43 protein-coding genes (1 of these 43 only partly in view) are annotated in these 44,839 nt (G+C 59.1%); 14 read left to right on the forward strand and 29 right to left on the reverse strand.

What is annotated here, in order from left to right:
• Together J5M66_RS17925 and J5M66_RS17930 are read right to left on the reverse strand one after the other, a co-directional pair.
• A protein-coding gene (locus J5M66_RS17925; protein ID WP_207807749.1) for a putative 2-dehydropantoate 2-reductase crosses the window boundary here: on the reverse strand, window positions 1–801 show its 5' portion. Its footprint begins 156 nt before the window's first position; 801 of the gene's 957 nt are visible here — the first part of the coding sequence; the start codon lies at window positions 799–801; its stop codon lies beyond the left edge, outside the window.
• On the reverse strand, window positions 798–1,184 hold the full coding sequence (locus J5M66_RS17930; RefSeq protein WP_130900497.1) for a thioredoxin family protein: 387 nt from the start codon (window positions 1,182–1,184) through the stop codon (window positions 798–800). The genes J5M66_RS17925 and J5M66_RS17930 overlap by 4 nt, the downstream gene beginning before the upstream one ends.
• Here J5M66_RS17930 and J5M66_RS17935 point away from each other — a divergent pair.
• Together J5M66_RS17935 and J5M66_RS17940 are read left to right on the forward strand one after the other, a co-directional pair.
• Entirely contained in the window at window positions 1,183–1,626 is a 444-nt protein-coding gene (locus J5M66_RS17935) for a PilZ domain-containing protein (protein ID WP_056788469.1), read from the forward strand. The two genes, J5M66_RS17930 and J5M66_RS17935, sit on opposite strands and share 2 nt — an antisense overlap.
• 129 nt (window positions 1,627–1,755) lie before the next feature.
• The gene (locus tag J5M66_RS17940; RefSeq protein WP_016770878.1) at window positions 1,756–2,832 is read left to right on the forward strand and encodes a 3-deoxy-7-phosphoheptulonate synthase; all 1,077 of its coding nucleotides are present in this window, start codon (window positions 1,756–1,758) and stop codon (window positions 2,830–2,832) included.
• Window positions 2,833–2,892: 60 nt separating this feature from the next.
• Here J5M66_RS17940 and J5M66_RS17945 read toward each other — a convergent pair whose 3' ends face one another.
• Window positions 2,893–3,174: a GNAT family N-acetyltransferase gene (locus J5M66_RS17945; RefSeq protein ID WP_016770879.1), complete on the reverse strand. Its 282-nt coding sequence runs from the start codon at window positions 3,172–3,174 to the stop codon at window positions 2,893–2,895.
• Between the two features lie 639 nt (window positions 3,175–3,813).
• Between J5M66_RS17945 and oprI the strand changes: the two genes are divergently transcribed.
• Window positions 3,814–4,065 carry an outer membrane lipoprotei OprI gene (gene oprI, locus J5M66_RS17950; RefSeq protein WP_003183784.1) on the forward strand — a complete coding sequence of 84 codons (252 nt, stop codon included), beginning with the start codon at window positions 3,814–3,816 and terminating at the stop codon, window positions 4,063–4,065.
• Window positions 4,066–4,191: 126 nt separating this feature from the next.
• Here the strand turns inward: oprI and J5M66_RS17955 are convergent, their stop codons facing one another.
• From J5M66_RS17955 to J5M66_RS17965, 3 genes are all read right to left on the reverse strand, one after another.
• A complete protein-coding gene (locus tag J5M66_RS17955; protein ID WP_024013783.1) occupies window positions 4,192–5,163 on the reverse strand; it encodes a L,D-transpeptidase family protein in 972 nt (323 codons plus the stop codon).
• Between the two features lie 195 nt (window positions 5,164–5,358).
• Complete coding sequence (locus J5M66_RS17960) at window positions 5,359–5,652, reverse strand: hypothetical protein (protein ID WP_207807750.1); 294 nt, start codon at window positions 5,650–5,652, stop codon at window positions 5,359–5,361.
• 57 nt (window positions 5,653–5,709) lie between these two features.
• On the reverse strand, window positions 5,710–6,315 hold the full coding sequence (locus tag J5M66_RS17965) for an arylesterase (RefSeq protein ID WP_076563729.1): 606 nt from the start codon (window positions 6,313–6,315) through the stop codon (window positions 5,710–5,712).
• Between the two features lie 10 nt (window positions 6,316–6,325).
• On the opposite strand from J5M66_RS17965, the gene J5M66_RS17970 reads away from it, so the two are divergent.
• From J5M66_RS17970 to greB, 3 genes are read left to right on the forward strand one after another with little or no spacing between them, the layout of a single operon-like run.
• Complete coding sequence (locus J5M66_RS17970) at window positions 6,326–7,009, forward strand: ABC transporter ATP-binding protein (RefSeq protein WP_016770883.1); 684 nt, start codon at window positions 6,326–6,328, stop codon at window positions 7,007–7,009.
• Window positions 7,009–9,513, forward strand: coding sequence for an ABC transporter permease (locus J5M66_RS17975; RefSeq protein WP_207807751.1), 2,505 nt, complete (start codon window positions 7,009–7,011; stop codon window positions 9,511–9,513). The genes J5M66_RS17970 and J5M66_RS17975 overlap by 1 nt, the downstream gene beginning before the upstream one ends.
• Before the next feature lie 34 nt (window positions 9,514–9,547).
• Window positions 9,548–10,045, forward strand: a complete 498-nt coding sequence (gene greB / locus J5M66_RS17980; protein ID WP_207807752.1) for a transcription elongation factor GreB — start codon at window positions 9,548–9,550, stop codon at window positions 10,043–10,045.
• A gap of 6 nt (window positions 10,046–10,051) precedes the next feature.
• Here the strand turns inward: greB and J5M66_RS17985 are convergent, their stop codons facing one another.
• The 3 genes from J5M66_RS17985 to J5M66_RS17995 form a co-directional block, all read right to left on the reverse strand.
• Window positions 10,052–10,360 (reverse strand): hypothetical protein, encoded by a 309-nt coding sequence (locus J5M66_RS17985; RefSeq protein WP_041478394.1) that lies wholly within the window; start codon window positions 10,358–10,360, stop codon window positions 10,052–10,054.
• 249 nt (window positions 10,361–10,609) lie between these two features.
• Complete coding sequence (locus tag J5M66_RS17990) at window positions 10,610–11,044, reverse strand: DoxX family protein (protein WP_016770887.1); 435 nt, start codon at window positions 11,042–11,044, stop codon at window positions 10,610–10,612.
• A 113-nt stretch (window positions 11,045–11,157) separates the two neighbouring features.
• A complete protein-coding gene (locus J5M66_RS17995) occupies window positions 11,158–12,579 on the reverse strand; it encodes a transglycosylase SLT domain-containing protein (RefSeq protein ID WP_122507529.1) in 1,422 nt (473 codons plus the stop codon).
• Between the two features lie 234 nt (window positions 12,580–12,813).
• On the opposite strand from J5M66_RS17995, the gene J5M66_RS18000 reads away from it, so the two are divergent.
• From J5M66_RS18000 to J5M66_RS18010, 3 genes are all read left to right on the forward strand, one after another.
• The gene (locus J5M66_RS18000) at window positions 12,814–13,620 is read left to right on the forward strand and encodes a TatD family hydrolase (RefSeq protein ID WP_122611502.1); all 807 of its coding nucleotides are present in this window, start codon (window positions 12,814–12,816) and stop codon (window positions 13,618–13,620) included.
• Between the two features lie 176 nt (window positions 13,621–13,796).
• A complete protein-coding gene (locus tag J5M66_RS18005) occupies window positions 13,797–15,278 on the forward strand; it encodes a methyl-accepting chemotaxis protein (protein ID WP_207807753.1) in 1,482 nt (493 codons plus the stop codon).
• 202 nt (window positions 15,279–15,480) lie between these two features.
• Window positions 15,481–15,846: an Mpo1-like protein gene (locus J5M66_RS18010; protein WP_041478386.1), complete on the forward strand. Its 366-nt coding sequence runs from the start codon at window positions 15,481–15,483 to the stop codon at window positions 15,844–15,846.
• 1 nt (window position 15,847) lies between these two features.
• Here the strand turns inward: J5M66_RS18010 and J5M66_RS18015 are convergent, their stop codons facing one another.
• The 3 genes from J5M66_RS18015 to J5M66_RS18025 form a co-directional block, all read right to left on the reverse strand.
• A complete protein-coding gene (locus tag J5M66_RS18015) occupies window positions 15,848–16,642 on the reverse strand; it encodes an acyl-CoA thioesterase domain-containing protein (protein WP_207807754.1) in 795 nt (264 codons plus the stop codon).
• A 236-nt stretch (window positions 16,643–16,878) separates the two neighbouring features.
• The gene (locus tag J5M66_RS18020; protein WP_130888503.1) at window positions 16,879–17,640 is read right to left on the reverse strand and encodes a CHAD domain-containing protein; all 762 of its coding nucleotides are present in this window, start codon (window positions 17,638–17,640) and stop codon (window positions 16,879–16,881) included.
• 105 nt (window positions 17,641–17,745) lie between these two features.
• Window positions 17,746–18,024 carry a hypothetical protein gene (locus tag J5M66_RS18025; protein WP_016770894.1) on the reverse strand — a complete coding sequence of 93 codons (279 nt, stop codon included), beginning with the start codon at window positions 18,022–18,024 and terminating at the stop codon, window positions 17,746–17,748.
• A 214-nt stretch (window positions 18,025–18,238) separates the two neighbouring features.
• Here J5M66_RS18025 and J5M66_RS18030 point away from each other — a divergent pair, with 214 nt between their 5' ends.
• Window positions 18,239–19,276 (forward strand): patatin-like phospholipase family protein, encoded by a 1,038-nt coding sequence (locus J5M66_RS18030; protein WP_207807755.1) that lies wholly within the window; start codon window positions 18,239–18,241, stop codon window positions 19,274–19,276.
• A 124-nt stretch (window positions 19,277–19,400) separates the two neighbouring features.
• Here the strand turns inward: J5M66_RS18030 and J5M66_RS18035 are convergent, their stop codons facing one another.
• The 6 genes from J5M66_RS18035 to kdpF all read right to left on the reverse strand — a co-directional run bounded on the left by J5M66_RS18035 (window position 19,401) and on the right by kdpF (window position 27,575).
• Window positions 19,401–20,099 (reverse strand): response regulator, encoded by a 699-nt coding sequence (locus J5M66_RS18035; RefSeq protein WP_071173139.1) that lies wholly within the window; start codon window positions 20,097–20,099, stop codon window positions 19,401–19,403.
• A gap of 48 nt (window positions 20,100–20,147) precedes the next feature.
• Window positions 20,148–22,799 carry a sensor histidine kinase KdpD gene (locus J5M66_RS18040; protein WP_207807756.1) on the reverse strand — a complete coding sequence of 884 codons (2,652 nt, stop codon included), beginning with the start codon at window positions 22,797–22,799 and terminating at the stop codon, window positions 20,148–20,150.
• A gap of 145 nt (window positions 22,800–22,944) precedes the next feature.
• Window positions 22,945–23,484 (reverse strand): potassium-transporting ATPase subunit KdpC, encoded by a 540-nt coding sequence (kdpC, locus tag J5M66_RS18045; RefSeq protein ID WP_207807757.1) that lies wholly within the window; start codon window positions 23,482–23,484, stop codon window positions 22,945–22,947.
• Between the two features lie 230 nt (window positions 23,485–23,714).
• On the reverse strand, window positions 23,715–25,772 hold the full coding sequence (gene kdpB, locus J5M66_RS18050) for a potassium-transporting ATPase subunit KdpB (RefSeq protein WP_130927652.1): 2,058 nt from the start codon (window positions 25,770–25,772) through the stop codon (window positions 23,715–23,717).
• A 10-nt stretch (window positions 25,773–25,782) separates the two neighbouring features.
• The gene (kdpA, locus tag J5M66_RS18055) at window positions 25,783–27,477 is read right to left on the reverse strand and encodes a potassium-transporting ATPase subunit KdpA (RefSeq protein WP_207807758.1); all 1,695 of its coding nucleotides are present in this window, start codon (window positions 27,475–27,477) and stop codon (window positions 25,783–25,785) included.
• 8 nt (window positions 27,478–27,485) lie between these two features.
• A complete protein-coding gene (kdpF, locus tag J5M66_RS18060; protein WP_007899818.1) occupies window positions 27,486–27,575 on the reverse strand; it encodes a K(+)-transporting ATPase subunit F in 90 nt (29 codons plus the stop codon).
• Between the two features lie 399 nt (window positions 27,576–27,974).
• On the opposite strand from kdpF, the gene eat reads away from it, so the two are divergent.
• The 3 genes from eat to J5M66_RS18075 all read left to right on the forward strand — a co-directional run bounded on the left by eat (window position 27,975) and on the right by J5M66_RS18075 (window position 30,331).
• Window positions 27,975–29,339, forward strand: a complete 1,365-nt coding sequence (gene eat, locus J5M66_RS18065; RefSeq protein WP_206421769.1) for an ethanolamine permease — start codon at window positions 27,975–27,977, stop codon at window positions 29,337–29,339.
• Between the two features lie 129 nt (window positions 29,340–29,468).
• Complete coding sequence (locus J5M66_RS18070; protein ID WP_016770901.1) at window positions 29,469–29,636, forward strand: DUF2897 family protein; 168 nt, start codon at window positions 29,469–29,471, stop codon at window positions 29,634–29,636.
• Window positions 29,637–29,773: 137 nt separating this feature from the next.
• On the forward strand, window positions 29,774–30,331 hold the full coding sequence (locus tag J5M66_RS18075) for a TetR/AcrR family transcriptional regulator (RefSeq protein WP_122507535.1): 558 nt from the start codon (window positions 29,774–29,776) through the stop codon (window positions 30,329–30,331).
• Between the two features lie 2 nt (window positions 30,332–30,333).
• Here the strand turns inward: J5M66_RS18075 and fabF are convergent, their stop codons facing one another.
• From fabF to J5M66_RS18090, 3 genes are all read right to left on the reverse strand, one after another.
• Window positions 30,334–31,602 carry a beta-ketoacyl-ACP synthase II gene (gene fabF / locus J5M66_RS18080; RefSeq protein ID WP_207807759.1) on the reverse strand — a complete coding sequence of 423 codons (1,269 nt, stop codon included), beginning with the start codon at window positions 31,600–31,602 and terminating at the stop codon, window positions 30,334–30,336.
• A 205-nt stretch (window positions 31,603–31,807) separates the two neighbouring features.
• Window positions 31,808–32,143 (reverse strand): helix-hairpin-helix domain-containing protein, encoded by a 336-nt coding sequence (locus tag J5M66_RS18085; protein WP_207807760.1) that lies wholly within the window; start codon window positions 32,141–32,143, stop codon window positions 31,808–31,810.
• A 110-nt stretch (window positions 32,144–32,253) separates the two neighbouring features.
• Window positions 32,254–34,248, reverse strand: coding sequence for a nucleoside-diphosphate sugar epimerase/dehydratase (locus J5M66_RS18090; RefSeq protein ID WP_207807761.1), 1,995 nt, complete (start codon window positions 34,246–34,248; stop codon window positions 32,254–32,256).
• Between the two features lie 186 nt (window positions 34,249–34,434).
• On the opposite strand from J5M66_RS18090, the gene J5M66_RS18095 reads away from it, so the two are divergent.
• Window positions 34,435–35,199, forward strand: a complete 765-nt coding sequence (locus J5M66_RS18095; RefSeq protein ID WP_207807762.1) for an SGNH/GDSL hydrolase family protein — start codon at window positions 34,435–34,437, stop codon at window positions 35,197–35,199.
• A 10-nt stretch (window positions 35,200–35,209) separates the two neighbouring features.
• On the opposite strand, the gene J5M66_RS18100 is transcribed toward J5M66_RS18095, so the two are convergent.
• The 8 genes from J5M66_RS18100 to J5M66_RS18135 form a co-directional block, all read right to left on the reverse strand.
• Window positions 35,210–36,994, reverse strand: coding sequence for a glycosyltransferase (locus tag J5M66_RS18100; protein WP_243432943.1), 1,785 nt, complete (start codon window positions 36,992–36,994; stop codon window positions 35,210–35,212).
• Between the two features lie 283 nt (window positions 36,995–37,277).
• Window positions 37,278–38,288, reverse strand: a complete 1,011-nt coding sequence (locus tag J5M66_RS18105; RefSeq protein ID WP_207807763.1) for a glycosyltransferase family 4 protein — start codon at window positions 38,286–38,288, stop codon at window positions 37,278–37,280.
• Window positions 38,285–39,256, reverse strand: a complete 972-nt coding sequence (locus J5M66_RS18110; RefSeq protein ID WP_207807764.1) for an SDR family oxidoreductase — start codon at window positions 39,254–39,256, stop codon at window positions 38,285–38,287. Before J5M66_RS18110 ends, J5M66_RS18105 begins: the two co-directional genes overlap by 4 nt.
• A gap of 169 nt (window positions 39,257–39,425) precedes the next feature.
• Window positions 39,426–40,802 carry an FAD/NAD(P)-binding protein gene (locus J5M66_RS18115; protein ID WP_207807765.1) on the reverse strand — a complete coding sequence of 459 codons (1,377 nt, stop codon included), beginning with the start codon at window positions 40,800–40,802 and terminating at the stop codon, window positions 39,426–39,428.
• Window positions 40,799–41,392 carry an adenylyl-sulfate kinase gene (gene cysC / locus J5M66_RS18120; RefSeq protein ID WP_207807766.1) on the reverse strand — a complete coding sequence of 198 codons (594 nt, stop codon included), beginning with the start codon at window positions 41,390–41,392 and terminating at the stop codon, window positions 40,799–40,801. Before cysC ends, J5M66_RS18115 begins: the two co-directional genes overlap by 4 nt.
• 169 nt (window positions 41,393–41,561) lie before the next feature.
• The gene (locus tag J5M66_RS18125) at window positions 41,562–42,908 is read right to left on the reverse strand and encodes a glycosyltransferase (RefSeq protein ID WP_207807767.1); all 1,347 of its coding nucleotides are present in this window, start codon (window positions 42,906–42,908) and stop codon (window positions 41,562–41,564) included.
• 48 nt (window positions 42,909–42,956) lie between these two features.
• A complete protein-coding gene (locus J5M66_RS18130; protein ID WP_207807768.1) occupies window positions 42,957–43,889 on the reverse strand; it encodes an NAD-dependent epimerase/dehydratase family protein in 933 nt (310 codons plus the stop codon).
• A 97-nt stretch (window positions 43,890–43,986) separates the two neighbouring features.
• The coding region (locus J5M66_RS18135; RefSeq protein WP_207817494.1) for a glycosyltransferase family 4 protein at window positions 43,987–44,839 on the reverse strand (853 nt) is incomplete at its 5' end.

Genomic DNA, 44,839 nt, shown 5'->3' on the forward strand with positions numbered 1-44,839 from the left:
CCAGTAATCGGGCATTTTTTCCGTCATGGTGAACAGGTACTCGGCATAGCCGGGCGGAATCTCGTATCCACAGGCCCGGGCGCCCTGTACCACTTCCGCCATCAACGCCTGAATCGACAGGCGGCTGTCGGCATCGGCCATCAGCGCTTGCGTGCCCGCGCCGAGCAACACCGAAAGGCCGTTGTAGGGGATATTCCACACCAGCTTCTGCCAGCGCGCCTGATGCAGGTTGGCCATCGCTTGAGAGTCGATGCCGGCGGCCCGGAATAGCCCGGCGCCCTCCTCGACGATCGCCATACGCGCTACTTCATCAATGGCCGAGCCGCTTTGATAACCGACATTCACCGCGCCAAGGGCCTGATGGGTAATCTGCCCCGGCCCTTCGCGGTGCACGCAGATCAGGCACAGACCACCGAGCAGATGCAGCGAATCCGGCAACAGTGGCCGCAGGCTGTCTTCGACATCCAGACCGTTCTGCAGCAACAGCACTTTTGCGCCAGGCTTGGCGGCTTGAATGATCGCCGGCGCCAGACCGGCATTACTGGTGGTCTTGGTGCCGACCAGCAGCCAGTCACAGGGCGGCATGTCTTCGGCAGCGGAATAGGCATTGGCCGGATGCAGCGTCAACGGCCCATGCACCGCACTGTTGATCTGCAAACCGCGCTCAGCCACTGCGGAAAATTCGCTGCGCAACAAGAAATGCACATCGAAACCGGCACGCGCCAGCATCACCCCGTAAAACCCGCCGATCGCACCGGTGCCAATAATTCCCACCACCGGTTTGCTGACTGTCTCGCTCATGGCAACTCCTCTGCAATTCGACCCAGCGCCTGTGCCACTGCCTGGTTGAGTTGGTCAACCGTCAGACGAGTGTGCACTGCGCCAAAGAACTCGCCGTCGCGCACCACAAACAGCGCCGGCAAATGAAACACCTGATAACGCTCGACCAGGCCGCCATTGTTGCCGGCGTCGATCCAGCACAGCCGATCGATCGCCAGCGGCAATCCCGGCAACACCTCGCGGGCATAACGACAACTGGCACAGCCGACGCTGGTGAAGATCACCAGGGAAACCCCTTTCATCGCCAGCAGCCGCTGGTCGGCGTCGAAGTCGGTCAGCTCGGATTCGACCACTATACTGGGGGAAACAATGTCAGATGGCCGACACAGGGAGTCTGTGCTCATGGGACGTTTCATTCCTCATCCGGACGAAGTGCCGGTCGAATTGACGTTACTCAAGCCTGAATGCATTTCCAGACAACAGCTGCACACTATCAGCCTCGGCGGCATCGCTTGCAATTACCACCGCGCTTGGCGCCATGGCACTGCGCTGCAAGTACGCATGCCGACGCTGAATGCCGACTTCTGTTGCCCGGGCTATGTGGCCTGGTGTCTACGGCGTAAAAAAGGCTATCTGGTGGGCATCGCCTTCACTGACGAACAGACCCTGTTCAGCGCGCGAATGGGTGAGCAGGTGTGTCAGATCGAACGCTATTCGCGCATGCAGGACAGCCACGACGATCTGCAGGATAGTCAGGCGCTGGCCCTGCAATGGGTCGAGGAGCACGCCGAAGAGTTCTCCCACGACAACCTGCGCAAGGCTTTTGCGCAGCCAGCGCTGGACTAAAGCACGGTTTGCCCATTGTCGAGCCGCCTCTGACGCGCTAAGGTTCGGCTCCCCCGACGCGCTAAATCTGCTGTGCTCCGCCGCGCGGGGATCGCTGGCGGCCGGCACCCGTGACCTGACGAGTAAACGATGGCTGATTTACCGATCAACGACCTAAACGTCGCCTCTAACGAGACCCTGATCACTCCCGATCAGCTCAAGCGTGATATCCCCCTGAGCGACGCCGCCCTGCGCACCGTCACCAAGGGCCGCGAAGTCATTCGCAACATTCTCGATGGCACCGACCACCGTCTGTTCGTCGTGATCGGCCCGTGCTCGATTCATGACATAAAGGCTGCCCACGAATACGCCGATCGCCTCAAGGTGCTCGCCGAGGAAGTCTCCGACACCCTGTATCTGGTCATGCGTGTGTATTTCGAGAAGCCGCGTACCACCGTCGGCTGGAAAGGTCTGATCAACGATCCGTATCTGGACGACTCGTTCAAGATCCAGGACGGTCTGCACATCGGTCGTCAGTTGCTGCTCGACCTGGCCGAGAAAGGCCTGCCGACCGCGACCGAAGCCCTCGACCCGATCTCCCCGCAGTATCTGCAGGATCTGATCAGCTGGTCGGCCATCGGCGCGCGTACCACCGAATCGCAGACTCACCGCGAAATGGCTTCCGGCCTGTCCTCGGCGGTCGGCTTCAAGAACGGCACCGATGGCGGCCTGACCGTGGCGATCAACGCCTTGCAGTCGGTGTCCAGCCCGCACCGTTTCCTCGGCATCAACCAGGAAGGTGGCGTGTCGATCGTCACCACCAAAGGCAACGCCTACGGTCACGTGGTGCTGCGCGGCGGTAATGGCAAGCCGAACTATGATTCGGTCAGCGTGGCGCTGTGCGAGCAGGCGCTGAACAAGGCGAAGATCAAGCCGAACATCATGGTCGATTGCAGCCACGCCAACTCCAACAAGGACCCGGCCCTGCAACCGCTGGTGATGGAAAACGTCGCCAACCAGATCCTCGAGGGTAACCAGTCGATCATCGGCCTGATGGTTGAGAGCCACCTGAATTGGGGCTGCCAGGCGATTCCGAAAGACCTCGCCGACCTGCAATACGGCGTGTCGATCACCGATGCCTGCATCGATTGGTCCGCCACCGAAAACACCTTGCGCAGCATGCACGCCAAGCTCAAGGACGTATTGCCGAAGCGCCAGCGCACGTAAGCTGCGTTTTACGGGCATAAAAAAACGCCGGACATTGTCCGGCGTTTCTGTGTGTGCGATTCAGATCTTCGCGGCGCGACGCTGATGGCGTTCCATATATCGCTCGACGTAGGAGCAAGACGGGATCACCGTGTAGCCCATTTCTTCGGCGTATTGCAGCGCGCGTTCAGTCAGCGCTGCGGCAATGCCACGGCCGCGCAGGGCATTGGGCACGAAGGTGCGGTAGATATCCAGGGTCTGCTTGCCCAGATCCATGTAGGTCAGGTAAGCACGATGACCGTCCACAGTGGTCTCGAATTGATGACCAGCCTGGTCATGGTGGATGGACAACGCCTCGCTCATCACTACTCCTCGCGGGTCTTGAATTGTGACCCCTACCTTACCGATGTTTTTCCGGCGAAGGAACATCTACGCCACCCCGTGCCTGATGGACACTGAGAAGAGCCACACCGATCTCGCGCAATCTGACACCTGCTGAATAGTAGGCACCATTGGCGAAAATGCTCAAGGTACGCTCGTCATCGGATGGTTTGCGTGCATTGGCATCGATGGTCGCAGGTTCGGCCGCAAGACAATCTTTGCGTGCCGTTTGCCTGAACATTGCCGGAATGTTGAGATTTAAGACGTGCGACCTTTTTTAAAGTCACCTGTACATCAACAAAGATACGCGAAGCGCTTCGCAGAACCTGAACAAAAGTGTGGACGAATTCATTTAGAAAGACTTTAGCCGAAGTCGCAAAAACAGCGCACGAGGGCGGGAACTTTTTCCGTTTGAGTCGCTCACGCCGGGGCTTGCAGCTGGATATTTTTTATACAGCGCAGTTAAAAGTTGCTCGAAAAAGAATCAACGCCTACAATTTTTTTTGCTTCTTGCGCTACGTCAGTTTACTTACTACAAGTAATGGGTAGTATGTACGCCGGCTATTTCCTCAATCGTGAGGAGACAGCCACTTAATTTGAAAGTCCTTGAAGGGGAACACGATGAACAACGTTCTGAAATTCTCTGCTCTGGCTCTGGCCGCAGTTCTGGCTACCGGTTGCAGCAGCGCATCGAAAGAAACCGAAGCACGTCTGACCGCTACTGAAGACGCAGCTGCTCGCTCCCAGGCTCGTGCAGACGAAGCTTACCGTAAAGCTGATGAAGCTCTGGCTGCTGCTCAAAAAGCACAACAGACTGCTGACGAAGCTAACGAGCGTGCTCTGCGCATGCTGGAAAAAGCTAGCCGCAAGTAATAATCCCTCGGGATTGTTATCGAGCCGATCCGGTTTTCCGGGTCGGCTTTTTTGTGCCCGGTGCTTTTCCCCGGGCAATAAAAAACCCGCCGACGCTGCACGCATCGGCGGGTTCTCAATCAGCGCTTACTGCTGCAGATCGATCGGTGCACTGCTCACCATCGGCGCCGAGGTATTCGGCACGGCGATCTCTACCGGCAGGCCGTCTTCGGCGGCGACCACATCACGCACCACATCCCAGTTCATGCGCAAATTGCTGGTGATGTCTTCACGCTTGAGCATCGCGTTGATTACCGCGGTGTGCTTGTCGACTACCGACGGGTTGCCCTTGTCGTCGAGCGGCGTGTGCGCTTCCAGATAGACCTTGCCGCCACTGCGACCGAACTTGTACGGGTCGTTGATGATGCGCACCGAGGTGCCGACCGGGACCATGCCGGCCATTTCCAGCACGTTGTTGTTGAACATGCGGAAGCAGCCGTGGCTGGTGCGCATGCCGATGCCGAACTTCTTGTTCGAACCGTGGATCAGGTAGCCCGGCGTGCCGAGGGTGAACTTGAACGGCCCCAGCGGGTTATCAGGACCGGCCGGCACCACATTCGGCAGCGGATCACCGTCAGCAGCGTGTTCGGCCTTGATCGAGGCCGGAGGCGTCCACGTCGGGTTCGGTGTCTTGGCGATGATCGAGGTGTGCGCGATCGGCGAGCCCCAGCCTTCACGGCCGATACCCAGCGGGAAGGTGTACACCACGTCACGGCCTTTCGGGTAGTAATAGAGACGGTATTCGGCGAGGTTGATGACGATGCCTTCACGCGGGCCAGGCGGCAGGATGAAGCGCGTCGGCAGGACGATCTCGGTACCGGCGCCCGGCAGCCAGGCATCGATGCCCGGGTTGGCCGCAACCATTTCCGAATAGCCCAGATCGTAGGTGGTGCCCAGGTCGGCGAAGGTGTCTTCGTACTTGGCTTTGATCACCTGCACCTGGCCGACGATGTCCTCGCCGGGTGGTGGCAGGGGAAGCTCCAATGCAGCAACGGGACCGGCCACACACAGGGCGGCAAGTGACAGGCAGCGGGTGACGGCAGGAAAGCGCGGCAACATCCGGAAAATCCTTCGCATGATCATCAAGGGTATAAGGGCGCGATTGTACACCGCGCCTTGGGGATTCGGGAGACACGCCGATAGACCGTGTCGCGCCCTGAAAGATCGCAGCCTCGTTGCACTCGTCAGCTCCTACATTTGCAACGCATTCCCTATAGGAGCTGACGAGTGCAACGAGGCTGCGATCTTTTGATCTTAAAGTTCGAATCGAAGCTCAGGCCAGATCGGCGACGTACCGCGCTTCTGCGATTCGAGAATCGCCCGGCACAGCGAGCACAGACGCTGATCCTGGAACACCCGGCGATCAACATTCGACCAGCGCGGTTGCGCCGGCAGCAGCGTGCCGCACAGCGTGCGATCGGCCGAGCCACCGAGTTCCAGCTGCCGCGTCACCAGATGCACCCGCACTTCCTGGCAGGCGAACAGATCCAGCTGCTCGTCAGGCTCGATCAGTTGGTAGGCAAACAGGGACCAGGCAGAACGCGGCATCGGGGGCTCCAAATTAGGGGGCGCCACATTAGCCGAAAGCCTGCCACTAGAAAAGCCTCATAACAGCGGTTTTAGCGTCGGCCAGACATTTTCCAGCAACTTGCTCTGAGCCCCGGCCGCCGGGTGCAGACCGTCGGCCTGCATCAGCTCCGGATGACCACCGACACCTTCGAGAAAAAACGGCACCAACGGGATGTTTTTCTCTTCGGCGAGCTTGCCGTAAACCTCGGCGAACGAATCGGTGTAGCGCTTGCCATAATTGGGTGGCAACTGCATGCCGAGCAGCAGCACTTTCGCGCCGCTCTGCCGCGAGCTGTCGATCATCGAGGCAAGATTTTGTTGCAATTGCGTTGGCGGCATCCCGCGCAGGCCGTCATTGCCACCCAGCTCGAGGATTACCAACTCCGGCTTATGCTCTGCAAGCAGCGCCGGCAGCCGCGCCTGGCCTCCGGCACTGGTGTCGCCACTGATCGAGGCGTTGACCACTTTATCGTCGAAACCCTCCTGTTTGAGCCGCTGCTCGAGCAGCGACACCCACCCCAGACGGGTATCCAGGCCGAAACCGGCGCTGATACTATCGCCAACGATCAGGACAGTACCCGCCGCTGCGTTCTGGGCCATGCACATCAAGGCCAGGCCAGCACTCAAAAACCATACACGCATCGGATTCTCCATGGGCGCAAGCATTCTCACCGCGAAGAACCTCAGCAAAGTGGTCCCTAGCGCGGAAGGTGAACTGACTATCCTGCACGAACTCAGCCTGGAACTGAACAAGGGCGACAGCCTGGCCATCGTCGGCGCGTCCGGTTCCGGCAAATCCACCCTCCTCGGCCTGCTCGCCGGCCTCGACCTGCCGAGCAGCGGCGAAGTCACCCTCGCCGGCCAGGGCCTGAGCAATCTCGACGAAGACCAGCGCGCACGAATCCGTGCCGAGCACGTCGGGTTTGTCTTCCAGTCATTTCAGTTGCTCGACAGCCTGAATGCGCTGGAGAACGTCATGCTGCCGCTTGAGCTCGACGGCCGCAAAGATGCCCGCGAGCGCGCCACGCAATTGCTTCAGCGCGTCGGCCTCGGGCAGCGCCTGACCCACTCGCCGCGCCAGCTCTCCGGTGGTGAACAGCAGCGCGTGGCCATCGCCCGCGCCTTCGCGGCCGAACCGGACGTGCTGTTCGCCGACGAGCCGACCGGCAACCTCGACAGCCACACCGGCGAGCGCATCAGCGACTTGCTGTTCGAATTGAACAAGGAACGCGGCACCACCCTGGTGCTGGTGACCCACGACGAACGCCTGGCCCATCGTTGCCGGCGCCTGATCCGTCTTGAAGCCGGGCTGCTGGTCGCCCCTCTGGAGCCTTGATGGCACGTCTGCCGCTGTTGCGTCTGTTCAGTCTTGCCCTGCGCCAGCTCATGCGCGATGCCCGCGCCGGAGAGTTGCGCGTGTTGTTCTTTGCGCTGGTGGTGGCCGTCGCGGCAAGCACCGCGATCGGCTACTTCGGCGCCCGCCTCAACGGCGCGATGATGCTGCGCGCTACCGAGTTTCTAGGTGCCGATCTGGTGCTGGAAGGCAGCTCGCCGGCCCGCGAGGAGCAAATCCGCAGCGGCACCGAACTGCGCCTGAATCATGCGCAAGTGGTGGAGTTTTCCAGCGTCATTGCCACCGACAACGGCATTCAGTTATCCAGCATCAAAGCCGTCGACCGCGCCTATCCACTGCGTGGCGAGCTGAAGAGCGCGCCCGCACCCTTTGCCCAGGAAGAAGTCGGCGGCGAACCGCAACCCGGTGAAGCCTGGGTCGAGGCGCGTCTGCTGACCGCGCTGGATCTGAAGATCGGCGACAGCATCGACGTCGGCATGAAGACCTTGAAGCTGACCCGCGTGCTGACCTACGAGCCGGATCGCGCTGGCAACTTTTACAGCCTGACGCCACGGGTACTGATCAATCTTGACGACCTCACCGCCACCGGCGTGGTGCAACCGGGCAGCCGGGTAAGCTATCGAGAACTGTGGCGCGGTGAACCGCAGACGCTGGAAACCTATCGTGAATTGATCAAACCGGGCCTCGCTGCAAACCAGCGAATCCAGGATGCCCGCGACGGCAACCGACAGATTGGCGGCGCGCTGGGCAAGGCCGAGCGCTACCTGAACATGGCCAGTCTGGTTGCGGTATTGCTGGCTGGCGTAGCCGTGGCGTTGTCGGCGAACCGTTTCGCCAGCCGGCGTTTCGACGCCAGTGCCTTGCTGCGCTGCCTCGGCTTGTCGCGCCGGGAAACCATGGTGCTGTTCAGTCTGCAACTGACTGTGCTCGGCCTGATTGCCGCCATCAGTGGCGCCCTGCTCGGCTGGCTGGCGCAACTGGGGCTGTTCGCGTTGCTGCATGATTTGCTGCCAAGTGACGTGCCACCGGGTGGGCTGTTTCCGGCGATGGCCGGGATTGGCACCGGGCTGGTGGCGCTGGCCGGTTTTGCCTTGCCGCCATTGGCTGCACTGGGTCGCGTGCCACCGTTGCGGGTGTTGCGCCGCGACATGCTCCCGATCCCCTCGAGCACATGGATGGTGTACGGCGCGGCGTTGGGTGCGCTGGGCCTGATCATGTGGCGTCTGAGTCTGGATCTGCTGCTGACCTTCGCCCTGCTTGGCGGTGGCGTAGTCGCCGCGCTGGTGCTTGGTGGCCTGCTGTTGTTGCTGCTGCAAAGCCTGCGCCGCCTGCTCGCCCGCGCCTCGTTGCCATGGCGTCTGGGCCTTGGCCAGTTGTTGCGGCATCCATTGGCGGCGGCCGGGCAGTCGCTGGCGTTCGGTCTGATCCTGTTGTCGATGGCGCTGATCGCACTGCTGCGCGGCGAACTGCTCGACACCTGGCAAAACCAGCTACCGAAAAACGCGCCGAACTATTTCGCGCTGAATATCCTCCCGGCTGACAAGCAGGCCTTCGCCGATCACCTGATCAAGGTGTCGGCGCAAGCGGCGCCGTTGTATCCGGTGGTGCCAGGACGACTGATCAGCATCAATGGCGAAGCGGTGCAGCAAATCGTCAGCAAGGACTCCGCCGGTGACCGCGCCATTCAGCGTGACCTGAGCCTGACCTGGGCGGCGGATCTGCCGGCGGGCAACAAGCTCACCGCCGGCTCGTGGTGGAGCGGCCAGCCGTCCGACGACGTGCCGGGGGTTTCGGTGGAAGGCAAGGTGGCCGAAAGCCTGAAACTCAAACTCGGCGATCACATGGTGTTCAGCGTTGGCGGGGTCAATCGCGAAGCAAAGGTCACCAGCCTGCGCGAGATCAACTGGGACAACTTCCAGCCGAACTTCTTCATGATCTTCCAGCCTGGTACCCTGAAGGATCTGCCGGCGACCTACCTGACCAGTTTCTATCTGGCTCCGGGGCATGATCAGCAGATCGTCGAGCTGTCGCGGACCTTCCCGGCGGTGACCATCCTGCAGGTCGAAGCGTTGCTCGAACAGCTGCGCAGCATCCTCGCTCAGGTCACCCTGGCGGTGGAATATGTGTTGTTGTTTGTTCTGGCTGCGGGGATGGCCGTGCTGTTCTCCGGTCTGCAAGCGACGCTGGATGAACGAATCCGCCAGGGTGCGCTATTACGCGCGCTGGGCGCCGAGCGGCAGTTGCTGATCAAGGCGCGGCGTATCGAATTCGGTTTGTTGGGTGCGGTCAGCGGTCTGCTCGCGGCGATCGGTTCGGAGGTGGTCAGTCTGGTGCTGTACCGCTTCGCCTTCGATTTGCCGTGGCATCCGCATCCATGGCTGCTGGTGCTGCCGCTGATTGGCGCCGCGCTGATTGGTGGCGCCGGTGTGTTCGGCACGCGTCGCGCTCTGAATGCCAGCCCGCTGACAGTGTTGCGCGAGGGTTGATAGACTCAAGCGGTCTTAATCACAAGAAGTCGCCATGAGCCGTTATCGCCCTCCCCGCACCGCTGGCACCGCGCTGATCACCCCCGAGGGTGAAGCGCGGATGCGCGCCGAATTCCACGAGTTGTGGCATGTGCGTCGCCCGCAGGTCACCCAGGCGGTGAGTGAAGCGGCGGCGCAGGGCGATCGTTCGGAAAACGCCGAGTACACCTACGGCAAGAAGATGCTGCGGGAAATCGACAGCCGCGTGCGTTTTCTCACCAAACGCCTGGAAGCGCTCAAAGTGGTCAGCGAAAAACCCAGCGACCCGAACAAGGCCTACTTCGGCGCCTGGGTAACCATCGAAGACGAGGACGGCAAGCAGTCGCGCTACCGCATCGTCGGCCCCGATGAACTGGACCTCAAACAGGGTTTGATCAGCATCGACTCGCCGCTCGCCCGCGCGCTGATCGGCAAGGCACTCGACGCGGAAGTGCGGGTGCAGACGCCGACCGGCGAGCAGTTCGTTTACATCGTTGCGATTGAATACCCGTAAGACTGATCAGCGCCGAGTGATCAGGCCCTGCCGTGCAACGCGGGTGAGTTGCTTGATCATCTCCGGCGCATCTTCTGCGCTCGGCGCCTGAATCACCGCCAGATCGAAGCTGTCCGTAGCGAAACGCGCCAGCGACTCGCCGTCATCGACAAACTGGATCAGGAACGCGGCAGGACCGCCGCTGCGACGTGGCCAGCCATCGAGATAACGCAACAGCGTCGGCTGGTGTTTGCCGCCAAGAAGGATTTTCGGGTTGCGTTGGGTGACATGTGCCGTGATCGGCGCGGGACGTGCTGGAGGGCGTAGTGCGTTCATCGTGTCGTGTCTCTGCCTCAAAAGTCTGCATGGCAGGTGAGAGGCAACACCGAACCAGCGCTTTAGCGGTATTTCGAAGCCCTGTTCCGGCTTCTGACGGTAACTGTAGAAGTCACCTGGCGCCCCGCAAGTAGCTGTTTAAATCGGCGCATGGGCAACATCCTAGAGAACGTGACCGACCAGTGTCAAGAATCCCCCGCAACAAAAAAAGGCCCGCACAATGCGGGCCTTTGCCTTGAGCCAGAGCCTTCAACCGGCGATGGCGCGATCCGCCGAGAGCTTGCCGGCACCTTCGATCAGTACCGCGATGCTGCCGGCCAGCAGAGCCAGAGCAAACTCATAACCGTTGTTGGCCATGAACAAACCGTTACCGATGTGCACCGAGAAGATCGCCACCAGCGAGAGGAACGCCAGACCGAGTGCCGCCGGGCGTGCCAGCAGGCCGATGATCAGCGCCAGACCGGCGAAGAACTCGGTACCGCCGGCCAGCGAGGCCATCAGATAGCCCGGGGTCAGGCCGATGCTTTCCATCCATTGCGCGGTGCCGGCCAAGCCGTAACCACCGAACAGACCAAAGAGTTTCTGCGAACCGTGGGCGGCGAAGATCACGCCGACAGCAATGCGCAGGACAGTCAGGCCGTAACCGGCGCGGGTGAACAGAACCTTGTTGATCAGAGAGCTCATGGTGCATTCCTTGTTGTGCAGAAGTGTTTGTGTGTTTGGGTTGGTCGCTATATTAATCAGTTTATTTCATGTTTAAAGCGCAAAAATTTCGCCATAACAATCGAATTGTTAGATTATTTCCGTGTGACCACTTTCTGCTGCCGGGGCTCGAGCGACTCACGCTCCCGGTCGAATGCCAGGTAATACTTGTTCACGCTATTAACATAGCTGACGGCGCCCATCCCCACCTGCTCCATGGCGATGCGCTCGACCTGGAAGAACCACTGGTTGGGATTGAGGCCGCGGCGGCGGGCTTCCGCGCGCATGCCCTGCACGCGCTCGGGGCCGATGTTGTACGCGGCGAGGGTGAAAGCCATGCGCTCACGCTCGTTGAGTTTCGGGCTGCTGAAGAACTTGCGGCGGATCATCGCCAGGTACTTGGCGCCGGCCTGCACATTCGCATCGAGATTCTGGATATTGCTCACGCCGACCCGTTGCGCGGCGGACGGGGTGATCTGCATCAGCCCGGTCGGACCGCTGCCGCTGCGAGCGTTGGGCTGCAGACGCGACTCCTTGAACGCAAGCGCCGCCAGGTTAAGCCAGTCCATGTTCTGCGCATCGGCGTGCTTCTGCAGGGTCGGACGGAGTTTTTCCAGACGCTGGCGATCGGCCTTGGCCAGCGGATTGTGCACCTGATACAGGCGTCGATAGATGCGCAGAAAAGCGGCGTCTTCGTCCGACGGTCTCTTGTAACCGGTGAGGAAGCGATCAATGCTCGCGCGCAACATCGACGCATCGCGACGCACGAACCAATGTTCTTCGCCCGGCTCGCCGAGGCTCAGTTGCCGATCAAGTCGCAGCTTCGGCAGTATCTTGCCCCAGCGTTCGGCAATCGGTTGCTCGACGATGGTCAGGTGGAAAATCCCGCCCTGAACCATCTCCAGCACATCCTCCACCGCCAGCGTTGGATCGACCCATTCGATGTTGATCGGCGCAAGTTTGTGCAGCGCCAGTTTCTGGTTGAGCTGACTGACCACCTCCCCCGCCGCACTACCGGTGGGCAGCGCCAGGGTTTTGCCGGACAGTTGCTCGACCTTGGTGTAACGGCGCTGGCCCTTGATGCCGACCAGCACCAGCGGCACGTTGCTGGCAATCGGCTCACTGCTGGCCACTGCATAGCCCGATGGCAGATCGAGCAGTTCACCGGGAGCGACCATGTCGCCTTCGCCGCGCTGCAAAGCGCCGAGCAATTGATCCTTGGCTTTGGGAATGATCTTGAGGGTGACTTCCTGGCCGTCGCGAGCATGGCCATTGAGGTATTGCTCGAACGCGCGCAGTCGGTGGTACTCGACACCGATGGCCTGGCCCTGGACCTCGCCGGAGCTGTTGCGGCTCTGATTGACCAAAACCCGCAACACGCGGCTGCTGCGGATTTCCGAGAGGTCGCGAACCTTGCTCGCCGGCACTGCTTGCAGCGGCCCGGGCAGGCGCGCGACCGCCGTCATCGGCAGCAGCAACGCAGCACACAACAGCAGCAGAACCGAGGGACGATGCATCCACTCTCCGAAAAGAATACGGGGCGACTCGTCGCAAAAAAGACGACATCACCGACGAAAACAGAGCGCTTTGAGCGCTGGTAAAGTGCGAGAGACTGGCACAGTGATGGCATCGTCGCCACCCCGGAGTTCTTCGCGGCCTCAACAGACAGCCATAAGTCATTGTAGTTCTTGGCTTTTCTTATAAATCTACAGCTCTGATATGCTTTCCGGCCTTCGGCCCGAGGTAGCACCATGCAACTCATCGATATCGGCGTCAACCTGACCAACCCCAGTTTCGCCGACAAACACCAGGCCGTGCTCGACCGCGCCTACGCCGCCGGCGTCTGCCAACTGGTGCTGACAGGCACCAGCGTCGAGGGTAGCGAACAGGCGCTGGAACTGTGCCAACAACTGGATGAAAGCGGCCAACGGCTGTTCGCCACCGCCGGCATTCACCCCCATTCGGCCAGCGACTGGAACGCTGACAGCGCCCGTCGTCTGCGCAGTCTGTTGAACGAATCCAGCGTCGTCGCGGTGGGCGAATGCGGGCTGGATTTCAACCGCGATTTCTCCCCGCGCGCGCAACAGGAAAAGGTCCTGGAAGAACATCTGGCGCTGGCCGTGGAGCTGCAATTGCCGGTGTTCCTGCACGAGCGCGATGCCAGCCAGCGCCTGCTGGAGATCCTCAAGGACTTCCGCGATCAACTGCCGGCGGCGGTGGTGCACTGCTTCACTGGCGAGCAAAAGGCCTTGTTCAGCTACCTCGATCTGGATCTGCACATCGGCATCACCGGCTGGATCTGCGACGAACGCCGGGGCACGCATCTGCATCCACTGGTCAAAGAGATCAAAGCGGGACGGCTGATGCTGGAAAGCGACGCGCCATATCTGCTGCCGCGCACGTTGCGGCCGAAGCCGAAAAACGGCCGCAATGAGCCGGCGTATCTGAGCGAAGTGCTGCGCGAAGTGGCGTTGCATCGCGGCGAGACCGAGGAAGCGCTGGCCGCACATACCACCGCGTGTGCCCGGGCGTTTTTTAATCTTCCGATGTTGGTGTAAAACGCAAAAGATCGCAGCCTTCGGCAGCTCCTACATTGGCACGGCGTACATTCTGTAGCAGCTGCCGAAGGCTGCGATCTTTTGATCTGTTGATCCGCATCAAAAAATGGTTTTCTGCATAGCGGCACAATAATGGCACCTTGCCAAAACTGTTTCCGCTATCAGAGAAGACCTCCATGGGTGCCTGGCTTAGCAACATCTCGCTGAAATATAAATTCTGGGCGGTCAACGCGGTCGCCTTTGTCACCACCCTGCTGTTGGTTTTGTACGCCGTGCATCTCGAACAACAGGCCCGTAGCCGCGCCGCGCAGGTGTCCGCGCAGGCGCAGGCGCAGTTGCTCAAGGCCTGGCCGACCGGGCAACCGTTGCCCAAGTCCGCTCAGGTGCTGAGCTTCAAGCGCGGTGAAGCGCCGCGTCTCAATGATCAACCGCTGCTGGAAATCAGCGGCAGCAACGGCTGGAACGCCATCAATGAAATGCCACTGTTCGGCGACAACCCATTGATGGGCGCCGAAGTGTTCAGCCGTGCCGACGGTGAGCAAGTGGCCGTCATCGCCTATACCCCGAGCCTGAGCCAGGTGTTTAGCGAGCGTTTCGCCAACTATGCATTGGCGGTCTTCGTCCTGATGCTGGCGATGCTCGGCGCCTCGCAACTGTTGATCCGCTTTCTGCTCAGCCAGCTCAACACGTTGAAAGACGTGATGCTGCACGTTGAAAAAACCGGCGATCTTTCTGCTCGTGTGCCGCTGGTGGGCAAGGACGAAGTCGGGCAGATGGCCAATGCCTTCAACGCCATGCAGGCCGGTTATCAACGCGTCGTGAGCACCGTTGCCAGCACCGCGCGACAATTGGACGACGGTGCAGCGCGGCTGGCATCGAGCATGAATGATGTGCGCCACGGCATGCTCGGCCAGCAAAGCGAAACCGACCAGGCTGCCACCGCGATCAACGAAATGACCGCCACCGTTTATCACATCGCGCAACACGCCGGTGCCACCCGCGATCTGTCGAAAACCGCCGATGGTCTCGCTGGAAGCGGTCAGCAGGTGGTGGCGCGGGTGCAGCAATCGATTGCCGGGTTGTCCAGCGGCGTGCAGCAGACGGCAGACATGATTCAACGCCTGGCCGAGGACAGCCAGAAGATCAACGGCGTGGTCAGCGTGATTCACAGCATTGCCGAACAGACCAATCTGCTCGCGCTGAATGCGGCGATCGAAGCGGCCCGCGCCGGGGAGATGGGGCGCGGCTTTGCCGTGGTCGCCGATGAAGTGCGCAACCTCGCCAAGCGCGTGCAGGCGTCCACCGACGAGATCACCAGCATGATCGCCGCGTTGCAGGCCGGCACCCGCGATGCGGTGGATTTCATGCAGGAGAGTTCGTACAAGGCCGACGACTGCGTGCAGCAGGCGCAGGAGGCTGGCGCGGCGCTGGCGGAAATCACCGGGGCGGTGGCGCAGATGCGTGAAAGCAACACGCAGATTGCCGTGGCGGCGGAACAGCAGAGTCAGGTCGCCGAGGAGATGAACCGGGCGGTGGTGAGTATTCGTGACGTGACTGAAAATACCGTGCAGCAGACGGTGGATTCGGCGACGACCAGTAATGAGCTGGCTACATTGGCCGGGGAGTTGAACAAGGCGATAGGTCAGTTGAAATTGTGAGTCCGCTTTCGCGAGCAGGCTCGCTCCCACATGCACCATTGAATCAATGTGGGAGCGAGCCTGCTCGCGAAGGCGTCAGAGGCATCTACATCGAATCCTGCGATGACGGCTATCACTTCAATAGCCAACCTTGATTCGCCGCCCTCCGCACCCGGGCCTATTCTTCAAGCATGTGTTCAACATGGATCGAGGAGTAGCAAACATGGGCAAACGTCACCCCAACCTTCCCGCGTGGCAATGGCGCGCTTACCCGGGCAATCATCAGCATCCGACCAATCTGGTCCTGCACTTGATTGCCGTGCCGTTGTTCATCGTGGCGTTTCTGTTGATCGTGTCGGGAGTGTTCAGTCTGAGCCTGGCCAGCGTCGCCATCGGCGTGATCGGTATCGTCGCGGCGCTGGGTCTGCAGCGCCACGGCCACGGCCTGGAGGCGCAAGCCTCCGAGCCGTTCAGTGATCGCAAAGATGCCGTGTCACGTTTGCTGGTCGAGCAGTTTCTGACCTTTCCGCGGTTCTTTCTCAGCGGTGGCTGGTGGCGCGCCTGGCGTGAGCGCCACCGTCGGCATTGAGTCAGGCGAAGATCGTCACGGTCTGCCGACTCATGGCAATCAACTCCCCTTTCGCACTCCACAACTTCGCGGCGACATGGCCGTAGCCGTCGGCTGCGTACTCGATGTCGGCGAGGTATTGGCACCAGTCCAGCGTGCTCAAATCGTGTAACGGTTGCACGAATTCGATGGTCCAGGTCAGCGTGCTACCCGGTGCCGGTTTCTTCAGATACGGCAAAAGCGCCGGCGGCCAGGCATCCACCAGCGCCAGCAGATGCGCCTCGTTGACCGGCTCCTCTTTGACATCCCCACGCAACCGCACCCAGCCGCCCATCAAGCGCGATGGCGTGTTGGAGAACGGAATACCGCCGACGCTCCAGCGCATCGCCAGATGGCGCATGAATTCCGGGGTCACGCCTTTGATGTAGGGCAGCTCCTGGCATTCGTCCCAGTGTTTCATGGTTGGCGCCGGGTAGGCTTCGACGGCGACTTCCGAAGGCCGCGAGGCACCGAAGCTGCCCTGAATGATCGTCACCACTTGGCCATTTTGCATGGCGCGACCCAACACCTGACTGACCGCTTTGCCTTCACGCAGCACATCGACTTCGAAACTCACCGGCACCTCCGGCTCGACCGGGCCGACAAAGGTAATCGCCAGCGAACGCACCGGGCGCTCCGTCGGCACCCTGGCGCGCATGGCTTCAAATTGCAGCGCAGCCACCAGCCCGCCAAAACTGGCGCGGCCCTGCCCCCATTCGGCGGGGATGGTTACGTCAGGTTGTTGGCGGACAGCATCGAGCAGATCGCAAAAGCGCATGGCAACCTCGGAAAAAGAGAAAGGAATGCGCGGATCTTACCCAGCCCCGGGCGGCGGCGCAGCGTCTATTCCGGTCAAATGGGCTGACAGATAGGCCTTGGCCCGATTCCTTCAAGCGACAAATCACCTTGTGGGAGCGAGCCTGCTCGCGAAAGCGGTCGATCAGTCGACAACGATTGCGACTGACACGGCCCCTTCGCGAGCAGGCTCGCTCCCACAGGGGAACAGAGCCATCTTCAGGAGTGTTTGAAACACGTCGCGCTGAGCTTCTCCAGCACTTGATCGGCCTTCAGCTCTGCCTTGATCAACCCGGCCTGCCAGGTGGCCACGCACGGTTGCAGATCGGCTTCCTGCTCGGCGCGGGCCAGCCATTGCCAGCAATCGTGCCAATCGCCCAGTGCGCCTTGCGCCGATTTCAGGCGTTTGTAAGCCGGTTTCGGCAAGCGATCCAGCTCGGGATAGGCTTCGATGCCATAGCGTACGCGCTTGATCAGCAGGCGCAGACGATGGCGGTCATGGGCGGGATCGTGCAGCGCCGCATCGAGCTTCTGCCATTGTTTGCCCAAGCGTTTTTCAATGCGTTTATCCAGATCCTTGAGCAGACCCTGACGCTGCGACGCGCGCAAGAATCGTGGAAAGGCGTCGAGAATCATCAGCAGCGAAGCCAGTTCCGCACTCGCCGCCAGCGCCGGATACGCCTCGGCCATTTGCGCCAGACGCCGCTGCGCAGCCTCGGGTTGTTCATGCTCGAGCAGATACGCCGCCAACACTTCGCGATCACGCCACGGCGTGGTCAGATCACCCACTGCCGAAGCCGCCGCCTCCAGTTGCTCGACTCCCGGCAAGCCGCGCAACGGCCGCAACAGACTGCGCAAGCGCCGCACCGTAGTGCGCAAATCATGCAGCGCCTCGGGATCAGTGCGCGCAGTCAAGCGCGCCTGACATGCCAGCAGCCGCACATCCAGGCTCAAAACATGAGCCACCAAGCGATCGATCATGGGGGTCTACTCCGTAGACAGCTGCAAGCTTCTAGCTACAAGCTTCAAGCTGAATGGGGTCGCTTTGAGCTTGCCGCTTGCAGCTTGAAACTTGCAGCTGCTTTTTTAACGTCCTGCGCGGGATTCGCGAATGTAGAAGCGGGCTTTCTCGGCTTTTTTGCTGCAGCCTTCGAAGCCTTCGAATTGTTGCTGGGTCTTGGCGGCGGTCAGCAGCGACAGCGCTTTGGAATAGCTGACGGTGCCGGCGAAGCCTTCAGCCTTGGCCAGGTCCAGTTCGTGCCAGGCCGCGTCGAGTTGGCTGCCGCAGCTGTCGCGGTACGCGGTTTTGCCGGCGCAACCGGCCAGAACCAGAGCCATCAACGGTACACAGATCCAGGCTTTCATCACTCACACCTCAAGGTAGGTCAACAGTCGTGCAGGTAAGACGGTCAAGCGGCGAAAAAGTGCCTCGCTGAGCGGTCAAACCACGTGGCGCAGAGCATAGCGCGCAAGCGTGCGCCGCGAACGAAAAACGACGTCACCGCTTCGCGCAACGACCTTGGCGATTGAGCCGCTTGGCCGATGCGTGCATTGTGCAGGCTTGTCGGGAGGAAGTTTGATGAAAAAGCGTGTCGCACTGGTGCTGGGCTCAGGTGGCGCCCGGGGCTATGCCCATATCGGCGTTATCGAAGAAATTGAAAGACGCGGCTACGACATCGCCTGCATTGCCGGTTGTTCGATGGGAGCGGTGGTCGGCGGGATCTATGCCGCCGGCAAACTGGATGAGTACCGGCGCTGGATCGAAAGCCTTGATTACCTCGACGTGCTGCGTCTGGTCGATGTGAGTTTCCGTCTCGGCGCGATTCGCGGCGAAAAGGTCTTCGGGCAGATTCGCAAGATCGTCGGCGAGATCAACATCGAAGACCTGCGCATCCCCTACACCGCCGTCGCCGCCGACCTGACCAATCAGCAGGAAATCTGGTTTCAGGAAGGCTGCCTGCATCAGGCCATGCGCGCCTCGGCGGCGATTCCCAGTCTGTTCACCCCGGTGATGCAGGGCAACCGCATGCTGGTCGACGGCGGCATTCTCAATCCGTTGCCGATCGTTCCGGTGGTGTCGAGCCATTGCGACCTGATCATCGCGGTCAACCTCAACGCCACCAATCAGCGGCAGTACAAGTTGCCGGTGATCGAGCGGCCAGCGGCGTTCCGTTCGCGCTTCGACAGCCTGATCAAATCCATGGGTTCGAAGTTGCCATTCCGGCGTAAACAGGCCGAGCAATTGTTGAAGCTGGAACAGGAAGCCCTGCGCGCCGAGGCGGCGGAGATCAATCCGTGGCTCGAGGGCGTCGAACCGGAAAGCCAGCAACCGGCCTCCGCCCCGGAACGCGAAGGCGCGCCGAAATCCGCTACCGGCTCGTTCATCATCGATAACGTCGGGCCGGCGTCGTTGCTGGATCTGATCAACCAGAGTTTCGAGGTGATGCAGACCTCACTGGCGCAGTACAAGATTGCCGGGTATCCGCCGGATATCCTGATCAACGTGCCGAAGCGGGTGTGCCGGTTTTTCGAGTTCTACAAGGCGCCGGAGTTGATCGCGCTGGGCAGACAGATTGCCAGTGATACGCTGGATCGGTATGAGCAGGAGCAGGGTTGAAATCCTGAAAGTCCTTCAGTGTTTATTCTTGCCTCTTCGCGAGCAAGCTCGCTCCCACAGAGGAATGCATTCCAAATGTGGGAGCGAGCTTGCTCGCGAAAGCGCCGGATCGGCCACTACAAAGCTACAGGCCGTTCTCACTCAACAACCGATACCCCACCCCCGCCTCAGTCACGATAAACCGCGGCCGGGTCGGGTCATCCGCCAGTTTCTGCCGCAGATGCCCGACCACGATGCGCAGGTAATGACTGTCCTCGGTGTGCGTCGGCCCCCAGATATCCTTGAGCAATTGCTGCTGGGTGATCACCCGCCCCGGATGCCGCGCCAGTTGCGCGAGCACGGCGTATTCCTTGCGGGTCAGGGCGACTTCGGCGCCATCGAGCAGCACGCGCCGATAGGCCAGATCCACGGTCAGAGGGCCGAAACTCAGCGCCGCCGGCTGCGCCTCCCCCGCCGGGGCCTGACGCAACAACGCGCGGACTCGGGCGAGAAATTCCTGAATGCCGAACGGCTTGGTCACGTAGTCATTGGCGCCGCCATCCAGCGCTTCGACCTTCTGCCCTTCACTGGCACGCACCGACAGCACCAGCACCGGCGTGGTCGCCCACTCGCGCAGTTCGCGCAGGACCTGCTGACCGTCCATGTCCGGCAGGCCGAGATCAAGCACCACCAGGTCCGGTTTGCTCAGCGCGGCTTGTGCCAGGCCTTCAGCGCCGGTGCCGGCTTCGAGCACTTTGTAGCCTTGTGAAGCGAGGCTGATGCGCAGGAATTTGCGAATCTGCGGTTCGTCGTCGATGACCAAAATGGTCGCGGTCTGGCTCATGAATTCACATCAACACAATAGATTGGCAAGAGAGTAGCGCAGTCGACTTCAAGCTTCACCGTCCATCCCCGGCTGCGCCTGCAACGGCAGGTGCAAGGTGATGCAGGTGCCGCGCCCGTCGATGCCGTCAGCCACGGAAATACGCCCGCCGTGCGCGCCGACCATGCCTTGACAGATCGCCAGCCCCAACCCCGTGCCCTGCCCGCCGCGATCACCGCGCGCGGCGGTGTAGAACATGTCGAAAATCTTCGCTCGGTCCTCTTCAGGGATCCCCGGGCCTTCATCGCTGACCGAAAAGAAAATCTCCTGCTCATCGGCACCGGCGCGCAGTTGCAGGCGACCATGGCTGGGCGAAAATCGCGCGGCGTTCTCCAGCACGTTAACCAGCGCCTGCTCGATCAGCGCCGCGTGCACATAGAGCAACGGCAACTCGGCCGGCACTTCGGTGCTGACCTGCAGCGGCGCCAGCACGGCGCGCAGGCGATTGAGCGAACTGCCGACGATATCGGCTGGCGATACCCAGTCGCGCGCCAGCTTCAAGGCGCCGTGGCCGAGGCGGGTCATGTCGAGCAGGTTCTGAATGTAGCGGTCGAGGCGTTCGGCCTCATCGCGGGTGCCTTCAAGAAGCTCGCGGCGATCCTCCAGCGGGATCGCTTCGCCGAGGGCCAACAGGCTGTCGATGCTGCCGCGCATGGCCGTCAGCGGCGTGCGCAAATCGTGGGACACCGAGGCCAGCAAAGCGCTGCGCAACTGTTCGGTTTCGCCGTGCAGACGCGCCGCTTCGAGGTCATCGGCCAATTGCGCGCGGGCCAGGGCTTGCGCCAGCGGCTGGCTCAGCGCAGTGAGCAAGCGCCGGCGCTGACCGCTCAAGCTCTGGCCTTCCTTGGCGCAAACGCCGAGCAACGCCAGCGGCCCGTCCTCGACCGACAACGGCCACCACCACCAACGGCCCAGCGGCAAGGTGCCGGTGCCCTTGCCCGCCGGTTGATCGTGTTGCCAGGCCCAATCGGCGGCGGCGCGTTCGGCCTCGGTAAATTGCTGCGGCCCGCCGGTTTCGACTTTCCAGCCGCCCTGGCCGTCGCGGTTGAGCAAGCACAATTGCACATCGCTCCAGCCTTCGAGGTGCTGCGCGGCGGCGCTGATCACGGCCTGGCGGTCGGTCGCGGCGGTGAGTTTGCGCGACAGGTCGAGCAGTTCGCTGGTTTCTTCCTGGGTATCGCGCAAAGCCTGCAACTGCCGCCGCTGACGCGCCGCAAGGTTGCCGGTGAGCGCCGCCATCAACAGGAAGAACAGCAGCGTCAGCACGTCTTCTTCGCGCTGAATGCTGAACGAGAAATTCGGCGGGATGAATAGAAAATCGTAGGTGAGAAACGACAACGCCGCACAGGCCAGCGCCGGGCCGAGGCTACTGCGCACCGCCACCAGCAACACCGCCGCGAGAAACACCAGCGAGATGTTCGGCAGCGGCAACACACTCGACACCGCCCAGGCCAGGGCCGTGGCCAACAACGTCGCGACCAGCGCCAGCGCATAGTCGAACCACACCAGCGTGACTGAATTACGCGGGCGCGGTTGGTGCTGCTCGTGGTCACTGTCGAGCACGTTGATTTCCAGACCGTGCGCCTGACGCAGCAGGCGCGCCGCCAGGCCACCGCCGAACAGTCTACGGCGCAAGCGCGGCCGCGACTGGCCGACCAGCAACAGACTGGCGCGGCGCTCGGCGGCGTGTTGAATCAGGGTTTTCGCCACTTCGCCGGCCCGCAACAGCACCACTTCGCCACCAAGGCGTTCGGCCAGTTGCTGGGCGCTTTGCAGGCGCAACCGCGATTGCTCGTCACGGGCACTGCCGTTGTCGACATGCACCAGACTCCACGGCAGATGCCGGCGCTGGGCGACGCGGCTGGCGTGACGCACCAGCCGTTCGGCCTGCGCATCGCCATCAATACCGACCAGCAAACGCCCGCGCACCGCCGGCGCGGCCTGACCGAGTTGGCGATAGCCTTGGGCGAGATCGTTGTCGACCTGCGCGGCAGCGGTCTGCATCGCCAGTTCACGCAGGGCGGTGAGATTGGTCTGGGTGAAAAAAGCGTCGATCGCAGCGCGGGCCTGTTCCGGCACGTAGACCTTGCCTTCGCGCAGACGCTCGAGCAATTCACGCGGCGGCAAGTCGATCAGCAGCAGTTCGAACGCCTCCTGCAAGACCCAGTCCGGCAGGGTTTCGCGCACCTGCACGCCAGTGATGCCGCGCACCTGATCATTGAGGCTTTCCAGGTGCTGGACGTTGACCGTGGTGAATACGTCGATGCCGGCGGCGAGCAGTTCCTGAATGTCTTGCCAGCGCTTGGCGTGACGGCTGCCGGGGGCGTTGCTGTGGGCCAGTTCATCCACCAGCACAAGCTTCGGCTTGGCCGCGAGAATGCCGTCGAGGTCCATTTCCTCAAGCAGCACGCCACGGTATTCGCTGCGCACCAACGGCTGCTGCGGCAGGCCGCCGAGCAAGGCTTCGGTTTCGGCGCGGCCATGGGTTTCGACCACGCCGGCGATGACCTTCACGCCTTGGCGCAGTTGCGTGTGCGCCGCCTGGAGCATGGCGTAGGTCTTGCCGACCCCGGGGGCTGCGCCGAGGAAAACCTTGAGCCGGCCACGGCCATCGCGGGGCAGGTCTGCTAACAATGCGTCGGCGCGGCCGGAGTCGCTCATGCTTGATGTTCTCTCTTACGAATGATCGTTCCGACGCTCTGCGTGGGAATGCAGTCCGGGACGCTCTGCGTCCCATAAAAGCAGACGCAGAGCGTCTATTGATGCATTCCCACGCAGAGCGTGGGAACGATCGGTATCAACTGAATTACAGGTTTTGCAGTGCCAGGTTCAGCTCCAGCACATTCACCACCGGCGGACCCACCAGCGGCTGTTCGATGTGCTTATCGAGCAATTGCTGCAAGGTCGACACCGGCAGGTTGCGCGCCGCCGCGACACGCGCCAGTTGATAGGCAATTGCCGCCGGTGGCAAGTGCGGATCGAGGCCGCTTGCGGAGGTGGTCAGCAAAGCCAATGGCACCGGCCCAGCGACTTGTTGTTTTTGCGCGTCTTCGATTACGCGGGTCGCGAGGGCCGGATTGCTCGGTGCAAGGTTACTCGCGCCACTGGCGACCGTGGCATAAGCCCCGGCGGACGGGCGTGGGTGGAACCAGTTGTCGCCGCTGAAATCCTGAGCAATCAGCGCCGAGCCTCGGACTTTGCCGTCAGCGTCGTGGATCAGGCTGCCATTGGCCTGAGCCGGGAAAGCGACTTGGGCGATGCCGGTAACCGCGAGTGGATAGGCGACGCCGGTGATCAGGGTCATCAGCGCCAACAGGGTCAGGGCCGGGCGTATCATTGTGGACATTTCAAGATCCTCGAATTCGTTGGACAAACTTTTGCCGGGTGTCAGGGAGATCTTTTCCCCCTCACCCCAGCCCTCTCCCCCAAGGGGGCGAGGGAGAAAGGGAGCCGATCTTCATGCTGTTCAAGACCTGAGTTCGGCTCGGAATTTCAGGTCGGCGAACCTCGCACAAACACCTCGGTCAGTCCCCTCTCCCCCCGGGAGAGGGCTAGGGTGAGGGGCTCTTTTCAGCCTCACACCAGATGCAACGCCGTAAGCAGCATGTCGATCACCTTGATCCCCACGAACGGCACGACAATCCCGCCGACGCCATAGATCAGTAGATTGCGCCGCAGCAACGCCGCCGCACTCGCCGCCTGCACCCGCACGCCGCGCAATGCCAGTGGAATCAGCACAACAATGATCAGCGCGTTGAACACAATGGCCGAGAGAATCGCGCTCTGCGGACTGCTCAGATGCATGATGTTCAGCACGCCCAGCTGCGGGTAAATCGAGGCGAACAGCGCCGGCAGAATCGCGAAGTATTTGGCGATGTCGTTGGCGATGGAAAAGGTCGTCAGCGCGCCACGGGTCACCAGCAATTCCTTGCCGATCTGCACCACGTCGAGCAGCTTGGTCGGGTCGCTGTCGAGGTCGACCATGTTCGCCGCTTCACGTGCCGCTTGCGTGCCATCGTTCATCGCCATGCCGACGTCGGCCTGGGCCAGCGCCGGGGCGTCGTTGGCACCGTCGCCGCACATGGCGACCAGGCGACCGTCGTTCTGCTCGTGACGGATCCGCGCGAGTTTTTTCTCCGGCGTGGCTTCGGCGAGCACATCATCGACGCCTGCTTCAGCGGCGATCGCAGCAGCGGTCAGCGGGTTGTCGCCGGTGACCATCACCGTGCGAATCCCCAGTTTGCGCAACTCGGCAAAACGCTCGCGGATGCCTGGTTTGACCACGTCCTTGAGATGGATCGCACCAAGCAATTTGCCGTCAGCGCAGACCAGCAACGGCGTGCCGCCACTTTGGGCAATCTTGTCGATCTCGCGCGCCAGCGCCGGGGCCAGATCGGTGCGCTGCTGACCGAGAAACGCCAGCAGCGAATCCACCGCACCTTTGCGATACACGCGGCCCTGATAATCGACGCCGGACAAGCGGGTTTCCGCGCTGAACGGCACGGCGGTCAGGGTTTCCGGGGCCGGCTCCGGTTGTGGATGCAGGCCACGGAGGAACTCGACGATCGACTTGCCTTCAGCGGTTTCGTCGGCCAGCGAGGCGAACAACGCGCCTTCGGCCAGCTCACGGCCGGTCACTCCCGGCGCGGCATACACCGCGCTGCAACGACGGTTGCCGAAGGTGATGGTGCCGGTCTTGTCGAGCAACAGCACGTGCACGTCGCCCGCCGCCTCCACCGCGCGACCGGACTTGGCGATCACATTCAGGCGCACCAGACGATCCATCCCGGCGATACCGATGGCCGACAGCAGACCGCCAATGGTGGTCGGGATCAGCGTGACCAATAACGCCACGAGGAACACCAGCGGCAGGCTGCCATTGGCGAAATGCGCGAACGGTTGCAGGGTGACGACCACCAGCAGAAAGATCAGGGTCAGGCCGATCAGCAGAATATCCAGCGCGACTTCGTTCGGGGTCTTCTGACGCTTGGCGCCTTCGACCAGGGCGATCATGCGGTCGAGGGTCGATTCACCAGGGTTGGTGGTGATCTTCACCAGTAGCCAGTCGGACACCAGCCGCGTGTTACCGGTGACGGCGGAACGGTCGCCGCCAGACTCGCGGATCACCGGCGCCGATTCACCGGTAATCGCCGCTTCGTTGACCGCCGCGATGCCTTCGATGACTTCGCCGTCACCGGGGATCATTTCCCCGGCTTCGACTCGCACCACGTCGCCCTTGCGCAGATTGGCAGCCGGCACGATCTTGAAGCTGCCATCGGCTTGGCGACAACGGGCGCTGAGGCCTTCGCTGCCGGCCTTGAGGCTGTCGGCGCGAGCCTTGCCACGTCCTTCGGCCAGGGCCTCGGCGAAGTTGGCGAACAGCACGGTGAACCACAGCCACAGAGCGATTTGTGCGGCGACGAAGGTCGGCACATCAGCGTCCGGAAGGAAGCACAGCACGGTGGTGAAAATCGCCGTCAGTTCGACCACCAGCATCACTGGCGAACGCGCCAATTGCCGAGGGTCGAGCTTGACGAAGGCTTGCACCAGCGCCGGACGCCACAGGGCCGAGATCGCGGTTTTGGCTTGTTCCGGCGCTTTGACGGCGGCGGGTTTGATTGCAGGCATATTCATGATGGATTCCTTAGAAGCCCATACTTAAATGTTCGGCGACAGGACCGAGCGCCAGCGTCGGCAAGAACGTCAGGCCGCCCACCAGCAAAATGGTCACGGTCAACAGGGTCACGAACAGCGGGCCGTGAGTCGGAAAGCTGTTCTGGCCGACCGGTGCGCTTTTCTTCATCGCCAGGCTACCGGCCAGTGCCAGCACCGGCAGGATGTACCCGAAGCGGCCGATCAACATGCCCAGACCGAGCATCAGGTTGTGGAACGGCGTGTTCGCGCCCAGGCCACCAAATGCCGAACCGTTATTGGCGCTCGCCGAGGTGTAGGCATAGAGCAACTGACTGAAACCATGCGCGCCGGGGTTGCTGATGGTTGCTGCAGCGCTGGGAACCGTGGCGGCAATGGCACCGAGCACCAGCACGCCGACGGGCATCACCAGCAGCGTCACCACCAGCAACTGCACTTCGCGGGCCTGGAGTTTCTTGCCGAGGTATTCCGGCGTCCGACCGATCATCAGACCGGCGAGGAACACCGCGATCAGCACGTTGAGCAACATGCCGTAGAGCCCCGCGCCGACACCGCCGAAGATCACTTCGCCGACCATCATGTTGACCAGCGCGACCATGCCGCTGAGCGGGTTGAGGCTGTCGTGCATGCCGTTGACCGAACCGTTCGAAGCCGCAGTCGTGGTCACCGACCACAGCACCGTCGCGGTGGTACCGAAGCGCGCTTCCTTGCCTTCCAGCGGCGCAGTCTGCTCGACAGCGACGTTGTTCAGGGTCGGATTCGGCTGATACTCAGCCCACAACGATGTCGCACCGCCGATCAGGAATAGCGCCAGCATGCAGGCGATGATCGCGCGGCTCTGACGCAGATCCTTGACGTAATGGCCGAAGGTGAACACCAGCGCCACCGGGATCAGAATGATCGAAGCGACTTCGAACAGGTTGCTCCACGCGGTCGGGTTCTCGAACGGATGCGCCGAGTTGACCCCGAAGAAACCGCCACCGTTGGTGCCCAGCTGCTTGATCGCAATCTGGCTGGCGGCCGGGCCGAGCGGGATCACCTGATCGACGCCTTGCAGGGTCACGGCATTTACATACTGGGCGAAGGTTTGCGGCACGCCCTGCCAGACCAGATACAGCGCCAGCAGCAAGCACAGCGGCAGCAGGCCATAGAGGGTGGCGCGGGTCATGTCGACCCAGAAGTTGCCGAGGGTCTGCGCCGACTTACGGCCGATGCCACGGCACAGCGCGACCAGCACGGCGAGGCCGGTGGCGGCGCTGACGAAGTTCTGCACGGTGAGACCGACCATCTGGCTCAGGTAGCTGAGGGTCGCTTCACCGCTGTAGGACTGCCAGTTGGTGTTGGTCATGAAACTGACCGCGGTGTTGAACGCCTGGGTCCATTCCTGGCCCGGCAGGTTTTGCGGGTTCAGCGGCAGGTGATCCTGGAACAGCAGAATCGCAAACAGCAGCAGAAAACCGGCAAGGTTGAACGCCAGCAGCGCCAGCGTGTACTTCTGCCAGCTCTGCTCCGCCTGCGCATCGACCCCGGCAAGGCGATAGCAACCGCGCTCGACCGGGCCGAGAATCGGCGTCAGCCAGGTGCGCTGGCCCTCCATCACCTTGTAATAGAAGCGCCCAAGGAACGGCGCCGGCAGCAGAACCAGCGCAAAAAACCCGAGGATCAGCCAATAGTCATAACTGTGCATAGCCGCTCCTAGTTCCGGTCCGCGCGCAACAGCGCAACCAACAGATAAATGAACAGCCCCACTGCCAACAGCAGTGACACCCCGTCCAGAACGCTCATGGAAGATCTCCGTGTAACGGCGTATTGCCGTGTGTGCAGCGATTGTCTGGAAGGAGGCTGTAAAGGAACGAGAGCGAGGCGCGGCGTGGGTCATAAAGAAAGCGTAAAGAGTGGGTTTATGCGGGCTTTACGGCTGAGTTTCGTGGTGTTTGGGCTGGCGCCTTCGCGAGCAGGCTCGCTCCCACCGGGGCAACGCATGTCAAAATGTGGGAGCGAGCCTGCTCGCGAAGGCGGCGGCGCAGACAACATCGCACCCAACTGGCGCACGAAAAACGCCCATCCAGCTGCGAACATCCCCCCTGCGACAGCATTGAACTCATTACGACTCGTTTCACGGTGATGGCACGCCCACTGCACACGCCCTTCCCGAAGCTTTCCAATCCTTCAGGGAGCAAGCGCATGAACACACAACTCAAACCCACGCTGGGCACGTTGCACCTGTGGGGCATTGCCGTGGGGCTGGTGATTTCCGGGGAATATTTCGGCTGGAGTTACGGCTGGGGCGTGGCCGGTACGCTGGGTTTTCTGGTGACCTCATTCATGGTCGCGACCATGTACACCTGCTTCATCTTCAGCTTTACCGAACTGACCACCGCGATTCCCCATGCCGGAGGGCCGTTTGCCTACAGCCGCCGCGCGTTTGGCGAAAAAGGCGGATTGATCGCCGGACTGGCCACACTGATCGAATTCGTCTTCGCCCCGCCGGCGATTGCTTTGGCGATAGGCGCGTATCTCAATGTGCAATTTCCGGCGCTGAACCCGAAACACGCGGCGGTCGGCGCGTACATCGTGTTCATGGGCCTGAACATTCTCGGGGTGAAACTGGCCGCGACGTTCGAGCTGATCGTCTGCGTGCTGGCGGTGGCTGAGTTGCTGGTGTTCATGGGCGTGGTCGCGCCGGCGTTCAGCTTCAGCAACTTCGCGCTGAATGGCTGGGCCGGTTCCGACGTCTTCGGCGCGCCGGCAATTGCCGGGATGTTCGCGGCGATTCCCTTCGCGATCTGGTTCTTCCTCGCCATCGAAGGCGCCGCCATGGCCGCCGAAGAAGCCAAGGACCCGAAACGCACGATCCCAAAAGCCTACATCAGCGGCATCCTGACCCTGGTGCTGTTGGCCATGGGCGTGATGTTCTTCGCGGGCGGCGTCGGCGACTGGCGCACCTTGTCCAACATCAACGACCCACTGCCGCAGGCGATGAAAACCGTGGTCGGCGACAACTCCGGCTGGCTGCACATGCTGGTGTGGATCGGCCTGTTCGGCCTGGTCGCCAGTTTCCATGGCATCATCCTCGGCTACTCACGACAATTCTTCGCCCTTGCCCGCGCCGGTTACCTGCCCGCCTCATTGGCAAAACTGTCGCGCTTCCAGACCCCGCACCGCGCAATCATCGCTGGCGGCCTGATCGGCATCGCGGCGATCTACAGCGACGGCCTGATCAACCTCGGCGGCATGACACTCACCGCAGCGATGATCACCATGGCCGTGTTCGGCGCGATCGTGATGTACATCATGAGCATGCTCAGCCTGTTCAAACTGCGTAAATCGGAACCGAATCTGGAACGCACTTTTCGCGCGCCGTGCTATCCGCTGGTTCCACTGATCGCGCTGGTGCTGGCGGTGGTTTGCCTTGTGGCGATGGCGTGGTTCAACACGCTGATCGGGCTGATTTTCCTCGGCTTCATGGCGGTGGGGTTCTGCTACTTCATGCTCACCGGGCAACTGCGCGCCGACGCACCGGCGGATGCCATGTTGACTGGTCTGTAACACGGTTCGGGTGTGCCGGGCATAAGCGGCCTAGAATGGAACCACCGCGAAGTCGTTTCGCTCAAAGGTGGTATGCAGCATCGCACGGCGAAGTCCTCGCCCGTCGAGCTGCCATTAAGGAGAGCCGTTATGCCCTGGTATGCCTGGTTGATTCTGGTCGTTGCGATCGGCTCGATTGTCGGCGGATTGATGATGTTGCGCGACACCGCCAACAAGGTCGAACTGACCGATGAAGAACGCAAGCGCGTCGCACAGCGCAATGCCGAAGCGGATGCCAAGGATGCACAAGACCGCTGATACCAACCCCGCCGCAATGGCGGGGTTTGTTTTTTCAGCACGATCGGACTTACACGCAGGCTGTTTAGATTTTAGAAGTACAGTCACCATTTAATCTTCCGTGGTTAAGATGGCAGCATCGTCGCGGAGAGCTCCACATGCGTTACTCGCCAGATCACAAAGCCCAGACCCATCAACGCATCATCAAGGAAGCTTCCGCGCGATTTCGCAAGGACGGTATCGGCGCCACCGGCCTGCAGCCTTTGATGAAAGCCCTGGGCTTGACCCATGGCGGTTTCTACTCGCACTTCAAATCCAAGGAAGAACTGGTCGAAAAAGCCCTGCAAGAGGCCGGCGAGCAAGTCGCGGGCCTGTGCGAAGAAATCTTCGCGCAGGAAAACCCTCTGCAAGTTTTTATCGACACCTACCTGTCAGAGTGGCATCAGACCTCGCCCCACGAAGGCTGCCCACTGCTGACCATTTCCTCCGAGCTGGGCCTGCGCGGCCAGCCAAGCCCCACCAGTGACGAAGTCCTCAATGCTCGCCTCGGACAAATTCAGGGCGCGCTCGAAGGCGAGCACGTCGCCGATCGCAGCATTGTCATCATGGCGACCCTGGCCGGTGCACTGCTGCTGTCACGCAGCGTCGCGGATGCTGACTTCGCCCAGCGCATCCTCGACGTCACCCGCGAACATCTCAAGCAATCCAGCGATTAACCCTACCAACGCTTGAACAACACGCTCGCATTGACCCCGCCAAAACCGAAGCCGTTGGACAATGCATATTCGATCGCCATCGACCGCGCCTCGCCATGGACAATGTCCACCCCTTCGCTCGCTGGATCCGGGTTTTCAAAGTTGAGCGTTGGTGGCACCACCTGATCACGAATCGCCAGCAGCGTGAAAATCGCCTCCAGCCCACCGGCCGCGCCGAGCAAGTGACCGGTGGCGGATTTGGTCGACGTTACGGCGATTTTGTTCTGCGTGCCAAACAACGCCTTGATCGCCGCCAACTCGCCCAGGTCACCGACCGGCGTCGACGTCGCATGTGCGTTGAGATGCTGCACCTGCTCCGGCGTCACACCGCCCTGAGCCAGTGCCAATTGCATCGCCCGGCGTGCGCCACTGCCGTCTTCCGGCCCGGCGGTCAGATGGTAGGCATCGGCGGTGGTGCCGTAGCCAACCAGTTCGGCCAACGGTTTCGCCCCACGCGCCAGAGCATGCTCCAGCGACTCGATGACCAATAGACCGGCGCCCTCGCCCATCACGAAACCATCGCGCCCACTGTCGAAGGGACGCGAAGCTTTTTCCGGTGTGTCGTTGTAGCCGCTGGACAGCGCCCGCGCCGCCGCGAAACCGGCGAGACTGACGCGATCGATCGAAGCTTCAGCACCGCCACATACGGCGATGTCCGCCTCCCCCGCCCTGATCAACCGCGCTGCATCGCCGATCGCCTGAACACCTGCGGCACACGCGGTAACTGGCGCACCAAGCGGCCCTTTGAGGCCATGCTGGATCGACACATGACCCGCCGCGAGATTGACCAGGAACGATGGAATGGTGAACGGCGACAAACGCCGAGGGCCACGGCTGTCGGTGGTACGCACCGCATCGGCAATCGCACCGAAACCACCGACACCCGAGCCGATGATCGTCGCAGTGCGCTCTTGGCTTTCAGCGTCCGCTGGATGCCAACCGGCCTGCTCCAGCGCCTGCCGCGCCGCTTCCATGGCGAACATGATGAAGCGATCCATCTTCTTCTGTTCCTTGGGCGGCGTCGCACGATCCGGATCAAACCCGGCCTCGGCATCCTCCTCCACCGTCGGCACACTCCCGCCGACCCGCGTCGGCAGATCAGCCACAACCGCATCGGGCAAATTGCGCAATCCGGAACGACCGGCCAGCAAACGCTGCCAGACAATTTCAACATCACTGCCCAAGGGTGAAACCAGGCCCATGCCCGTGACGACGACTCGACGTTGGTTCATACCGTGGTTACCCCTTATCAATTCAAAATTCGACGTGCACCGGTGTGTTGCGATTCGACTGCTGAATCAGTCCCGGGCGAAATTATTATAGGCATAATCAAAGCGCAATATGATACCCGTAATTTTCAGCGTTCAGGCATCCACCCGATCAGCACCCAATAAAAAGGCCGGTCAAAGACCGGCCTCTCGGCGTTGAACTGTCAGCTTAGTTCACTTCCAGCTTTTCACGATTGCGATCCAGAATCGCCTTGCCAATCCCCTTCACTTCCAGCAACTCATCCACCGACGCGAACGGCCCATTAGTATCGCGATACGCAACAATCGCCTGCGCCTTGGCCTCCCCCACACCCGCCAACTCCTTCTGCAACGTCGCCGCATCCGCGCCATTGAGATCGACTTTGGCAGTCTGAGAAGGAGCAGCTGCATCCATCAGCAAAGGAGCCTTCGTCGTCTCCGAAGGAGTTACGGGAGCCGCAATCGCAGCGATAGAGGCGCTGGTGAGGAAAGCAAAGATCAGCGAGTAGATATAACCGGTACGCATAAGTGACGCTCCATCATCGTTTTAGAAAGCAGCTTTTCCCAAGCTGCTCTCCAAACGTAGGTCATGATGGTGGGAAGTCAAAAATGCGAGCGTTACAGGATGTGAAACAATCAGGGCTCAAGACGACGTTGCTGGTAGATCCAGTCAACGATTTCGCCATCGGGGGTGTAGCCGGAGACGGTTTCGCGCAGGAGTTGGCGGACGCGGGTGTAATCATCGCGCTCAACTGCCACGAGCAATTCGCTCAGCTTGCCCTTCAGAACGTCCCACGTCAGATGATCTTCACTGGCCGTCATGATCATCGGGTGTTGAGTGGCGGCCACGTTATCGCCAATCAAGAGCTCCTCGTAGAGCTTTTCGCCCGGCCGAAGCCCGGTGAATTCGATGGAGATATCGCCTTGAGGATTACGCTCTGATCGAATGCTAAGTCCGGAAAGATGAATCATTTTCTCCGCCAGCTCGACAATTTTCACAGGCTCACCCATGTCCAGCACAAATACGTCACCGCCCTGCCCCATGGAACCTGCCTGGATAACCAATTGAGCGGCTTCTGGAATGGTCATGAAATAACGGGTGATTTTCGGGTGCGTGACGGTCAACGGGCCGCCGGATTTGATCTGACTGTGGAACAACGGGATAACCGATCCCGAGGATCCCAGGACATTTCCAAAACGGACCATGGTAAACCGGGTCTTGTTAACGCGCGACACGTTGGCACTGTCGCCAAACAATACTGGCGCGGTCTCTCGACTTAGAGCCTGCAGCGCCATCTCTGCAAGGCGCTTGGTGCTGCCCATGATATTTGTAGGGCGCACGGCTTTATCGGTCGAAATTAGTACGAAGTTCGATACACCGGACTGCAAAGCGGCCTGCGCTGTATTAAGCGTACCGATAACGTTGTTGAGCACACCTTCAGCAATATTGTGTTCAACCATGGGCACGTGTTTATAGGCCGCCGCGTGATAAACGGTATCGACTTTCCAGGTTTTCATCACGTCCAACAGCTTGTCCTGGTGGCGGATGGAACCGAGGATGGGCAATAGACGCACCGGAACAGCCTGTCTGTTAACACGTTGTTCAAGCTCGGAAAGAATGCTGTAGAGGTTGAACTCACTGTGCTCGAACAGGACGAGCGTGGTCGGTCCCAAGGTGAAAATCTGCCGGCAGAGTTCTGAACCGATCGAACCACCCGCCCCCGTAACCATCACGACTTTGCCGCTTATACAGCGCGCCAGCAGATCGGCCTGGGCCGGCACTGCGTCACGGCCCAGCAAGTCGGCGATATCCACTTCCTGGATATCTTCAACCTTGACCCGACCGCTGGCAAGATCGGTGAAATTCGGAACACTGCGTACATGAAGCGGGAATCCCTCAAGCAGGTTGAGAATTTCCCGGCGCCTGGCGCGGGTCGACGACGGCAGCGCGAGGAGTATCTCCTGGGCCCCAGTCACATCGATCATCTGCTGAATTTGCTTGGGTTTATAGACCTGAAGCCCGGAAATCGAGCGGTCGGAAATGCCCGGATCGTCATCGATGAACGCCACCGGACGCATGACGCGGCCCATCCGCAGAGCGGCAACCAGTTGATTACCGGCAACGCCGGCACCGTATACGGCGACCTTGGTCAAACCGTCATCACGACTGGTAAACGGTACGTGCTGCGCGGCAGTGAACCAGTCGCCCATGAAAAACTGGCGCATGCAAAGGCGCAAACCGCCAATGATCATCATGCTCAACCACCAGTAGTTGAAGATGATCGAGCGCGGCACCACAGCTTCGTGATTGCTGTACCAGTAGACGACCACCGCGAGAATCAGCGAGGACAGACTGACCGCTTTGACAATGGCAATCAGGGCATCGTTACCGAAGTAACGCATCACGGCCCGGTACATGCCGAAGCGAATAAAGAGGGGAATAGCGATAAGGGGAGCGAAAACGAAGAGCCAGATATGGGCTTTCAAGGGGTTGTACATATCGTCTATGCCCAAACGCACGATAAACGACAACCAGAGGGCAACCCACACCAATACGACGTCAGTAGCCACCTGCAGCAAACGTTTTTGCTTACGAGGCAAGCCCAGCAAGACAGCCCGTACTTTATCCATTCACCCGTTCGAGCACGTGGCTCCCTCCTTACCAAGTCGACCCGCATTGTAACCTCAATGCTTGCGGCTTCATCTGAATAATCGGCTTTAAAAAGGTGAATTCGTTCTCGGAGTAAACGTGGTGACCCTATAGAATTTACCCCCGCCTTTTCGCAACCCCTAACCAACCAAGGAATCAATCAGACAATGATCCCAGTAGTGGTACTCGGCGACTCTCACGCATCGGTCTTCAACTCTGAAACGCTTAGACTGCTGCTCCCCGAATACACGTTCGAAGTCACTTCAGTCGGAGGGGCGACTGTTTCCGGATTGAAAAATCCAAACGCTGTCACTCAGGCCATGCCGCAGTTCACTGCGGCGTTGGAGGCGTCAACGGCCAACACGGTGATCGTAATGCTAGGCGAGGTCGATACCGGTTTTGTGATTTGGCATCGAGCGCAAAAATACGGCAATGAGGTATCGCAAATGTTGCAACTGGCCGTTGACAACTACCAGAAACTGCTTGAGGACATTAAACAGACTCACCATGTGGTTTGTATCAGCACCCCCCTTCCGACCATACGAGATGGAATGGACTGGGGAGAAGTTGCGAACTTGCGTAAAGAGGTGACAGCCACGCTTGCCGAAAGGACCCGCTTGACTATTGAATTCAATAAACTGATGGAGATCTTTTGCGCTCGTCAGGGAATAAGTCATATCAATATGGACAGCCTATCGATGGACGACTCCGGATGCCTCAAGGAATCCCTTAGAAACTCCGACCCCAGCGACCATCACTACGACCTTTCGGCCCATGCGCGAATGATCGCACCGTTGCTGATTCCAGTGCTCGAACGTTATTCGAACCCGGATCAGTCAAGCGGTGTATCCCGGCCTGCCGAAAAACGACACGAAGCGATCAAGCCAACATTTTTGAGTAGACTGGTGGACCGCATTTTCCGCGCCAAGTGAGGCGCTCCTGTTAGCCGTTGTTCCAAACGCCTTGTGGAAAACCCTTGCGAATGTAATCGGCAAATGGATCGCTGCCCGGTATCTCGACACCGTGCCATTCGAGATATACATCGGGCTTGAAGTCCGAGCGAGGCGATTGTGGATTTATGCCGCTGGCCCACGACCGGACATACTGCCGCACATCTTGCTCAGTATTTAGGAGCAAGCCAGAGCCAGAAATCAATTCAACATCCCGCCTTTCCTGCTCGGCACGCGTTGCAGCTTTAACGCCGATAGATTCAAGCTCCGCGACGTACCTGTCCATATCAAAGTAGATTTTGGACGCTGCATTGCTTTTGTTGATTGCTTCCTCATACAAGTTCGCGGAGGCAGCCAATGCGAAGATCTTTTGCACGGCACTGTTAACGTCGAGATAATCCGCAATGCAGGAATCGCGCAGTCCACTAAATGCAAGGAAATCAGATATGCCCGTAGCCTTATCAAAGCAGAGCACCGGCAATCGCGAATCAAACGCATCGATAGCGACGTTTGGCAAGGGATCCAATCGAGACGAGATAAACAACAGATCAGCCTCCTCATACGCCGTTGCAATTGCAGAAGTTTCGTCAAGCATCACGAAGCGGTCTGCTAGGCCCGAACGCTTAATCTGATCGGCGAGATATACGGAGTAGCCATCTTCTACATCCGGATTGAAGCCTTTGCCAACCCAGACAAAACGAAACTTCTCTCCTCCGGGGGAAAGCATGGTTTTTATTGCGCACTGAATGAATATGTCAACGCCTTTTCGAAAGTTGACGTAGCCAGCGCCGAGGACAACGAATTTCCTTTCAGTATCGCTGGCAGGTCGGATTTTGCTGCGCAGGTAATGGGACTCCAATTGTTCCTCGTCTTGATCAATCACAGTGACAGGAAGCACGCAATGACCCTGAGGGATAATATGAGCGGTCAACGGCTTGAGGGCCGGACATGAGTCCTTAGCACTTTCCCAAGTAATATTCGCGGAAAATACCACGTCGCTGGACCACAACGTGGCGTCAGAAAATAGCGCCGCGGAATTGGGGTATGCAGATGCGAACTCATGGATTAATGGAATGGCAGGTACGAAATGCCTAGCTAATGGCTCCAGAACCACGCGGCATTCCATGCTGTTGACCAACGCAAATTTGAAATTGAAATCGCTGCACAGCTTATCAATGGCGAACTTGGTATAGGGAACATTGTTTTTCAGTCGTGGACTTGCCATGGTCGCAACGGCTGCGTCTTCGAAGTCATCAAGCAGCGAGCCATTGCCGAGCAAAAGAGCAACTACGTTGTAGCTGGTGGATAAACGCTTCACCAGATTTAGAGCAAGTATCGGCGCACCTGATCGAGATGCTTCATGGCTAACGACCATGACCGTCTCTCGCCCAGGATCGAAGCTGCGACTGCCGGATTTCGTAATTTTCGGCAGCGTCACTATTCGCCAGCTTTCCTGAAAACCATAGTCCAGATAATGGGCAATCGGATCGATAGCCGTGCCGAGATCGGGGTTCATTTTCAAATAAAGCGCAGGATCAAAATTCTCTGGTAGCCTGCTCAAATCGTAATTAGTCGGAACGACCGAGCACGGCTCTATTTCGACTTCGACAGTAATAGCTGGCTCACCGGGTGCCTCTGGTTCGCTAACGTGTTGCTGGGACAACACGGGGGCATCTGGCTCGCTAACGTGTTGCTGGGGCAATCCGGAAGTCTCAAAGCTTTCTGATCGTGGAGCAAAGAGCTTGGAGAGCTTCGAGAAAAAACTATTGCGAGCCAAAATCCATTCCTTCTAATTGAGCAGCTTCAAGAGTCGAGTACTTCTAATCGTCGAGTGAGAGGTCAATATTTTCAAGCCTCCCATACGTTTCGTACAAAAATCTCACCAAACTGAAACGTTCATACGCCAGGTGATTTTTTGATCAATGAGACAGTGAGCATTCTACTGATCGGGTAGCGCATGATACACATCCTGGCTAGTTTTCCGACATCTGCGGAGTAAGGGTATTGCCGCGGGCCGCAAGGAGCGCTGAATTGCTTGGCCTCCACCCGTGTTTCCAGCGTTACTCAATTTCCCCGGCCCTATACCTGACCGCCAGCCAGACAATCGGCGCATAGGCAACATTCAGCGCCAGCAAGCCATCCAGGTTCAAATAGCTCACGCACAACGCAATGGGCAACAGCCAGAACAAGTTGATCAGCCCCACCGCGACAGTCACAGGCAGGTGCTTGCCAAACTGTCTGGACGCGAATTGATAGGCGTGGCTGCGATGCGGCTCGTGCACCTTATCGCCGCGCAATAATCGACGCATCAAGGTCAATGTTGCATCAACAATGAATACGCCAAGCAGTATCAGCCAGACCCACAGCAAATCAGGATCAGTCCATGCAGCCTGAAGCGACAATACTCCCAATATGATACCGAGGAAGCCACTGCCTGCATCCCCCATGAAAATCTTAGCCGGAGGAAAGTTCCAGAACAAAAAGCCTGCAGCGCATACTGCCAGTAAAGCAGGTGGCCACAAAAGGTACGGGAAACCCGCAAGCCAGTAAATCAAACAAGCCCCAACGCAAGTAGTGACGGTTTCGACGCCAGCAATACCGTCAATACCATCCATGAAGTTGTAAAGATTAAGCATCCACACCAAATAAAACAGCGCTAGGAAGTGCCCAATCCATCCTGAATCAATGCTGATGCCCGCGATCTCCAGCGGCGGTAGTCCGCCGATCCAGTAGACGCTCCAGGCCGCTGCAATAAAATGCGCCAAGAGGCGCCAGCGGGCCGCGATGTGACCGTGATCATCCAGAAAGCCGATAACCGCCGTGATACCGCCCGCACCGACCAGAGCAATCAAAGCAACTTTTGTCGTCAAACCGACAGCAAACAACATGCATACTGCGAAGATAAAAGTCAGAACGATGGCGACACCTCCACCACGAGGTGTAGGCGTCGTATGCGAGCTGCGCTGATTGGGGATATCAATCAAGCTACGTGATATAGCATAACGGCGCAACAAACCTGTCAGTACGAAAGACAGGAAAGCGACTACCAGAACCAGCCACCACTCATTCATTTTCTTTGAGCATCCAGAAATGGTTTTACTGTGGCGTCCAGAGCACGCGGAAAACTTACCGGTGGAACCCAGCCCAGCAAACGTTGATTTTTACTGATATCGACTTCAAGCGAACCAAAGATGCGCTGGGCGACGGCCTTTCTACCCAAGAGCTTTGCAGCAGCACTCATCAGGCTTACCGGCAACGGTAATAGCATGGAGCGTTTGTTCAGCGCAGCAGACAGACTACGTAAAAGCTCAGTTGTCGAAACATCATGACCATCGCTGACCAGAAAAGTCTGATTGGCCGCGGCGGGATGCGCCAAACACTTCTCAATGAAATCGATAAGGTTATCCAGGCAGACCAGGCTTCGCTTGTTATGTACCGCACCAAATGGCAGAGGCACTGAGCGTCGCAGCCAGCGGATCATGCTGAGGAAGTTGGCTTTGACACCCGCACCATAAACCAGCACGGGGCGAATGATGACCACCTCCATCCCGTTGCTCGTTGCGAGCGCTTTCAATCCCGTCTCAGCCTCTAGTTTGGAAATCCCGTAAGGATCAACAGGAGCCGGAACGTCATCTGCGGTAAACGGGACTCCAGGCGGCGTAGATTCACCATTGACCTTTATCGAGCTGATGTAGATGAAGCGCTTCACGCCTGCATTCGCGGCCTGTCGGGCCAGATTTAGAGTCGCATCTACATTGACCCGCCGAAATTCGGCCAAAGGGTCAACGGCAGCTTCATCCATGACGTGAACCCGTGCAGCCGAATGTACAACCACATCGACCTGCTCAAGCGCATCTTGCCAATCAACATCGGCATTCAAATCCGCAAACAGGAAACGTCGAATGGATTGGGGGAGACTGGCGCATTCTTTGCGCAACGCGGCAATCAAGGTGTACTGCCCGCAAGATTCAAGGTGCCGCAGCAAGGCCCCGCCTAAAAATCCTGAACCGCCGGTAACCAGCACCGTTTCAACTTTCATTGGTTTGGCTCGGTAATGAATTGACGCTGGATATGCATCACGACTATTGACCATCAACTAGCCAGAACAAAACCCGCCCTGCCGCAAACAGCGAGGCCAGACAATACTCCAGAGGAAACAGTGTTATTTGCAAGGACGATACCCGTGACGCGCATCAACGCGGTATGAATCAACCGATTTTCGCAGCAATCCGCCGAGCCAGATCACGCGCATAACGCCTGAGCTCCGGAACAGCTGTTGCTTCCCAATATTGCGCCTTGAGCATCGGCCCGACATAACTCAGCCAACTCACGGGGTCTCCTTGGGCATCCTGAACGGACAACGCCTCATCCACGCAAATTCCCAGGCCGAGCGTGTCCAATCGAATCAGCCCCGCCTGACGCAGTTGACTGATCAAACGATCATCGACTCGGGCGAGGTTGGAGTTCGGCCCTGTGCAATTGATGATATGCGAAACCTCCAGCGATTCTATCGTTGCCGTGCCACGCACTCCGACCTGGACACGCAAACCGTTGGGCAGCGCTTCGATATCCTGGATTCTTCCGGCCACAGGTTTCAACCGGCCCTGCGCCATTTGCGCGGAAAACGCTGCATACGATGCCGGGGCAACCCTGTGTCGATGGGCATCCCAATACACTTGGACGTGACGCAGGAAACGTCGACGTTCGGTCTCGTTCAGACGCGTCCATAGTTGCGCGGTGATTGGACGCACCGCGGCAACTACATCGCGCCAATCGACGCCATCCTTCGCAGCAACCCGAACCAATGAACGCATATGGCGCAAATAGCTTCGCACTGTCGGATCAGAAGCCAGCAGGCTTTGAACTACATCACCCGCGATGCTATCGACGTGCCCCGAAGTCCGATGCGGCAGTGGCTGAACACCTCGCCGTGAAAGCATGTACACCGGCCCGGTATGCCCTTGCTGATCCAGGGTCAGCGCCACATCCAGCGCAGTCAACCCTGCGCCCAACAAAAGAACGGGAGCCCGAGGATCGATCGGCACCTCGATTTCCCCCGACCACGGATCAGCCAGATAACGTCCGACGGCACGAGGAATTGAGGTGATAACCGGGTTGAACGGTGAGAAATTGCCGAACGCGAGTATCACATGATCGGCCAATATTTCCCGGCCGTCAGCGATACGTATACGGGCTTTTGCTTTATCCGCTTCGATGCCGTGGGCCTCGGTCGTGATCCGTTCGAAACTGACACCATCGCGGCAATGATGTTCAGCCTCCGCGAGCAGTCCCGAGAGGTATTCACCGTAGAGCTTGCGGGGAACGAAAGAACCCGACGAAGTACCCGGCAGGCGAGTCTCGCAAAAACGCAGAAAATGATCCGGCTGATCAATCAGCGCCGTCATGTTTCCCGCCGGCACATTCAGCAAGTGCCGCGAACTGTTGGTTCCATACGCAAGACCACGGGCCATCTCACCGGAACGATTGAGCAACACCACTCGAGTGCCAGGCTTGCAGACCTGAAGGAAGTGAACGGCGGTTACCGCGCCACTGAATCCGGCACCAATGATGACCAGCGTCTTCAACGTTCGCCCCGTCCGTCCAGGTACTGCATGATTTTCGCGACAGACGCGGACACATCCTCTTCAAGGGTATTGATCGTGATATCCGGGCTCAGTGGAGGCTCATACAACGAGTCGATTCCGGTGAAGTTCTTGATCATTCCCGAGCGGGCCTTTCCGTACAGACCTTTCGGATCGCGACGCTCACACTCTGGCAACGGCGTACTGATGTAAACCTCGACGAAGAACTCATCACCGATTACCTGGCGGGCCAATTCACGGTCGAGCCGGAACGGCGAAATAAAGGCGCTGACGACAATCAGGCCAGCGTCAACGAACAATTTGCCCACTTCAGCAATGCGGCGGATATTTTCCGTCCGATCATGATCGTTGAAACCCAGATCCCTGCAAAGACCGAGACGCATGTTGTCCCCGTCCAGTAAATAGGTATGGCGATTACACTCAACCAGTGCCTGCTCAAGAGCGTTGGCGATCGTCGACTTGCCAGCACCGCTAAGCCCAGTGAACCAAAGAACCACGGGGCGCTGCTGTTTGAGAGCGCTGCGCTGCTCCCGATCGACAACCATCTGATGAGCGACAAGATTTTCCGTCATCGAAACTACACCGCAGTTATATAAACATTGACTTAATTGAGGCTTTCAACGCTGAAAGAAAAATCGCTTTGCGAGCATTGAACCCAAGTTCGTGATTAGGCGTGAAGAATAGACCCAGCGTCCGCCCGCGCCAAGGAAAACCTGGACACTGGACCAGTAGTCGACATTCTTATTTGGTTAAATTCCATTTCTGTAACAACTCGTTCACATAAACAGAAACAGATTTTGGAGGTGTGGAATTCGATGACAGTTTCGCCAACAAATCCTCCTCGGCCAGTAGTCTTTTCAATGCGCTTTCAAGGCCGGACACGCTGCCTGGTTCAAACAGCAGTCCATTGAAATCGTGCGTTACGGCTTCAGCGATGCCAGGCACATTGGAGGCCACAACCGGACAGCCGGCAGCCTGCGCTGAATAAACGACCAATGGCGTATTTTCATTCCAGACGGATGGAACTACCAATGCGTCCATTCCACCCAGCACAGTGAATATGTCTTCGTTGGCGAAGGTGTCACAAAACTCTACCGCTTCATTGCCACCGGCCAGTCGATGCAAACCGGCCACATAGTCCGGAAAGTCCGTCTGCTTGCCGTAAATTCTCAACTGTAGATCGCGAGCAGGAAAACGCTGCAGGGCCTCAAGAAGCACATGACAGCCTTTGTGCGAGGCGAGCGTGCCAATGAATCCCAGGACCAAGGGACGATCACGCCGTGCTCGATCTCGCACCACGACTGACTGCTCGAGATTGATGCCATAGGACGACCTGACCACTATGTCTGACCGCACACCATTGCGCGTCAACAGTGTTTCGATCATCTGGTTCGGCGCGATGATGCCCTGCAGAAGATTCAGCCGCCGGACATTCTGCGCAAGGCGACCGTTCAACGCTCGCACTTCACGCACCACCGAACCTGCCGATACCGGCAACGAACGAACAATGCGCACGACCCTATCGCTAATAACGTCCGGCACCGCTGTCATCAGTTTGCCGATGCGCTGAGGTAGCTGACTGGCAGCGAAATGCACGACACAATTGCCCGCTTCCTTGCTTGGCCCCGCGCAGGTCCGACCACCACAACGCAGCAACTGCCCGGTAGGACAAATACTCCAGAAGTCCGTAGGCGTGTAAAACGCAGGAACACCGGCAGCGACCGCTTTCTCGATCAGGCCGGTGCCAAGACGATTGAGGTGAAAGAAATGCACAACATTCGGCTTGAACTCTTCAAGCAAATGCTCGAAAAAATCAGCCGCCAGATGATTGTCATAACCGATCTCGATCTTTGAAGTCTGATCGCCCATGGGCACATAGGCGTGCCGGAAGCGATCAACTGGAATCGATTCGTAATGATATTGATCGAAGCGCTCAGGGTCGGCGAGCGCCTCGGTTGTCGGAAACCCCGTAAAGATCCTGACCTCATGGCCAAACGACTTCAGCACGCGGGCGACGGACAGGGTCAGAACCTCAGTTCCCGCAGAAAACTCGGGAAAAAACTGATGAACAGTGAGCAGGATCCTCATGCGCAACCAACACTGGCACCGTGCAGACGGTAACTCACCCGGCCACCCTCACTTCTGCAGTTCGTTCTTGGCCCACTCGAACGTTCGCACGATCCCTTCCTGCATCGACACTTTGGGCGTCCAGCCCAGTTCATTCCTCGCCAGATCATTGCTAAGCACACTGACTGGCACGTCGAAAGAACGTCCAGGCTTGTAGTTCCTGGCAACCGGCTCACCGCTGACCGCTTCGATCATCGACATCAGACTGTTCAGGCTGGTACCCACGCCAGAACTGATATTGAAGACGCTGGCATCGCCCGAGTAAGTCGCCGCTTGGGCAAAGGCCTCTGCCACATCACTGACATGCAGGAAATCGCGCTCGACACTGCCATCGCCCCAGATCTCGATAGGCAAGCCCTTGAGAACATTATGGATGAACACGCCCACAGCACCCTGCGCAGTTTCTACGCGCTGACGCTCCCCATAAGGATTGGCAACTCGCAAAACAACCGGCTTGATGCCATACAGATGGTTGTACATCTGCAGGTATTTCTCGATGGTCAGCTTGGTGATGCCATAAGAAACTTCTGGATCTGTCGGATGTTTTTCGTCGATAGGAAGGTATTTCGGGGCACCATAAACCGTGCCACCGGAAGAGATGAAAACGATCCTGTTAACCTTGTGCTCGACCATTGCATTGAGCAATTGCAGACTTGCAACCACATTGCTTTGCACATCGTAAACCGGGTCTTCATTCGAGCTTTTCGGCAGCGTCGTGGAGACCAGGTGAAAGACGACATCTGCACCCTCCACTGCCTTGCTTATGTCGCTGGTGGACGACAAATCACCTGTCATCCACTCTACGGATTCGTGAGGCAAAAACTTACGATACTCGACTACACGAGGGCGTTCAAAAACTCGAATGGAATGGCCATCCAATAACAAACGGTCAACAATAGTGGAGCCAATAAATCCGCCGCCACCAAATACTGTAATTTTCATAAAAACTCTCGACTGACATCGAAAACAAAGATTGAAAAAATTGACATAAATCAGCCAACAAAAATGACAAAAAAATTAACACAAACGCGACAAAGCGTCAAGAAACCAGCGCTTTCAACTTTCGAGTAATCTTTTTGATCCACGGCTTATTCAGTAAGTATTCGGCAAATGGATACCGCCGAACTTTTGAAATTAACAAGCGTAGAATCGCCGCCTTGGTTGGCCCTTCGGTCTGTGCTTCGTTTGTCAGACAATGCGTAGAGTAGAGATAGTCAAGATAAGTCGTCACCCGGCGATTTTCCAAGGCCATCGTTGCCAGCTCTCTCGCGAGCCCGGCCGGGAGAAAAGGTTGTGGAGACTGAGCCCTGTTGGCTTGAGCCTCATCGAGTATTTGTGACCACTGACGGTTCGTGGCTGCAGCAGTGTAATGCGCTTCGATCAACTGTCGGCACGCTTGCGCCTTTCGCATGCGCATCCCTGCATCGTTGGAAAGTTCCTGCAATATGCCAACATAGCGGCTAACCTCATTTTCACCGTGTGGCACCAGATAACCGGTCGCCCCCCTCACCAACTCATCCTGCCCACCGACATCCGCCACTACCGGCACAACTCCTGCAGCCATCGATTCAAGGAGAGCGACCGAGATCCCCTCATATTCCGAAGGCATCAGCAGTACATCGGAAATTGCCAGTAATGCAAGCCACTCCGCATGCGGCTTCGCGCCTAAAACATGCACGTGCGCGCCCAAGCCATATTGCTCGATGAATGCCTCGAACGCAGGCCGCAACTCGCCTTCACCGATAACCAGTGCATTGAAGCGAGTGCCGGCGTGCTTCAATCCGTTGAGGATCTCCGCCAGCTTCAGCGGTCGCTTCTGGTCACACATTCGACCCGCAAAAACTATGGTAATCGCCTGCTCATCCAGCCCCAGAGCACGTTGTTTCTTAGCT

Origin of the sequence: Pseudomonas sp. 67(2021), from assembly GCF_017491835.1 — a bacterium.
GTDB lineage: Bacteria > Pseudomonadota > Gammaproteobacteria > Pseudomonadales > Pseudomonadaceae > Aquipseudomonas > Aquipseudomonas atacamensis.

Bases quoted from the DNA above. Each gene is read 5' to 3' on its own strand.
- J5M66_RS18005 (WP_207807753.1), top strand. From the start codon at position 13,797: ATGGGTGCCTGGCTTAGCAACATCTCGCTGAAATATAAATTCTGGGCG.
- oprI (WP_003183784.1), top strand. From the start codon at position 3,814: ATGAACAACGTTCTGAAATTCTCTGCTCTGGCTCTGGCCGCAGTTCTG.
- J5M66_RS17975 (WP_207807751.1), top strand. From the start codon at position 7,009: ATGGCACGTCTGCCGCTGTTGCGTCTGTTCAGTCTTGCCCTGCGCCAG.
- J5M66_RS18105 (WP_207807763.1), bottom strand. From the start codon at position 38,288: ATGAATGAGTGGTGGCTGGTTCTGGTAGTCGCTTTCCTGTCTTTCGTA.
- J5M66_RS18020 (WP_130888503.1), bottom strand. From the start codon at position 17,640: ATGATCGATCGCTTGGTGGCTCATGTTTTGAGCCTGGATGTGCGGCTG.
- J5M66_RS18090 (WP_207807761.1), bottom strand. From the start codon at position 34,248: ATGGATAAAGTACGGGCTGTCTTGCTGGGCTTGCCTCGTAAGCAAAAA.
- J5M66_RS18095 (WP_207807762.1), top strand. From the start codon at position 34,435: ATGATCCCAGTAGTGGTACTCGGCGACTCTCACGCATCGGTCTTCAAC.
- J5M66_RS17970 (WP_016770883.1), top strand. From the start codon at position 6,326: ATGGGCGCAAGCATTCTCACCGCGAAGAACCTCAGCAAAGTGGTCCCT.
- kdpA (WP_207807758.1), bottom strand. From the start codon at position 27,477: ATGCACAGTTATGACTATTGGCTGATCCTCGGGTTTTTTGCGCTGGTT.
- J5M66_RS17935 (WP_056788469.1), top strand. From the start codon at position 1,183: ATGGGACGTTTCATTCCTCATCCGGACGAAGTGCCGGTCGAATTGACG.
- J5M66_RS18025 (WP_016770894.1), bottom strand. From the start codon at position 18,024: ATGAAAGCCTGGATCTGTGTACCGTTGATGGCTCTGGTTCTGGCCGGT.
- J5M66_RS18035 (WP_071173139.1), bottom strand. From the start codon at position 20,099: ATGAGCCAGACCGCGACCATTTTGGTCATCGACGACGAACCGCAGATT.
- J5M66_RS18010 (WP_041478386.1), top strand. From the start codon at position 15,481: ATGGGCAAACGTCACCCCAACCTTCCCGCGTGGCAATGGCGCGCTTAC.
- fabF (WP_207807759.1), bottom strand. From the start codon at position 31,602: ATGAACCAACGTCGAGTCGTCGTCACGGGCATGGGCCTGGTTTCACCC.
- J5M66_RS18000 (WP_122611502.1), top strand. From the start codon at position 12,814: ATGCAACTCATCGATATCGGCGTCAACCTGACCAACCCCAGTTTCGCC.
- J5M66_RS17990 (WP_016770887.1), bottom strand. From the start codon at position 11,044: ATGAGCTCTCTGATCAACAAGGTTCTGTTCACCCGCGCCGGTTACGGC.
- greB (WP_207807752.1), top strand. From the start codon at position 9,548: ATGAGCCGTTATCGCCCTCCCCGCACCGCTGGCACCGCGCTGATCACC.
- J5M66_RS17930 (WP_130900497.1), bottom strand. From the start codon at position 1,184: ATGAGCACAGACTCCCTGTGTCGGCCATCTGACATTGTTTCCCCCAGT.
- J5M66_RS17985 (WP_041478394.1), bottom strand. From the start codon at position 10,360: ATGAACGCACTACGCCCTCCAGCACGTCCCGCGCCGATCACGGCACAT.
- J5M66_RS18030 (WP_207807755.1), top strand. From the start codon at position 18,239: ATGAAAAAGCGTGTCGCACTGGTGCTGGGCTCAGGTGGCGCCCGGGGC.
- J5M66_RS18040 (WP_207807756.1), bottom strand. From the start codon at position 22,799: ATGAGCGACTCCGGCCGCGCCGACGCATTGTTAGCAGACCTGCCCCGC.
- J5M66_RS18085 (WP_207807760.1), bottom strand. From the start codon at position 32,143: ATGCGTACCGGTTATATCTACTCGCTGATCTTTGCTTTCCTCACCAGC.
- J5M66_RS17955 (WP_024013783.1), bottom strand. From the start codon at position 5,163: ATGTTGCCGCGCTTTCCTGCCGTCACCCGCTGCCTGTCACTTGCCGCC.
- J5M66_RS18070 (WP_016770901.1), top strand. From the start codon at position 29,469: ATGCCCTGGTATGCCTGGTTGATTCTGGTCGTTGCGATCGGCTCGATT.
- eat (WP_206421769.1), top strand. From the start codon at position 27,975: ATGAACACACAACTCAAACCCACGCTGGGCACGTTGCACCTGTGGGGC.
- J5M66_RS17945 (WP_016770879.1), bottom strand. From the start codon at position 3,174: ATGAGCGAGGCGTTGTCCATCCACCATGACCAGGCTGGTCATCAATTC.
- J5M66_RS18130 (WP_207807768.1), bottom strand. From the start codon at position 43,889: ATGAAAATTACAGTATTTGGTGGCGGCGGATTTATTGGCTCCACTATT.
- J5M66_RS17960 (WP_207807750.1), bottom strand. From the start codon at position 5,652: ATGCCGCGTTCTGCCTGGTCCCTGTTTGCCTACCAACTGATCGAGCCT.
- kdpF (WP_007899818.1), bottom strand. From the start codon at position 27,575: ATGAGCGTTCTGGACGGGGTGTCACTGCTGTTGGCAGTGGGGCTGTTC.
- J5M66_RS18015 (WP_207807754.1), bottom strand. From the start codon at position 16,642: ATGCGCTTTTGCGATCTGCTCGATGCTGTCCGCCAACAACCTGACGTA.
- J5M66_RS17995 (WP_122507529.1), bottom strand. From the start codon at position 12,579: ATGCATCGTCCCTCGGTTCTGCTGCTGTTGTGTGCTGCGTTGCTGCTG.
- kdpB (WP_130927652.1), bottom strand. From the start codon at position 25,772: ATGAATATGCCTGCAATCAAACCCGCCGCCGTCAAAGCGCCGGAACAA.
- cysC (WP_207807766.1), bottom strand. From the start codon at position 41,392: ATGACGGAAAATCTTGTCGCTCATCAGATGGTTGTCGATCGGGAGCAG.
- J5M66_RS17965 (WP_076563729.1), bottom strand. From the start codon at position 6,315: ATGCGTGTATGGTTTTTGAGTGCTGGCCTGGCCTTGATGTGCATGGCC.
- J5M66_RS17940 (WP_016770878.1), top strand. From the start codon at position 1,756: ATGGCTGATTTACCGATCAACGACCTAAACGTCGCCTCTAACGAGACC.
- J5M66_RS18125 (WP_207807767.1), bottom strand. From the start codon at position 42,908: ATGAGGATCCTGCTCACTGTTCATCAGTTTTTTCCCGAGTTTTCTGCG.
- kdpC (WP_207807757.1), bottom strand. From the start codon at position 23,484: ATGTCCACAATGATACGCCCGGCCCTGACCCTGTTGGCGCTGATGACC.
- J5M66_RS18110 (WP_207807764.1), bottom strand. From the start codon at position 39,256: ATGAAAGTTGAAACGGTGCTGGTTACCGGCGGTTCAGGATTTTTAGGC.
- J5M66_RS18075 (WP_122507535.1), top strand. From the start codon at position 29,774: ATGCGTTACTCGCCAGATCACAAAGCCCAGACCCATCAACGCATCATC.